The organism is Mycobacterium sp. D16R24, assembly GCF_002013385.1.
In the GTDB taxonomy this organism is placed as follows: domain Bacteria; phylum Actinomycetota; class Actinomycetes; order Mycobacteriales; family Mycobacteriaceae; genus Mycobacterium.
In genome coordinates this window covers 1-56,087 of sequence record NZ_MAEV01000023.1, presented here as the reverse complement: position 1 = coordinate 56,087, position 56,087 = coordinate 1, and the positions used below count along the sequence as shown (strand labels likewise).

Here is a 56,087-nt window from a genome sequence, read left to right as displayed (position 1 = left end):
CTGGTGCTGGCGCTGCAGTGGGTGCGCGACAACGTAGCGGCCTTCGGCGGAGACCCAAACAGCGTCACGATCTTTGGAGAAAGTGCCGGGGCACATTGTGTCCAGATGCTGTTGACCGTTCCGGCGGCCGCCGGGCTGTTCCAGCGCGCGATCTGCCAGAGCACGCCCAGCGGAATGATCCACACCCGGGATGAGGCGGCGGCCACAGCGCGCCGGCTCGTCGAGTATCTCGGTGTCGACATCCGCAGCGCCGCCGGGGCGGTCGTCAATGCCAGGCCGCGTGATCTCGTGCGGGCGACACACCGGCTGCTCACCGCGAAAACCCGGGAGTCGACCTTCTCGCTGGGTGTGGGCCCCAGCATCGACGGTGAGGTCGTACCCGATGACCCGATCGCGATGATGGAATGTGGTGAGGCGCATCGGGTCCCACTCATCATCGGGTACAACGCGGAAGAGGCCCGGTTGTTCAACCGACTGTTGACCCGGGTGATGTCGTTGTCCCGGTTCGACGCACGTGCTGTGGCGGGAACTCTCGGTGCCCTCGGCCCCGAGGCTGCGAAGCGGGTGATCAGTTCCTACGAGGGCTATCCGTCCAAGGCTGCTTTGGTGCGTCTCTTGGGGGACGCGATGTTCGGCTCGGAGGCCTGGCGCGTGGCGCAGGCGCACAGCCATCACTCGTCGGTCTACTTCTACCGGTACGACTACGCGCCGCGCCCGTTGCGGCGTTTCGGGCCGGGGGCTGCCCACGCGACGGAACTGTTCGCGGTGTTCGGCCTCTTCAAGCGCTGGCCCGCGTTGGCCGGGAAAAGAGATATGCAGGACGCGTTGGCGCTCACCGAGGACATTCAGAGCCGTTGGCTCGCGTTCTCACGCACGGGCATCCCGGGCACCGAATGGCCGGTCTACAGGGAGCCGGAGCACGCCGTCATGGTGTTCGACCAGCATCGGCGTATCGACCTGGACCCGCATCGTGTGCAGCGGGAGTTGTGGCGCGATCTCAGCCGCGCAGCCTGAGCGGTCCTCGCGGGAACTTGCCGGGAGACTGCTGCTTTGACGGTCAATGCCGCTGCTCAGGATGAATTCGACCGCCAGCTCGCCCATCTGACTGAACGTGGATACCCAGTCGACGACTGCGCCCCGGAGCTTCGTACTCGGGTCGCTGATCTCCCGCCGTCCACCGTCGATCCCGCCGATCACATTCCGTTCATCTTCGTCGTCACCGGAACCAGCTACGAGCAGACGGCGCCGTTGATGAGCCTGAATGGGCGCAACGTTTTTCACGTCATGGATGACGGCGACGCCGAGGTGTACCAACCGATCGTGGACATCCCGGGTCGGGCCTACCTGCTCTCCGATATCGACACCGGGAGCGAGTTCTGCGATGTGACACCGGAGCGGGCACTGGAGACGATCACCGCGCGCACGCTCTCCGCTGACGATCGATGAGGGCATCATTCTGGTGATGATGCGGTCGGGCATGTTGCGCAAGAACAAGTGCTTCTCGCTGGCCGCCTCGCGGGGGAAAGGACAGCGGGTGCCCGCGATCTGGATATCCGATCGGCGCCCGAAACTCGGATGGTGCTGGGATCGCAATCCGCATACCTGGTTGGGCACCGCCTCATGCGGTGCGAGGGTTGCCCTTGGGTCGCTTCGTCGCGGTCACTGGATGTGATCAACGCGCACCTGTCACACTATAAGTAATGGTGGCGATGTCGGCACTGGTTTTCGGACTCAGCTGGTGGCTGGGTCTGTATCTGCTCGCGCGCAATCCCCGCAAGCCCGTCCTGGTCCTCGCCGCGATCGGACTGATCGGCTACTCCGTTGTCGTCGCACTCGACGCCATCCGGGTTACTCCGGGATCCGATGCCGAACTGCTGGGCCGCATCGAGGTTTTCACCGCAATCATCCCGAGCGTCGCCTGGCTGCTGGTGCTGCTTGAACTCACCAACACCGGGGATCGGTGGCGTGATCGCGCCGCGATGGCCATCCCCGGTGTCGTCCTGGCGGTCGTGCTGCTGGTGGGGGCGTCGCTGGCCGGAACCATCGCCGGTCCCGCCCAACTCGGGCACTGGATCATGTTCTGTGCCAATGGGACCGCCGCCATCGGTGCGGCGATCTTGTTGTTCCGCCGACGTGCCTCGATACCCGGTTCGGCGCGGGGCGTCGTCCTGGTCGCCACCATGTTCTTCACCCTCGGCGACGCGCAGCTGATCATCCCGCTCGGCATCCTGCCGAGCTGGCTGGCGTTGGCGTCGACAGGTTTCGATCTGGTATTGCTCGGTCTGGGTGTGGCGCTCTGGGACGCCTTCGACGAGGGGCAGGCCCTGCGCGGTGACATGCTGCGTTCGTTCGTCGCCTCCATTCTGGTCGGGGCATTGTTCGGCGCCCAGGCCATGATCGGCATCGCCGTCGTCGGTCAATCGGTCGCCCTGGTGGTCCTGTTGTTCACCAGCGTCGCCCTGGCCATCTGCATCCAGGTGCAATCGGGCCCCTTCGCCGACTTCCTTGACCGCCTGGCCTTCTCGCGCTCTCCCCAGCTGCGCCACGATCGTTCCGAGCTGCGTAACACCGAGGCCGCACTACCGCTGAAATCAGCATCGCCCATCGACGGCGTCGACGACGAAACGTTCACCCGCCTGACTCGCCGGGCTTTGAGCCATTATGGCGACCTGGCCAAACTCGTCGCCAGCCCGCTGACATCGCTGCCCGCCATCGATGAACGCCTCACCGATCGTGGCGCCTCCGATCAGCCTGTCGAGCGTGCCAACGAGCTCAGGGCGGTGCTTGCCGAATCCATCTCACGGCTCAAGCCGCGGGAGGACGGGGATTTCGGCACCACCGATCAATGGCGCTACTACAACGCGCTGTACTTCCCGTACGTCATGGGCGTGCGGGCGTACGCGCAGGGTGCGACCGCCGCAGGACTGGACCCGGTATCGCGTCAGGCGTGGCAGTGGCTGGTCACCGAGGTGCCGCAGCGTTCGTTGCACAACTGGCAGAACGCCGCGGCCAAACTCATCGCCGCGGATCTGCGCGCACGGACCGTCCCGGTGCCCAATGGTGTTCGCACCAACGGTTCATCACCAGTTTCGCGGTAGCCGTCCCCGTTCGCGCCGCCAGCCCGCGTGGCTGCCCGGATGCCATCTCCACGATGTCGGGATGAAGGGCCACACCAGTGGCACGGCGCGCAAAAGCGCGCGGTAGGCCGTCTCGTCCGCCAGGTTCCAGCGGATCCCAAAACGCTTGCGTACCTGGGGCGGCAAGCCGCCGTAGATGGTGAGTCTCAGCGGTGGCGCCAACGCCATGCGCATCGGTGCGGTGGGCAAGGCGAGTTTCGCGGCGGGCTTCAGATAGGGCGCCACCGGTAGGTACGGGGACTTGCTCATATCGGGGACGGCACGTCCCTCGATGACCTTCATCAGATAGTCGGCCGCAGGGTTGGGGGCGAGCACCTCGTCGCAGTATCGATCCCACTCCTGTTGGAACGCGTCTCTATTCGGTGGCAGTGGCTGCTCACTCATCGCGTACCGGCGATACCATTCGACACCCTCTTGGTAGAGCTGCTCACGTTCGGCGTCGGTGAGCCGGTAACGGGAGTACCTGTCGATGGTCTGTTCGACCATCACCTGAAACGTCGCATGGGCCCACCAGAAGGTCGTCGGGTTCAGCGCGTGATACCGGACGCCGTCGGGCTGGATGCCCTTGATGTCGCGGTGAAAGTCCCGCACCGTCATGCCGGTGCCGGCCGCGGGATCGTCGTACACGGTGCCAAGGATCGGGGGTAACGAGCGGAACACCCTGTCCACGGGGTCTGCGAAGAAGTTCGAGTGCTCGATCAGTGCGTAGCCGATGGCGGGATCCATCGTTTGCAGGAGCCCGGCGGTGCCGCCGGTGAGGGCGATGCGCATATCACCGGCCCAGCGCCATAACAATGAACGACTGCCCAGCTGAGCACCGGGTGCGATAGAGATGACATCCGCTGTTGTCATCCTCAGATGATGGCACAGCGCGCGACGAATTTGGCAGGAATTGGCAGTGCCGAATGTCGAGATGGCAGTGCATGAGCGGCAATGTGGGTCGTGCCAGCTTTCGCACAGAGCTTTCTCCCAAGGAGTCCCCAATGTCCATAGCTTCAGAGAACGCCTCGGTACTTCGCACACGCTTCGCCCAACCCGACTCGCTCCTGCGATTTGGAATCGGCCTCGACGGCATCGCCACCGGTGCGGTTGCCGTCGTCCTCCTGATCGCCGCGAAATGGCTGGTCGAGCCGCTCGGTCCCTCGCTGGGATTTCAGGTGGCGCATGCCGCCGCCCTCATCGGATACGGGGTGCTTGCGTTCGTCTTGAGCCGAGCCGACAGGTCCAAGCTCGGCACGATCGGCGTTGTCTACATCGCCGGCAACCTGTTGGCGACCGCGCTCTACGTGTTGGCGGGCGTCATGACATGGGTGCCGCTGACCACCGCAGGCGTGACTCTGTGCATCGTGTTCGGTATCTACACCGCCGTCATGGCGGACATCCAATTCCTCGGACTACGGCGCCTGCGCTCCGCGTAGCCGCCCACATGCTCACCCGATTCCGAGGTGAGCCGGTGCCGGGCCATCTATTGGGTGGCCCGGCACCAACATGTCTAGACCGGGGTCAGCGGCAAGCGCAGCGCGCCGGCTGCGGACTCCGGAACCGTCGGACGGTTGGGCTGCACCGGGAAGACGCGCTTGTAGGGCGAGCCCAGCGCCGGCCGCGGATCGAGCTCACCCTTGTTGGGCCAGAACGCCATTGCGCGTTCGGCTTGGGCGGTAATGGTGAATGACGGATTCACCCCCAGGTTGGCCGAGATCGCCGAACCATCGGAGACATACAGCCCGGGATATCCGTAGACCCGTTGGTACGGATCGATCACGCCGGTCTCGGGAGAATCACCGATGGGGCAGCCGCCGATGAAATGCGCCGTCAGCGGGATGTTCATCGAATCCAGGTGGGTGCTGCCCGCGTATCCGTCGACCTTCTCGGCCATTCGGCGCGCGACATCGTGCGCGACCGGGATCCAATCCGGATTCGGTTCTCCCGAGCCCTGTTTGGTGGTCATCTTCTTGCCGAACAGCCCGCGCTTGAGATAGGTGGTCAGCGAGTTGTCTAACGACTGCATCACCAGCACGATGATGGAGTGCTGCGCGGCGCGGTAGGGGAACATTGATCGGAACACCATGGCAGGGTGCCGCACGTTGGCCAGCCAGGTGCGCGCGAAACGCCACGGGCCGCCGTCAACCATGTTGGTGCCCAACATGCTGAGGAACGTCGAGCCTTCCCCATATCGGACCACCTCGACATGGGTGTTGGGTTCAGGGTGGATCGACGAGGTAATGGCGACGCCTTGCGAGAAGTCATCGCGGGTGGGGGAATAGACGATGGGCACGGATTCGGAGTTGGTGCGTGTCTGTTCGCCCAGACGATCCGACAGGTTGGGCAGCGACCCTGAATCCTTGAATTTGTGCAGCAGCCGCTGGGTTCCCAGCGATGCCGCCGAGAACACCACATGCTGTGCGGTGAACGTGCGCTTCTTCTTGCGTACCAGCCGCCCGGTCTGTTTGGTGCTGACCGCATAGCCGTCACGATCCTGCAGGGGCCGCACGTCGAGCACCTCGGTCAGCGGATGTATTTCTGCGCCAGCGTGTTCCGCGAGATACAGGTAGTTGGTCTCGGTGGTGTTCTTGGCGTTGTGCTTGCAGCCGGTCATACAGGCCGCACAGCCGATGCACCCGGCGCGTTCGGGGCCGGCGCCGCCGAAGTACGGATCCGGCACGGTCTTGCCGGGCTCGTCGCCGAAGAAGACGCCCACATTGGTGGGGTGGTAGGTGTCCTCGACGCCCAGGTCCTTGGCCACGGCCAGCAGCACCTCGTCGGGAGGGGTCGTGTGCGGAGTCTGCGCGACTCCGAGCATTCGGCTGGCCTGGTCGTAATAGGGCGCCAGTTCGGACTTCCAGTCGGTGATATGCGCCCATTGCTTATCGGTGTAGAACTGCTCCAGCGGCTCATACAGGGTGTTGCCGTAAATCAGCGATCCACCGCCCACACCCACCGCGCTGGCGATGAAGGTCTTGCCCAACACGGTAAGTCGCTGCGGTCCGAAGCACCCGAGCGCGGGTGCCCACATCGCCTTGCGAACGTGCCAGTTGTTAGGGGGAAAATCCTCGCGTTTCCAGCGTTTCCCCATATCTAGTATGCCGACTCGGTAGCCCTTTTCGGTGAGGCGGAGGGCCGCAACGCTCCCACCGAAACCGGACCCGATGACGACTACGTCGTAGTCATAGTCCATGGCGGTCAACCTACTGGTTGGTCGTGAGCTGTGGGGTGAAATCAGCCTTGCGCTTGGGCTAACGCGGCGCGCATCTTCTCGTGTAGCAGATTGATGGCCTGCAGCGGACGGATCATGACCTTGAACTCCACGATCTTGCCGGCATCGTCGCAGGTGATGATGTCGACTCCGTTGATGTACTTGCCGTCCACGGTCGCCTCGAACTCGAGTACCGCGGTGTTCCCGTCCAGGACTTCCTTGGTGTAGTGGAAGTTGTTGTCCGGTCCGGCAAGCGTGGCGAAGGCGGCCAACAAGTACATGGCGGTGATCTGCTTGCCCTGCTGCGGGGTGAACACCACGGGGGAGTAGAAGGCCGCATCCTCTGCCAGCAGGTCGTTGAGCGCTTCCGGGTTGGCGCCGGAAATGATGCCGTGCCAGGTTTCAACCACGTTGTTGATCATGCGCCGAATATACCATTCGGTCTACTTCGCGCAAGACGACCTATAGCTTGCGCAGGCGCAGCCGGTTGATCGAGTGGTCGGCATCTTTGCGTAGCACCAGCGTCGCGCGTGGCCGGGTCGGCAGGATGTTCTCCAGCAGGTTCGGCAGGTTGATCGAATGCCAAATCTCCTGTGCGGCAAGGGTTGCTTGCTTATCGGACAGCTTGGCGTAGTGATGGAAATGTGAGGAAGGATTTGCGAATGACGTGGAGCGCATCGCGAGGAATCGGGAGATGTACCACTGTTCGATGTCTTCGATGCGCGCGTCCACATAAATCGAGAAATCGAACAGGTCCGAGACCATCAGCGTCGGGCCGGTTTGCAGTACGTTCAGGCCTTCAAGAATCAGGATATCGGGTTGCTGCACAACGTGTTTCTCGTTCTTGATGATGTCGTACAGCAAGTGCGAGTACACCGGGGCGGTGACCTCATGCGCCCCCGATTTGACCTCGGTAACGAATCGCAGGAGTCCGCGCCTGTTGTAACTCTCAGGAAAGCCCTTGCGGTGCATGATGTTCCGTCGAGACAGCTCGGCATTGGAGTAGAGAAATCCGTCGGTGGTCACCAGGTCCACCCGGGGATGGTGGTCCCAGCGCGCGAGCAGTGCCTGCAGTACGCGGGCCGTTGTCGACTTGCCGACCGCGACGCTGCCCGCCACTCCAATGACGAAGGGGACGAGACGGTCCGGGTGTTGATCCCCGAGGAAGGTGGCGGTGGCGGCGAACAAGCGCTGCCGGGCGGCCACCTGGAGATGGATGAGACGAGCGAGCGGCAGGTAGACCTCGGCGACCTCGGTCAGGTCGATCTGTTCGCCCAGACCGCGCAGGCCGATGAGCTCTTCCTCGGTGAGGACCAGCGGCGTGGATTTACGCAGCGCGCGCCACTGTTTCCGGTCGAACTCCACATAGGGGCTCGGCTCGCTCAGCCGCGGCATCGATGCGCCGCTCGCAAGAAGGAAGAGTGCGTGGATGGGCCGCTTGCGCGAAGACCAACACTCATAGTGGCAAGTCTTGCAGGAACCCTTCGTGAACGCGGCACTAGGGTTGTGTGACATGGGCGATAACGGCGCATCGAAGAATGGTGTCGTAACCGAATACCTGCTGCTCGGGCTGCGATTTGACCGCATCGAAAGTGGCTACGTCGACTCGTTCACGGGCGACCCGGCGCTGCGGCAGCGTGTCGAGAATGAGCCCACTCCCAATCCGGCCGACCTCGCACGGCAGGCGAGTGCGCTGCGCGGAGAGCTGGCCGCCAGCGACCTGGACGGGGTGCGTAAGGCGTTCATCGACACCCACCTGAAGGCACTGGCCTGCGCCGGGCGCAAGTTCGCGGGCGAGGACATCGGATTTGTCGACGAAGTGCATGACTACTTCGATGTGCGCATCGCGAAGGGCGACGAGGAGCGCTATGAGCAAGCGCATGAGGCCCTCGATTCTGTTCTGCCGGAGGGCGGTTCGCTGCTGGAACGGAAAACCGCCTATGACCGGTCTCAGGAGATCGACCCGAACCGCCTGCAGGAATGTGTGGACGCTTTCTCCAGTGCACTGCGTGACCGGGTGCGTGCGGAGTTTCCGCTGCCCGACACCGAGACGGTGACCTACGAGGTCGTCAGCGACAAACCCTGGTCGGGGTTCAACTACTACGAGGGCAACTACCGCTCGACGGTCGCCGTCAATTCCGATCTCAAGCAGTATCTGAACAACGTGCCGGCTCTGATCGCCCACGAGTCCTACCCCGGGCACCACACCGAGCACTGCCGCAAGGAAGCCGGCCTGGTGCACCTGGGAGACCAGCAGGAACAAACCATCTTCCTGGTCAACACGCCGCAGTGCCTGATGGCCGAGGGGCTCGCCGATCTCGCTCTCTACGCGGCCGTTGGTGAGGACTGGGGGCTGTGGGCCCAAGAGATCTACGCCGACCTCGGGCTGCGCTTCGACGGCGAACAAGCCCAGGCCATGGGGCAGGCACGGGCCGGGCTGATCAACGTGCGCCAAGACGCGGCGCTGATGCTGCATGACGAGCACCGTGACGTCGAAGACGTGATCGCATTCCTGAAACGCTGGCTGCTGGTCCCCGATGAGCGTGCCCGGCACATGCTCAAATTCCTGTCCTCGCCGCTGTGGCGGGCATACATCTCCACCTACGTCGAGGGCTATCAACTGTTGAAGGGGTGGCTGGATCGTCGTCCGCCGGAACAGTCCCTCACGACCCGCTTCGGGCGGCTGCTGGACGAGCCCCTGGTGGCGTCCACCTTGGTATAGGCGCCTACTAGGCTGAGGGCCATGACGACTTCAGCTTCCAGCGACATTGCGCAGGGCGCGCAGTACGCCGAGACCGCCAGCGCCGCGTACCGTTCGGCCCTGGAGGTCATCGAGACCATCGAACCGCGGATCGCGGACGCGACCCGCAAAGAGCTTGCCGACCAACGCGATTCGCTCAAGCTGATCGCCAGCGAGAACTACGCCTCGCCTGCCGTGTTGCTCACCATGGGCACCTGGCTCTCCGACAAGTACGCCGAGGGCACCATCGGCCATCGCTTCTACGCCGGTTGCCAGAACATCGACACCGTCGAGGCGCTGGCCGCCGAGCATGCCCGCGAGCTGTTCGGTGCGCCCTACGCGTACGCCCAGCCGCACTCCGGAATCGACGCCAATCTCGTTGCCTACTGGGCAATCCTGGCCACTCGGGTGGAGGCGCCGGCGCTCGCAGAGAAGGGTGTGCGCAACGTCAACGACCTGTCCGAGACTGATTGGGAGGAGCTGCGCCATCAGTACGGCAACCAGCGTCTGATGGGTATGTCACTGGACACCGGCGGCCACCTCACCCACGGCTTCCGCCCGAACATCTCGGGCAAGATGTTCCATCAGCGCAGCTACGGCACCGACCCGGAAACCGGGTTGCTGGACTATGACGCGCTGGCCGCGGCCGCACGCGAGTTCAAGCCGCTGGTGCTGGTGGGTGGCTACTCCGCGTACCCGCGCCGGGTGAACTTCGCCAAGATGCGTGAGATCGCCGACGAGGTGGGTGCCACCCTGTTCGTGGATATGGCGCATTTCGCCGGCTTGGTCGCCGGAAAGGTGTTCACCGGCGACGAGGACCCGGTGCCGCACGCCCACATCACCACGACCACCACCCATAAGTCACTGCGCGGCCCGCGTGGCGGCCTGGTGCTGGCCACCGCCGAGTACTCCGATGCCGTCGACAAGGGCTGCCCCATGGTGCTGGGCGGACCGCTGTCGCACGTGATGGCCGCCAAGGCTGTCGCTCTGGCCGAGGCGCGCCAGCCCTCGTTCCAGGCGTACGCGCAGCGCGTCGCCGATAACGCCAAGTCGCTCGCCGAGGGCTTCCTCAAGCGCGGCGCGCGCCTGGTCACCGGCGGCACCGACAACCACCTGGTGCTGCTCGACGTGCAGTCCTTCGGGCTCACCGGGCGCCAGGCCGAGTCGGCCCTGCTCGACGCGGGCGTCGTCACCAACCGCAACGCCATCCCGGCCGACCCCAACGGCGCCTGGTACACCAGCGGCATCCGGTTCGGCACCCCGGCACTCACCAGCCGCGGATTTGACGGTGACGAGTTCGACAAGGTGGCCGAGCTCGTCGTCGACGTGCTGTCCAACACCGAGGCCGACGGCACCTCGAAGGCCAAGTACACGCTTGCCGACGGTGTCGCGGACCGCGTGAGGGCCGCTTCGGCCGAATTGCTGGCGGCCAACCCCCTGTATCCGGGCCTCACGCTCTAGGGTCTTTAGTCATCACAACTAGTCCCCCGCAAGCGGGAGGTATCCCCAGCAAAAGCCCCCGGTACGCTGGTGTTTCGGGGGCTTTTGCGTCTGCCCGTTAAGGGTCGCGTGGCGATTTCACATTTCCTACGCGTCCGGTTACTGTTACCGCATGGCACAGAAACCTGTACCCAATGCGTTGACTCTTGAGCTGACGGACGTCGTCGCCGAGAACATCGATCGCCATCGCGACACGGCGGAGCTTTGGTACTCCCATGAGCACGTCCCCTATGACGAGGGTGAGAACTTCGCCTTCCTGGGTGGACGCGACTGGGAACCCTCTGACGTCAAGCTGCCCAAGGCTGTCGTCGACGCCATCCAGATCCTGCTGATCACCAAGGACAACCTGGCGGGTTATCACCGCGAGATGGTCGAGCATTTCTCGCTGGAGATCATCCCGTGGGCGGATTTCATCGGTCGCTGGACCGCCGAGGAGAACCTGCACGCCATCACGCTGCGCGAATACCTCGTGGTGACCCGTAATGCCGATCCCAGCGGCGATGAGGACACCCGGCTGGCTCACGTCATGAAGGGCTACCGGGCCGACTCGTACAGCCAGATCGAGACGCTGGTGTTCAACGCGTTCTTCGAGCAGATGCACGCGGTGTTCGTACAGAACCTCGCCGCGCTGACCGACGATGACGTGCTCAAGGGCCTGCTCGCGAACATCGAGAAGGACGAGCGTCGTCACGAGCAGATTTACAGCAACATTGTGCTCGAATGCCTGCGTCTGCACCCCGAGGACACCATCGCGGCCATCAAGGCCCGCGCCGCGGAACTGCAGGTCATCGGCGCCGACATCGACGGTTACGAGGACAAGGTCGCCTCCGTGGCTGAGGCCGGAATTATCGACGAGGTCACCGTGCAGGACGTGGTTCGCGAACTCACCGACAAGTGGGGCGTGACCGAGCGGCTCTAAAGCTTCGCCGAGTGTCGCCCTCTGCGGGGGCACTTGTGTACTCGTGTGACGAGCCGACACTCGCGCGAAATGCGCGTTAACCCGGTGTTAGTCAACACGCTCGATTCGGTGCGCGGCATCTGCCCGTAGGTGCGAGTAGCGTCAAAAGCGATGGCTAGCGACATGCTTTGCTATCCGGGAGGTACTGATCGTGGCGAAAACGACAGGACCGGCCCCGGTCCTGATGTGGACGGTCTCATGAGGCGTCCACACACGGTACCGACCGCGTCCACGACAGATCGCGTGTGGTGCCGCACGGATGTCAGGAGCGCTCGGTGACTGCTTCAATGAACCCTGGGACAATCCGTACCTATGTGCTCGACACCTCGGTGTTGTTGTCTGACCCTTGGGCCACAAACCGATTCGCCGAACATGAGGTAGTGATCCCGCTGGTGGTGATCAGTGAGCTGGAAGGCAAACGTCACCATCACGAGCTGGGTTGGTTCGCCCGTACCGCGTTGCGGATGCTCGACGATCTGAGGCTGGAGTATGGCCGTCTCGATCAGTCGATTCCTGTTGGGACACAAGGTGGTTCGCTTCATGTCGAGCTGAATCACACCGATCCCTCGGTGCTGCCTGTGGGCTTCCGCACCGACTCCAACGACTCTCGGATTCTGGCGTGCGCACTCAACCTCGCCGCCGAGGGCAAGCTGGTTACGTTGGTGAGCAAGGACATTCCGCTGCGTGTCAAGGCCGGTGCGGTGGGCTTGGCTGCCGACGAGTACCGGGCTCAGGACGTGGTGAACTCGGGCTGGACGGGCATGACCGAGCTGGACACCGCTCCTGACGTCATCGACTCGCTCTTCGAGGCCGGTGAGGTCGATCTGGAGGCGGCGCGAGATCTACCGTGCCACACTGGAATCCGGCTACTCGGCGGCACCTCGAGCGCACTTGGCCGAGTCAACGCGGAGAAGCGGGTGCAGCTCGTGCGCGGTGATCGTGAAGTCTTCGGACTGCGCGGGCGCTCCGCGGAACAGCGTGTGGCACTGGACATCCTGCTCGACGAGTCGGTGGGCATCGTCTCTCTCGGCGGCAAGGCGGGTACCGGTAAGTCGGCCCTGGCGCTGTGCGCCGGACTCGAAGCGGTGCTCGAGCGGCGTAGCCACCGCAAGGTTGTGGTGTTCCGTCCGCTGTACGCAGTCGGCGGTCAGGAGCTGGGCTATCTGCCGGGCAGCGAGAGCGAGAAGATGGGCCCGTGGGCGCAGGCCGTCTTCGACACCCTCGAAGGACTGGCGTCACCGGCGGTCATCGAAGAGGTGCTCTCGCGCGGCATGCTCGAGGTGCTCCCACTCACGCATATCCGTGGACGGTCCCTACATGACTCCTTTGTGATTGTCGACGAGGCGCAATCCCTGGAGCGCAACGTGCTCCTGACGGTGCTGTCGCGGCTGGGCAGCGGCTCGCGAGTGGTGCTCACTCACGACGTCGCGCAGCGTGACAACCTGCGTGTCGGTCGTCACGACGGTGTGGCCGCGGTGATCGAGAAGCTCAAGGGCCATCCGCTGTTCGCGCACGTCACGCTGGTGCGTAGTGAGCGTTCACCCATCGCCGCGCTGGTCACAGAGATGCTGGAGGAGTTCGGGCCCGGGCTCTCCTCTTGAACTGACGGTTACGCTGTGGGGCGTGCTATCCAAGCGTGATGTCTTTCGGTGGACGATGGTCGCGGCCGCTGTGGGAAGTTTGATCGCGGCCGCGATCGTCGTCACCGATAAGCAGCGCGCCCTGGACGAGCCGGTGGACTGTCAACGCGAGAAGTGCGTGGCGCTGACATTTGATGACGGGCCGAGCCCATTCACCGACCGGCTGCTGGAGATCCTGCGAGCCAATGGCGCGCACTCGACCTTCTTTGAAATCGGCAACAAGGTCCAGCGCGATCCTGCGGGCGCCAAGCGGGTCGTGGACGCCGGCATGGAGCTGGGCAGCCATACCTGGGAACACCCCAACATGACGACGATCCCGCTGGAGGCAATCGCGGGCCAGCTGAGTAAGGCCAGCGACGCCATCGAAGCGGCCACGGGTCAGCGCCCCAAGCTGTTCCGCACCGCGGGTGGCCTGATCAACGATCAGGTTCTGGCCGAAGCCAAGAAACAGGGCCTGGCCGATATCAACTGGGATGTCATCCCGTTCGACTGGGCCAACGACTCGAACACCGATGCCAGCCGGGCCATCCTGATGTCACAGATCAAGCCGGGGTCCGTGGTGCTTTTCCACGACACGTATTCGAGCACAGTGGATCTCGTCGAGCAGTTCCTCCCGGTGCTCAGGGCCAACGGCTACCACGCGGTGACCGTCACGAAGTTACTTGGCCCGCGCGAGCCCGGCAGCAGTTACGGAAGCCGGGACAACGGTCCACCTGTGAACCTCCTGAAAGACATTCCGGCATCGGAGATTCCGCCGCTGCCGAACACGCCGTCCCCGCTGCCCGCGACAAATATCCCCATCACGGACCTGCCCAACCAGGGTGCGGGTGGGCCGGCCGTCGGGCAATAGGGGTGCGTCTCGTCGCTTTGGCGTTGATCACGGCACTGCTTGTCGGACCCGCCAGCGTCGTGCTTCCCACACCGCAGCGCTACTCGGCGACGATCAGCCGAGACGAACGTGGTGTCCCACATGTCAGCGCCGATGATTGGGGCTCACTGGGTTACGGCACCGGGTACGCATTCGGTGAGGATCGTGCCTGCACCCTGATCGACCAGATTGTGAAGATGCGCGGTGAGCGCAGTAAGTGGCTCGGGCCGGGCGCCAACAATCGGAACGTCGATATGGACTTCGGCTACCGCCACCTGAAACTGTGGGAGAACGCCCCCCAGCGCTGGGCCAACCAGCCGGCCAGGGTGCGCGAACTGGTCGACGGTTACGTCGCGGGGTTCAACGAGTCATTGTCGGTCAACGGCGTGAACGGTGGCTGGTGCGATGGCGCCGGGTGGGTAGGGCCTATCACCGCGCAGGACTTGTACGCGCATTTCTCCGATGTCGTGATGACGGTGTCCAGCATCTCCATGATCACCGAAATCGGCCGGGCACAACCGCCTTCAGGTGCGTCGGCGCCCCGCCCGGGCACATTGCCCGCTCCGCCGCGGATGGGTAGCAATGGATGGGCCCTGGGCTCGGAACGTTCCAGCACCGGCGGCGGGCTGTTGTTGGCCAACCCGCACTACCCATGGACGGGCGAGAACCGTCTCTGGGAGGCGCACCAGAGCATCCCCGGACAGCTCAACGTCTACGGTGTCGGATTGTCCGGAATGCCTTTGGTGCAACTCGGATTCACCGATGCGGTGGCCTGGACGGCCACCGTGGCAGCCGGGCGCCGCTTCGCGCTGTACCGCTACGACCTGGATCCGTCGGACCCCACCGCCTACTACGTCGACGGCCGGCGCCAGGTGATGACGCCCGACCCCATCACCATTGACGTGGCCGGCGAGCACGGCATCTCGTCGATGAGCCGCACCCTCTACTCCACCAACCACGGGCCGGTGGCCGACGTGGATACCGTGGGCTGGACCCGGGCGCAGGCCATCGCGGTAGCCGATGCCAACGCCGATACCAACACCATGCTGTCGCAATACCTGGGCATGGCCACCGCAGGTTCTATGGATGAGTTCCAGGATGTGTTCCGGGCTCATCGCGGTGTGCCATGGATGAATACCGTCTCGACGAGCGCTGACGGGCGCGCCTGGATCGTCGATAGCTCAGCGACACCCAACTTGTCCAAGGAAGCCCTTGCCGCGTGGGCGATCGACCGCGAAAAGCCGGGGCTGATCAGGGACGCGTATCGCTCCGCGGGCCTGGTGGTGCTCGATGGATCCCGGTCGCTCTTCGACTGGGCCAACGATGAGAATGCCGCCGCACCCGGGCTCATCGGATACGACCACATGCCGCAGCTGGAGCGGCGCGACTACGTCTTCAACGCCAATGACAGCATGTGGCTTGCTCACCCGGATCAGCTGCTTACCGGCTATCAGCCCCAGCAGGGCGGCGAGGGGTGGATGCTGTCACCCCGGACCAAGACCAACGCGCGGCTGCTCGCGGGCAACAGTGGCAAGTGGTCGGTGGACGACGTGAGCGCCGCGTTGTTTAGCGATCGCGCGATCCTTGCCGATCAACTGCGCGTACCGCTGGTGCGGGCGTGCACGGCGACCACGGTGGTCGATGGCGTCGACCTGGGGCCCGCCTGTTCCGCGCTGGCAGGCTGGGACGGCACGTTCACCAAGACCGCGCGCGGTGCCGTCGTGTTCCGCGAATGGCTCTCCCGGTTTACCCCGGAAGAGCGCAAAGACCGTGGCAGGTTGTTCTCGGACGGGTTTGATCCGGCCAAGCCCGTTGATTCGCCCTCGATTCCGGTGGCCGATGTGACGCCCTGGCTCACGGAATTGGCTGCTGCCGTGCGCCTTCTGCAGCGTGCGGGTATCCCGGTCGACGCGCCATTGGGCAATGTGCAACGCGAAGCGCACACCGGACACCTATTGCCGATCGGTGGTGGAACGGATATTGAGGGCGCCGCCAATATCGTGGATTGCTGTTCCTGGGGTACCAGCTCCGAGCCGCAACCCAACCCCGGGGATCGGCTGGAACCGGGTACGGAGTTGCGTGCCATCCCGAGTCCCTCGGGAGTGTTCAACGGCTATCCCATCCAGGAGGGGGACAGCTTCGTCATGGCATTGCAGTACGGCCCCGATGGGCCGGACGCGAAAGGCCTTCTGGTCTACGGAAACCCGGACGATTCGAAGAACCCTGCGTACTACGCAGGAGCCCAGGCCTTTAGCGCCGAGCAGCTGCGACCGTTGGCCTTCACCGCCGGTGATGTCGCCAGGGAGGCGGTGTCCACGGTGACCATATCGCGGCCACGCTAGGCCATTTCGGAGTCGGATTCCTCGGAGGCCGCGAACCATAGGGCCAGCGCCAACAGTGCTGCCGTCGCCAACAGGCCGACACCTTCGAGCAGCCCCAAGGTCTGGCCCTGGTGATGGTTGGTGTCCACCAGGTGGCTCACGGTGTGCAGTACCCAGTGCCCGGTGGCGATGGCCAGCACCGGTACTCGCCACGATGACCACTTCACCGCGGCCAGCAGCGCCAGCCCCACCGGGATCGCGAACGAGCCAAAGTCGAACAGGTAGTGATCGTTTCGCACACCGAACGCGCCGAGTGTGTCGAAGAACGACTGCGGAGCCACGATCGCCCACGCCCCCGTCACCGCCTGGTAGATACCGGCGATGACGAGGGTCAGTCGGACGAACCGGGCCTTAATTAATCTTTCACCTTCGCCATGGCGAGCACGTCCAGGCGCTTGTCCAGCTCTTCGATGCTCAGCTTGTCGCCGATGAGGCCGCGGTCGATGACGGTTTGGCGAATCGTCTTGCGCTGCTTGAGTGCTTCCTTGGCCACGGCCGCCGCCTCCTCGTAGCCGATGGCAGAGTTCAGCGGGGTGACGATCGACGGAGAGGATTCCGCCAGCGTCCGCAGGTGGTCCTCGTTGGCGATCAGGCCGTCCACGCACTTGTCGACGAAGAGGCGAGACACGTTGGCCAGCAGCGTGAATGACTCCAGCAGGTTGCGGGCCATGACCGGGATATACACGTTGAGCTCGAAGGCGCCGGACAGTCCGCCCACGGTGATGGCGGCGTCGTTACCGATCACCTGTGCGGCCACCTGGGTGACCGCCTCGGGCAGCACCGGGTTCACCTTGCCGGGCATGATCGAGCTGCCGGGCTGCAGATCGGGGAGCTGGAGCTCGCCCAGACCGGTCAGCGGGCCCGAACCCATCCAGCGAATGTCGTTGGCGATCTTGGTCAGCGAGGCTGCGATGGTCTTCAGTGCGCCGGAAGCCTCGACCAGCCCGTCGCGCGCGGCCTGCGCCTCGAACGAGTCCGTGGCCGTCTTCAGTTCCGAGAGGCCCGTCGACTTCTTCAGTACCTCAACAACTTTCGAACCGAAGCCGTCGGGGGCGTTCAGGCCCGTGCCGACGGCGGTGCCACCGATGGGCAGCTCGCCCAGGCGGGGCAGGGTGGCCTTGACCCGCTCGATGCCGGCCTCGATCTGGCGGGCGTAACCACCGAACTCCTGGCCGAGAGTCACCGGCACCGCATCCATCAGGTGCGTGCGGCCGGACTTCACCACGGTCTTCCACGCCTTGGCCTTGGTGGCCAGCGCCTGCTGCAGGTACTCCAGCGCCGGAATCAGGTCGCGCGCAGCGGCTTCGGTCGCGGCCAGGTGAGTGGCCGTCGGGAAGGTGTCGTTGGAGGACTGTGACATGTTCACGTCGTCATTGGGGTGAACAGTGGTGCCACCTATTGCGGCGATCGAGGCGATCACCTCGTTGGCGTTCATGTTCGAGCTGGTGCCTGAACCGGTCTGGAACACGTCGATGGGGAACTGGTCGTCATGCTTGCCGTCGGCGATTTCCTGTGCCGCGGCGATGATGGCGTCGGCCTTCTCCGGCGCGAGCAGGCCCAGGTCCTTGTTGACCTGGGCGCAGGCGCCCTTCAGTAGGCCGAGCGCACGGATCTGTGTGCGCTCCAGGCCACGCCCCGAGATGGGGAAGTTTTCGACGGCGCGCTGTGTCTGCGCGCGCCACAGTGCTTCCACGGGCACGCGAACCTCGCCCATGGTGTCGTGCTCGATGCGGTACTGCTGCCCTGGCTGGTCAGTCATGAAATTCCTTCTCGTCGATGAGGGAGTGATCAGGGGAGGGGATGGGTGGCGTCGTCGTCGCCGGTGAAGTCGACCGCGGAGTATTCGCGGAGCTTGGTAAGGCGGTGGTACGCCTCGATCATCCGGACGGTGCCGGACTTGGAGCGCATCACGATGGACTGTGTGGTGCAGCCGCCGCCGAAGTATCGGACACCCTGCAGCAGGTCGCCGTCGGTGACGCCGGTCGCGCAGAAGAAGACGTTCTCGCCGGATACCAGGTCTTCGGTGGTGAGGATCTGGTCCAGGTCGTAGCCGGCGTCGATGGCCTTCTGGCGTTCCTCGTCATCGCGCGGCGCGAGCTTGCCGTGGATGGCGCCGCCCATGCAGCGCATGGCGGCAGCGGCGATGATGCCCTCGGGGGTGCCGCCGATACCGAGCAGCATGTCGGTGCCCGAGTTGGGCCGGGCCGTCGAGATGGCGCCGGCCACGTCGCCGTCGGAAATGAGGCGGATGCGGGCGCCGGTATCACGCACGTCCTGGATGAGCTCGCCGTGGCGGGGCCGGTCCAAGATGCAGACGGTGATATCGGACACCGAACAGTTGCGCACCTTCGCGACGCGCTTGATGTTCTCCGAGACCGGTGCGGTGATGTCGATGACATCGGCGGCGTCGGGGCCGACGGCGATCTTCTCCATGTAGAAGACGGCCGACGGGTCGAACATGGTGCCACGCTCGGAGACCGCGAGCACGGAGATTGCGTTCGGCATGCCCTTGCTCATCAGGGTGGTGCCGTCCACCGGATCCACGGCGAAATCGCAGTCGGGGCCGTCGCCGTTGCCGACGTCCTCGCCGTTATAGAGCATGGGAGCGTTGTCCTTCTCGCCCTCGCCGATGACGACCACACCGCGCATGGAAACGGAGTTGACCAACTCACGCATGGCGTCGACGGCGGCGCCGTCGCCCTTTTCCTTCTCGCCGCGGCCTACCCATCGACCCGCGGCCATGGCACCCGCCTCGGTAACTCTGACCAGCTCTAATGCCAGGTTGCGGTCCGGGGCTTCTCTGCGCGACGGGCTCATGGGTTGCATTGTTTCATGGCGCGATGAGCCGCTTGCGCGAAGAGCATCAAGCGGCGCCTGCAAGGATGGGGGCGTGGGAGGTGCACCAGATCCGGACCAGGATTCCGGACCCGACGATCGCATCGCTGTGCCCGCACCCCGGCCGGCCAAGCCGCGGCTATTCCAAGATGGCCGCGACATGTTCTGGTCGATGGCTCCGCTGGTGGTCGCGTGCATCGTGCTGGCCGGCTTGTTGGGAATGTGCTCCTTCACTCCCAACGGCCCGACAGCCGGCGACCCGCCCTCCTATGACGCGCACGCCGCGCTGCAGGCCGACGCCCGGCAGTTCTCGTTCCCGGTCCGGGAGCCGTCGCTGCCCGAGGGCTGGCGGGCGAATTCCGGGGGGCGAGACAGTGTCGAGGGAATTCCGCTGACCCGGGTGGGATACCTGAGCCCATCAGGTGCCTACATGGCGGTGGTGCAAAGCGGCGCCCCCGAGGAGAAGCTCGTCCCCAAGCTGAACAGTGCACTCGCGCCACGCGGACCCGAGGATGTAGCCGGTGTGCGTTGGATCGCGTACGAGGGCGGCGAAGGTACCGAGCCGCTGTGGGTTACCCGGCTGGACAACACGGTGACCGTCGCCGTCACCGGGGCCGGTAACACCGAGGCCTTCCAGACCGTCGCCCGCGCGGTTCAGACGGCCAAGCCGCTGCCGCGCTGAGGCTCGGTCGTGGTCGAGGTCTCGTCGTCGGCAAGGACGAAGTAGTTCTCCTCCTCTTGAACGAAGTGCAGTCGCAGCAGCGCATATAACCCGTAGAGGCATGTCAAGAGGTCGTTGACTTGATCTGCCCGGATAGCACCGGCGGCCTGCGCGAGGGCAACGTGCGTACCCACGCGATCAGCCAGTCGCTGGATCTCTGCGTGGGCTCGGCTCATGGTGGCTGTGGCCTCACTGTTGCCCAGCGGACGCGCCAGCGCGGGATACAGCTCGACCTCTTCGGCGTGCTCATGGGGGAGGATCCGATCGGACAACAGCCTGTGCACAGCGGTGAGCGAGGACAGCGTGGTCTCATCCGCGCCGCTGGTGAGTTTGTCGGCGACATCCCGCAGCAGGCCGAGGGCGTCGCGTAATTGGTCGTGCTCGATGGAAAAACGGTGCAACATCGCCTCGGTCGCGGCGGGCAGACTGACGGTGACGGCTGGGTCTGCCCGTAGGGCCCGCAGTGCATTGACGATTACTGCGACATCGATACCTTCTTGGAGCAGTGCTCCCGCCGCTGGAGGCAACCAACCGAGAGCAGCAATCGTCATCGCAAGAAGTGAGAGGCTCATTCCGGCAACAGCGCTCTGCACCGCGATGTGTCGTGACCACCGTGCAATATCCATCGCGTCAGCTAGTCGATCGACACGGTCGGTGGTGAGGACGACATCTGCGGCCTCGGACGAGGCTGTGCTACCTCGAGCCCCCATGGCGACGCCTACCGTCGCTGCGGCCAGAGCTGGCGCGTCGTTGATTCCATCCCCCACCATCACGGTGACCGCGCGCCGTCGTTCGGTGCGCACCGCCGCGACCTTGTCGGCCGGGGTCTGCTGGGCGTACACATCGTCGAGTCCCAACGCAGCTGCAACCTCACGCGCGGGTTCGGAACGATCGCCGGTCAGCATTACCAAGCGCTGGATGCCTGCGGTGCGTAGTCGCCGCATTGTCCGAGAGGCATGACGGCGCAACGGGTCTCGCAGTAGCACGGCGCCAATGGGTTGTCCTTCTACACTTACCCACGCGATGGCCGCACCATCCAGGCTGGCTTTGTTGACCACTTCGCTTGTCCAGGTGCCTGATTCGGCGCTGGGATATAGTTTTCCGACGGCTACCCGTTGGGTGCCGATGGTTGCGATGACTCCGACACCCGGCTCCTCGAGTACATCCTTCGGCAGCGACAATCGCAGGCGTCGCCTGGTCGCCTCGGTCACGATCGCAACCGCCAGCACGTGCGACGACAACTGATCCACCGAAGCGGCGAGTACGAGTATCTCGGCCACATCTCGGCCCGGAGCCGTGAACACGTCTGTTACCACCGGGCGGCCCATTGTCACTGTGCCGGTTTTGTCCATGAGCAAAGTGGTTGCCTGCCCGAGGTTTTCCAAGGCGGCGCCACTGCGGATAATCACTCCTCTTCGTGAGGCTCGCGACATGCCGGAAACAATCGCGACTGGTGCTGCTAACAGCAGTGGGCACGGCGTCGCCACCACCAACACCGCGACGGCGCGTACGGCAGATCCGCTGGCGAGCCAGGCTCCTCCCGCGAGTAGGAGCGCAAGGGGGAGGAACCAGGCGGCGTAGCGGTCGGCCATTCGCACAACCGGGGCGCTCTCGGCATCTGCCTGACGCGCCAAGCGCACGATGTCGGCGTAGGTGCTGTCTTCGGCGGTTGCGGTAGCGCGCAACTCAAAGGCGCTCCCAGCATTGACCACGCCGCTGCGTACCGGTTCCCCGACCTTCCGCTCAATCTGCAGCGACTCACCCGTAAGGGCTGATTCATCAAGCATCGCAACGACATCAATAATTCTGCCGTCGACGGGTACCACCTCGCCAGGACCTACGACTATCAGGTCGTCCACGACGACTTCGTCCAGCGGAATTGTGCTGACGTGAGTACCGATTCGACGTCGCGCGAAGCGGGGTGCCCGCTCCAGCAGCACACGTAGATCATGGGTGGCACGCCGAGATGCCGCCGCCTCCAGCGCACGTCCACCGGCGAGCATCACGGCGATAAGGGCGCCTGCTAGATATTCGTGCACCCAGAGGGTGCCCGCCAGCGAGAGCACCGCGATCAGATCAATACCTGTTCGCCCGCGTCGTAGCGCTGTCACCATCCATGCGACAGCGGGCACGATGGCCAGCGATGTGCTCGCGATCCAGCACCGGTCGGCGATTTCGTGCCATCCGGCAAGCCACGCGATACCGCCGACCGTCAAAGTACCGAGGGTGAGTGCCACCAACATCGGCTCGACCAGCAGACGCCGGCGTGACTGCCCAGCGGTACCCGGATCATGGGTGATGGACGCCCGCTCGACATCATTCGAGATCATCTGCGTGCGACCGTGATCGCGACCATTGCAAGCTCCCAAGCACATCTCGCGCCTCGGGCCACGCGTTGGATGCACCTGATGCCCGTCGGCGTCGGTTACGACAATGGAAAGTCTCGTCCGGAGTTGCGTTCAGGCTAAGGGGACAAAGTCCTCGATGCAGTGGCGCAACTTGTCATCCGATGGGGACGTCAATGAGGACCTTTGGCTATCGAATCCACAGGACTACAAGAAGATTCTTGAGTGAGGCATCCCGCCTGGTGGCACCTCAAGAAAGGCGATAGGAACATGGGTGAACAAGACGAATCTGGGGTGGTACCCGGACATACTTCCACGCTCTCAGCGAGTAGTGGGCCATCGGGCGGTGTTCTTCAGATCGCAGCCTGGGCAGGAATTGTGACCTGCGCCGTGTTTGTCGCTGCGGTGCTCTTCTTTTCAGGGTTCTTCATGGGTGGGTATTACTCGGGGCATGGGAACTGGCGTGGGTGTCAACACTCCGGAACCGGCCAGATGATGGGGCCGAACGGCCATGGTGGGCCGTCGATGGCACCGGCTGTTCCTGGCCCACGCCCGTAAACGCACGAGGGTCAAATCGGCCTTCTGCTGCCGCTTTAGGCGTTAGCGCCCCGCGCCGCCACCGCCCAGTGCCGCGGGCCGTCCGCCGCATCAATGACCAGCGAGTCGACCAGATTTACGGCGTTGCACAAATGATTCGGCGCGATCCGCAGGCGGGTGCCGGGAGATGGTGCGGCGCCGGGGAACTCGATGGTCGCGTGGTGCTCGGACAGTGCCACGATGCGGGCATCAGGATCGTCGATCAGGCGTCCGAAACCAGTGGCCCAACCCGGCCGGTCGCCGCCCAGGATCTTGCTGCCCGCATCCACGATCGCGGTCCTGCCCCGGGTGTGCACCACGGTGGTGACGGCACTGAGCGCGATGTCGCCGAGCGTGCAGACGTCCAACTCGAACTGCTGTGCGTCGTTGAACGGGTAGACGCCGGGCCTCACCTCGGTCAGCACGGTGTTGTCGGTGGAGTCGACGGTGGGGGTGGAGCCGCCGCTGCGCACGGAAGGTTCGATCCCCTCTGCGCGCAGGCTGTCGGCGGCCGCGTCCAGTGCCTGTGATTCCTGCGCGGCGACCTCCGCACGTTGTCCCGGGGTGTAGCCGTGTCCCGGGAATGTGAAGACACCCACAACGTTCAGCCCGGCCGAGCGCGCCGCTGCCGCCACCGCACCGGCTTCGGCCGGGGCCACCCCGGTGCGGTGATGCCCGGAATCGATCTCCACGACAACGGTGATGGGCAGGTCGCCAAGGTGCGCAGCCAACTGCCGGGCACCCTCAACGGAATCCGCCGCCACCCGGAGCTGCGCGCGGGTGGCGACCTGGCGCAGCCGATGTGCCTTCTGCGGGGTGAGCCACAGCGGGTAGGCGATGAACAGGTCGGTGAATCCCGCCTCGGCGAAGACCTCGGCCTCGCCGATTGTGGCGACGGTCAGGCCAATCGCTCCACTGTCGATCTGGCGCTGCGCGATTTCCAAGCATTTGTGGCTTTTGGCATGTGGCCGCAGCCGGACCCCGGTGCCGCGGAGGCGTCCGGCGAGCCGTTCGATGTTGCGGTCCATCACTGCCAAATCGACAGCCAGGAAAGGAGTGTCGAGACTGTCCAGTCCGTCGTGTGCCGTCGTGTCAGACATGCTGTGACACTAACGGAGGCCGGTGCAGGTCAGGAATCCAACGCGTCTTCGATGCGCTTACGGGCGCCTGCCAGATGCTCCTCGCAGCGTTTGGCCAGTGCCTCGCCGCGCTCCCAGAGGGCTAGCGACGTGTCCAGATCCAGCCCGCCCTGTTCGAGCTGCTGCACGACGTCGATCAGCTCAGCGCGCGCCTGCTCGTAGCCGAGCTCGGCGGGGTTGGTCATGACGATTCTCCTGTCACGGTCGCGGTCACGGCACCATCGGAAACGCGCACACGCAGCGATGCCCCGGCGGGCGCGTCGGCCACCGTGCGCAGAACCTCCACGGTGCCATCGTCGCGTACGCGTTGCACGACCGAATACCCGCGGGCCAGAGTGGCGGCCGGTCCGAGCGTGGCCAGCTGCGCCGACAGGTGGCCCACCCGTTGGGTTTCGGATTCCACCAGCCGCTTCATATCGCGGCGCAATGCTGTTCGGGCAATGCTGATTTCGTCGTGGCGCACCGCCACCATGCGGAGCGGGTCGGCCAGCACCGGCCGGCTGCGCACTTGGTCCAATCCGCGCTGCTCGCGCTGCACCCAGTTGCGCAACGCCTGAGCCGAACGTCGCCGTAAGTCCAGGATCAGCGCCTGCTCGGCGGCCGCATCAGGCACCAGCTTTTTGGCCGCATCGGTGGGTGTTGCCGCGCGCAGGTCTGCCACCAGATCGGACAACGGGTTGTCCGGCTCATGCCCCACGGCGCTCACCACCGGGGTGCGGCAGGCCGAAATCGCGCGGCACAGCGTCTCATCGGAGAACGGCAGCAGATCCTCCACGCTGCCACCGCCGCGGGCCAGCACGATCACATCCACCGAGGGGTCGGCGTCCAGAGCTTGCAGCGCCGCCACGATTTCGGCCACCGCGTGGGGGCCCTGTACCGGGGTGTTGCGGACCGCGAATTGCACTGCGGGCCAACGTGCCAAGGCCACGGACGTCACATCATGCTCGGCGGCGCTCGCGCGGCCCGTGATCAGCCCGATGCGCGCAGGCAGAAACGGAACCGGGCGCTTCAGCCGGGCATCGAACAATCCCTCGGCGGCCAGCAGCTGGCGCAGCCGCTCGATTCGGGCCAGCAGCTCGCCGATGCCTACCGCACGAATCTCGCTGAGCCGCAACGAGAATGATCCACGAACCGTATAGAAAGTGGGCTTACCGCACACCACCACCTGGGTGCCTTCGGTCAGCTTGACCGGCGCGTTGCGCACCATGTCGGGCGGGCATGTCACGGTCAGCGACATGTCGGCGGCCGGGTCGCGCAGCACCATGAACACGGTCTTGCTGCCGGGCCGGACGTCGATCTGTGTCAGCTGGCCTTCCACCCACACCTGACCCAGGCGGTCGATCCACTTGGCTACCCGGGTGGCGACAGCCCGGACCGGCCAGGGGTTTTCGGGGCTGGTACCCGGATCAGCCACGGGCAGCGGCGCGGGTGATCCTGTTCGCGAGCAGGGTCTGATACGGCGCTCGTGCCTTGTGAGCGTCTTCGTAGGTCAGCAGCTCTTCGAGCTCACTCACCGACAGCGACTGCAACCGCGCCCGCAGCTGAGCCAGCGTCAGGTCGTGGTAGCCCAGCTCGACGACGACGTCGGGGGCGTTCGTATCCGCGGGTTCGGGGGACGCCGCCGGTGCCGCCTTTTTGGCGGCGGCCTTCTTCACCGGCGCCTTGCGCGGTGCGGCCTGAGCGACCTCCGGCTCGGCCTCGGCCGTCGGCGCCGCCGCGGGTTCGGGAGCCGACGGCTCCGTGGGCTCCGAGGAGTACAGCGCAAACCGTCCCTGTGTCATCCGCTCGGCAGCGTCCTCGTAGACGGCGTTGGCCTGCGTCTCGTCGGGTTCGGGTGCGTCCAGCTCGTCGAGGTCCTCGTCGAACGTTGCCCACTCCGGCTGCTCATCGGTGGGCGGGAAGATGTTTTCCCAGGTCTCGTCGCCCTTGATGGCCAATTCCGTGACTGTCTGCTGGAACCGCATGAAGTTCTGGACGGTCTGGCTGGCGGCCGTCATGGGATAGGTCAGTACCGCCTGCGGCAGCTTGCGGGTCTCTTCGAGAACGGTAGCGGCGACCCCAAGAAGCAACCGGACGCCAAACGGAGGACGAATCATGGGTCCAAGCTTGCCTTACATCGGTCGTGCAGCGAAAGGCTGGGCCGTAAGCTGGTGAGCATGGCTGCAGTCGATATGGGCACTCCGGGGATGGTGAGCGCCGTCGTCGGCCCGGCGACGAGCAAGCGAGTGCTGCTGGCTGAGCCGCGCGGCTACTGCGCGGGTGTCGATCGTGCGGTCGAGACCGTGGAGCGTGCGCTGGAGAAACACGGCGCCCCCGTCTACGTCCGTCACGAAATCGTGCACAACCGCTACGTGGTGGACACGCTGGCCAAGGCTGGGGCGATCTTCGTCGACGAGACCGACCAGGTCCCCGAGGGTGCGATCGTGGTGTTCTCCGCTCACGGCGTGGCTCCGACCGTCCACGTGGACGCCGCGGCGCGCAACTTGAAGACCATCGACGCCACCTGCCCGCTGGTCACCAAGGTGCACCAGGAAGCCAAGCGTTTCGCGCGCGACGACTACGACATCCTGCTCATCGGTCACGAGGGGCATGAGGAGGTCGTCGGCACCGCCGGTGAGGCTCCCGATCACGTGCAGTTGGTGGACGGTCCCGGTTCGGTGGACAAGGTCACCGTGCGCGACGAGAACAAGGTCATCTGGCTGTCCCAGACGACGCTGAGCGTGGACGAGACCATGGAGACGGTCCAGCGCCTGCGCGAGCGATTCCCGACGCTGCAGGACCCGCCGAGCGACGACATCTGCTACGCCACCCAGAACCGTCAGGTCGCGGTGAAGGCGATGGCTCCCGAATGTGAACTCGTAATCGTTGTCGGTTCGCGCAACTCGTCGAACTCGGTGCGTCTGGTCGAGGTTGCCCTTGGCGCGGGTTCGCACGCCTCGTACCTGGTTGATTACGCCGAAGACATCGACCCGGCCTGGCTTCAGGATGTGACGACGGTCGGGGTCACCTCGGGTGCTTCGGTACCGGAAGTACTGGTGCGCGGTGTCCTGGATCGGCTCGCGGAGTACGGCTACGGCGAGGTGCAGCCGGTCACCACGGCCAACGAAACGCTGGTGTTCTCGCTGCCGCGTGAGCTGCGGGCGGCACGTCGCTAGCTAGCTGTGCTATTCCATGACATTGGTTACACGGACTGACTCACGCGAAAAGCGTTAAGTCGCACTGTTCTTCACTTGCCGACGTCGGTTCCGGCTCTGTCTCGCGGCGATTCCGGCGTGCTCGTTGCCGGCAGGTAGCCGAGCATGTGTGCCGTGGCCTGAGGCAGGTCTCGCCCCGTCAGCGCGGCGACTGACGGGTGTCGAACTTGGTGACGATCCACCGGTCCTGGTCCTTCTGGTATTCGAGGGTGGCGTCCTGGGTCACGGGCTGATTCTGCGGTGCAGGTGAAGCAGGCGATGACGATTCCACCGTGAACCGTGATTCGACATGGGCGGTGGTGCCGGAACACTCGATCAGCTTGCTGGTCAGGCCACTGAGGTGCGTGGTGACCTGATCCTTGCCGGAAATTGAGCTGAAGGCTTCGAATCGAGGTTCAAACTCTCTGTACTGCTCGGGCGACAGGCGTTCTTTGAGTGCTGGCAGCGCCTGATCGATGCGCCCGGTGAACTCGAATTCGAAGCGCGCCACGTCCTCGACGACGGCGACCGCTTTGTCGCAATGATCCGATGCATTCGAGTTGCGTTGCGTCACGACGTAGGTGACGGTGCCGGCCACAGCGACGACCAGTACCGCGGCACCGGCGATGATCGCCCACCGCGTTCGACGATTTCCCGGTGCGGAGGCGATCGCGGTCGGCGGGTTAGGCGGCACCGCCGCGCCGTGGATTACCCACCACGTGGTGGACGGCAGCAGCGCCAACACCAACGTCGCGACCGGCATGATCAGGCTCGCCAGGTAATGGATGGGTGACGTGCTGATTCCCGTGGCGGATGTGTCATGGGCCGCGGTGAGTGTCGCGGCTAGGTCGCCGAAGAACACGGCGATACCCAACACGCAGGCTGTCGCCACGATGCGCGGTCCGAACCGCTGGCGTTTGAAGGTCATCACACCGCCCGCGAGCAGCGCCCCGGCCGCGACGAACCCGCACGCGGCAATCGCGTACGTTGTGGCGTGGTACCAGCCGGGCATCGTGTCCTGGTCGGACAGATAGCTACCAGCGGCGACCAGCAATACAGCAGAGGCGAGATTGACGATACCGCCGAGCAACGCAAGCACCGCCATGGTTTTCGCAGTGGCGCCCGACGGTGACGACGGCTGGGAAGATGGGTCCAGTCGCGGTATTTCGGCCTGCGCCGGCGAGTAAGACACCGCAGGTTGCGCGATTCCGAAGGTATCGTTCCCAGGTCCTGTGGGCTGCTCCGGCTGCGGGTCGGGCACTGGCGGTCCACTGACAGTCGCAGGCGACGCCAGTCCTGCGACCAGTGCGCGCAGCTGCCCGTCGTCATCGAGATCTACCTGATGCTCGAAAGCACGACTGACCACCGACATCGCCTGCGCGCGAGTGAGAGTTAGCCCGGTCAGCGTGGTGATCCGTTGCGAGAGATCGGCGAGTCGATCGGGCACACTCATACCGGTCACCCTAGCTGTGATGTTCCACCACGTTGGTTACGCGGTGAGGTCATCGAACGACAGGTGCAACGGCCGCCCCGGGATGCCCGGAACCAGGATCGATCTTGCGCCGAGCCGTGTAACCAACGTGGTGGAACACCACAGCTAGCGGTCGTAGTCCCAGGCGTCGTCGTATCGGTCCTGACGACGCCGTGGCGCTGGCGGGCGTTCGTCTCTGTACCTGACAGCCGGGCGGTGCGGTTCGCGCGTGGGTTCCGCCAGAGGCTCCCGGTAGCGGGGCCGCGGTTCGTATCCGTACTCGTCATATTCGTCGCGGGCCCGACGCGCGGGACGGCGTTCGGTCCGCATCGGGCGCTCGTCCTCCCACGGTGTGCCCACCGCCGAGGTCCGCCCTGAGACAGGCTCGGAATCGAGTGGAGGACGGCGACGGACTCCGGATTCATGCCGTCCGTGGCGTGTGCGTGCGGCGGCCTCATCAGCGCGGGGGCGGCGGGTCCGCGTGGTACTTCCCGCAGCCCTACCGGTTGCATCGGCGTCGGCATCCACCAGCGCCTGCACCCGGGTGCGCGCGGAAGACCTCGGCTTGGTCGCCTTGGTGGTCTTCGTCCTGGCGGGCTTGACCGCCTTTTCCTTGGTGGGCCTGCCGGTGAAAATCCCCCAGTACCAGCGCACCACCCCGATGATCAGCACGCCCAGCGCCGTACTGATCATCAGCGGAAAACGTTCGATCAGCGGGTACCCGATGGTGATCGCCGTCGACTTTCCGCCGGACAGCGGTGCCTGCGACATGACCATGTAGGCCAGGGGGATGCTCGCGAACAGGATGAGCGGCGGCTGTACGACGGCGGTGAAAATCGATGAATACCGCACCGCGAAGACCGCCACGACACATCCCGCCGCATAGCATCCGGCAAACGCGCCGGTCAGCTTCTCGCCATTGGTCATCGCGTCAATCGCAAAACCAAGAGCGGTACCAGCGACCGCAATCAGGATGGCGCCCCACCATGGCACACCCGGAATATCGGGGTGCGCCGACCGGTGATCGGCTTCCACCGATGAGCGGGCGCGTTGACCTGTCACATGTTGAAAGGTACCGGTGCCGAGCCGGAAGTTCGGTAACGGTGCCCGTCAGCGCGCTTGTGTCAGCAGCATCGCGCAGAGGGATTCGCGTCGGCGTCGGCGTACCGCGCGCGCCAAAACTCGGCTTCGGTGGGCACCGCATGGCCTGGGTGGCGGCGCCGCAGGTGCTCGACGTACCGCTGGTAGTCGTGGTCGCCCATGAGGGAGGTGAACCACCACACCAGCCCGTTGATCACCTTCATGTTCTGGCCTCGGCGAGTTCACGCGCTGCCCATTGTTTTTCGACTTCCTTTTCCACATCGGTGGGCAGGAAGCCGCTGGGTGCGAAGAGTCTGGAAGGCGCTGCCGGATCTTCCGTTACGGGCAGACCTCCGGACCGGACCGCGCGCAGACATGTCCAGGCGCCGGCCGCGACGACGACCAGCACCAACGACGCGAAGACAACCGACAGCGTCCCCTGAACCAACGTGTTGCGAATCACGGCGTCGATGGCTTCGGGTGTCTTGGCGGTCTTGAACGTCGTCAAACCCGCGTCGCGGGCCGCCGCGTAGAGCCGGTGCTGTGTGAAGTAGCCCACCGCCGGGTCTGGGGAGAAGATCTTCTGCCAGGACGCGGTCATGGTGACGGTCAGGTCCCAGGCCAGCGGGATGCCCGGAATCCACGCCCATGTGTAGAGCCGCTGTTTGACGGTGACCGTGAGCACCACCGTCAGCGCGATCGCGGCCAGCAGCTGGTTGGCGATGCCGAACAGTGGGAACAGGGTGTTGATACCGCCCAGGGGATCGGTGACACCCATCAGCAGGATCGAACCCCAGCCACCGACGACGATTGCCGAGCAGATCCACGCCCCGGCGCGCCAGGAGGCGTCCTTGAAGCGGCGTAGCGGCCCACCCAGGTTCCCCAGGGAGTCCGACAACATGAACCGGGCGACCCGGGTACCGGCGTCGACGGTGGTGAGGATGAACAGCGCCTCGAACATGATCGCGAAGTGGTACCAGAAGGCCTTGAAACCGCTGCCGCCGAATACATCCGACATGACGTGCGAGATTCCGATGGCCAGGGTGGGGGCACCGCCCGTGCGCGAGACGATCGATGTCTCGCCGATGTCCTTGGCGGTTTGGGTCAGCTGAGCGCCGGTGATGTCCGGCCCGCCGATCGGCAGCGCGTTGACGTAGGCGGCCGCGGTCTCCGCGGTACCGCCGGTTACCGCGGTGGGGGCGTTGATCGCAAAGTACAAGTGCTGGTTGAGGATCGCCGCGGTGACCAATGCCATGACGGCGACGAAGGATTCCGTGAGCATGCCGCCGTATCCGATGAAGCGGGCCTGGCTCTCCTTCTGCAGCAGCTTGGGAGTGGTGCCGGAGGCGATCAGTGAGTGAAAGCCCGACAGCGCCCCGCAAGCGATGGTGATGAACAGGAAGGGGAACAGCGATCCGGCGAAGGCTGGCCCCGAGCTGTTGAAGGCGAACTCGCTGACCGCCGGCAGTTGCGCCACCGGTCGGGCGATCAGGATGCCGACAGCCAGCATCGCGATGGTCCCGACCTTCATGAAGGTCGACAGGTAGTCGCGGGGAGCAAGGAGCAGCCACACCGGCAGCACCGATGCGGCGAATCCGTAGAACATCATCAGCCAGGCGATGGTGGTCTTGTCGAGGCTGAACAGTGTTTCGCCCCAGCCCGATTCGGCGACCCAGCGGCCGGAGATGATGGCGGCGAGCAGGAGCGCCACGCCGATGACGGTGACCTCGGTGACCTTCCCGGGTCGCAGATAGCGCAGGTACACACCCATGAACAGCGCGATGGGGATGGTCATCGCGATCGAGAACACGCCCCAGGGGCTTTCCCCGAGGGCGTTGACCACCACCAGGCCCAGCACCGCGATCAGGATGATCATGATGACGAAAATCGCCACCATCGCCGCGACTCCGCCGACGGTTCCCATCTCGTCGCGCGCCATCTGGCCCAGACTGCGACCGCCGCGCCGGGTCGAGATCACCAGCACCAGGTAGTCCTGAACGGCCCCGGCAAGAACGACGCCGACGACGATCCAGATGATTCCGGGCAGATACCCCATCTGGGCGGCCAGCACCGGACCCACCAGGGGGCCGGCTCCGGCGATGGCGGCGAAATGGTGACCGAACAGCACCCGCCGGTCGGTGGGGACGAAGTCCTTACCGTTATCGAGTGCCTCCGCGGGGGTGGCGCGGTCATCGCGTGGCCTGACGAGTTTGCGTTCAATCAGCTTGGCGTAGAACCGGTAGGCGATGAGGTAGGTGCAGATCGCGGCGACGACGAACCAGACGGCGTTGACGTGCTCCCCGCGCAGCAGCGCGATCATCGTCCAGGCGAAGGCTCCCAGCAGCGCCACCAACACCAGCACCACACGCGATGCGGATGAGGGCGCCCGGTTATCGACGACGCCGACGGGCGGGAGGTCGGGATCGGTGTGCAGCAGCTCGACGCCGGGCGGGGGAGTCAGGTCTTGCGCCGCATCTGAGGCCATGCGGGTTACCTTAGGTGCCCCGCCGCCGGGCCCCCTAGTACATCGACCGTCTGTTCAAGATCAGGGAAAGATCGGGGCCATCCCTGATGCGTCTCGTGATCTTGATTCATAGCGTCGAGGGGTGACCAAAACAGCGTGGTTTGCAACGGCTTTGGACGCCATGATGGTGGTTCTCCCGATTGCGGCGGTGGCGCTGGCGGCCGTTGCGCACGCGGGGCCGCAGGGCTACGGAGACGCCGAAACCGTGATCAGTTCCCTTGAGGAGCAAGGTAATTACGTCATCCTGAACCGAACGGGGAACCGGCCGCTCGAGGACTGCACGGTAGCCCGGGTGCGGCAGGGGCCGTCGGTGTACGTGTACGAGCGGGCTGTCGGAGCCGATTCCCAATCGGTTCCCACCAAGATCCTGGATCATGGAACCTATTACGTGGACCTGGCATGCTGAGCCGCGAAGACCGGGAAAAGATCAGGGACTTCCCTGATGCGCCACGGTGTTTCGGTGGCCTACGGTGATGACATGACTACTGCACTGCGACGTCCCCAGACCGGGAAGATGATCGGCGGGGTGTGCGCGGCAATCGCCCAGCGCTTTGGATGGGACGTGACCATCGTCCGGGTGCTCACGGTCGCGTCTATCCTGCTTCCAGGACCGCAGGTGCTGGCCTACCTGGTGTTGTGGGCCCTCATTCCGCGGGAGCAGTGAGCCCGGCGACGGGCGTTAAGTTAATTTTTCGTAACCACCGGGTGTATAGGTATCGGCATGGGGGCAAATCGTGAGCTAGTGTGCGCTCATGAGGCCATACGATTACCCCCTAAGGGTTACCGTGCTGGTCCTCGTGGCGGCGGTGCTGTGCTTCGTCGGGGTGAACCCGGGAAGTGTCATGGCCGAGGCCGGATCAGTGTCGACGGTGCACGCTGTCGATGAAGATGGGGCGAATGCCTCGCCGGCGCACGAGCCCCAGGTAGATGCCTTCGCGCAGGTCGTGCAGATTGCCAAGATGTGCCGGGGTATCCCCGCGGGGGCCATGCTGCTGGTGTTGGCGTTCGTGGTGGTTTTCTTGCTGTTCACGGCGACACGTGGATCGCCTGTGTCGCAACGAATTATCGCTCGAGGCGGCCGGGTGCTGCTGCTCAAAGGCTGTGTGAATCGGTGCTGACGGGGTCGGCTAACCCGACCTCATATCAGTCATGCCGCGATATCGCGGTTCTACACAGGAGCATCCATGATTTCTCGTTTCGCGGTATCCACGCTGGCGGTAGCAGCGGCACTTCTCACCGCGCCGACGGCGCAGGCCGGTCCCGATGGGGAGAGCGCCGCCGACGTGATCGCCGATTTGGAGGCACGCGGCAACATCGTCGTTGTCAACCGCGTCGGTAGCGGGCCGATGAGCGATTGCACGGCAACTGCCGTTCGCCCCGGCCGATTCCTCAATCCGGGGACGGTAGTCAATACCCCTGGCGTCGCCTGGGGTGGCATTCTGCTACAACACCGCGTGGTGAACGTCGACATCAAGTGCTGAGGAAATCCCGCAGCACGATCGCGTGATTGTGCTCCGGGTCCTTGGCGGCGTAGAGCAGCGTGACCGTGCCGTATTCGCGTTCAAGCTCGTGGGCGGTGTCCACCGCCGGGTTGGTGTCCAGCTCGGCGCGGTACTCGTCGGCGTAGGTGCCCCACTCCTCAGCAAGGGCGTGGTGCCAGCGGACCCGCAGGTCGGGGCCCGGTGCGATGTCCTTGAACCAGAGGTCGACCTGCGCGGCAGCCTTGCTCACGCCGCGCGGCCACAGCCGGTCGACCAGCACGCGATAACCGTCCGACGGGTCGGGCGTCTCATAGATCCGCTTGGTGGAAAAGGTCACCTGAGCATTCTTATCTGCCGGGGTCCGTAGACTCACCATCTCGTGAGCCTGAACTTGGGAATCGTTGGTCTGCCGAACGTCGGAAAGTCGACGCTGTTCAACGCGCTAACGCGCAATAACGTGCTGGCGGCCAACTACCCGTTTGCGACGATCGAACCGAACGAGGGTGTGGTGCCGCTGCCGGACCCGCGCCTGGACAAGCTGGCGGAGGTGTTCGGCTCGGTCCGGACGCTGCCTGCGACCGTCACGTTCGTGGACATCGCCGGAATCGTCAAGGGTGCCTCGCAAGGGGCAGGGCTGGGGAACAAGTTCCTGGCCAACATCCGCGAATGCGACGCCATCTGTCAGGTGGTACGGGTGTTCGCCGATGACGATGTCGTCCACGTCGATGGCCGGGTCGATCCGGCCGCCGATATCGAGGTGATCGAGACCGAGCTGATTCTCGCCGACATGCAGACGCTGGAGAAGGCGGTGCCGCGGCTGGAGAAGGAAGCTAAGACCAAGAAGGAACGTCAGCCGCTTGCCGATGCCGCCAAGGCCGCGCAGGAGGTGCTCGACAGTGGCAAGACGCTGTTCTCCACCGGGCAGGACTGGTCGGTGGTGCGCGAGCTGAACCTGATGACCACCAAGCCATTCCTCTACGTGTTCAACGCCGACGAGTCGGTGCTTGGCGATGAGGCCCGTGTTGCCCAGCTGAGGCAGCTGGTGGCCCCGGCCGATGCGGTGTTCCTGGATGCGAAGATCGAGTCCGAGCTCCAGGAACTGGACGAGGAGTCCGCCGCTGAGCTCTTGGAGTCGATCGGGCAGACCGAACGGGGCCTGGATGCATTGGCGCATGCGGGTTTCCACACGCTGAAGCTGCAGACCTACCTGACCGCCGGGCCAAAAGAGGCGCGGGCGTGGACGATTCACCAGGGCGACACCGCGCCGAAGGCTGCCGGCGTCATCCACACCGACTTCGAGAAGGGCTTCATCAAGGCCGAGGTGGTGTCCTACGAGGATCTCGTCGAGGCCGGTTCGATGGCCGCGGCGAAGGCCGCCGGGAAGGTCCGGATGGAAGGCAAGGAGTACGTCATGGTCGATGGCGACGTGGTGGAGTTCCGTTTCAATGTGTGATCTGCAGCCGAAGAATTAGCGCTATGCCCCTCCCCGAATCCACCCGCTCAGTAGTTGTGAACTATGCACTCGCCGACTTGCCGGGCGACCTTGCCTGGCACGTCAGCTACTTCGATTTTATTGGCGATTCCGATCTCCGTGGTCGACTCGGACAAGAGTTCTACGCTGCGAGATGCCTATACAAGCTCTGGGAAGGGCTGAGGATTGACGAGCAGTGGGCGAGACAGGCGCAGGTGCAGTTGCAGGTTCAGCAGTATGCCTCGATCTACGAGGCATCCGTCCATCACCTTCTGTTTGTTGAAGCAGCCGACGAACCAATAGTTCAGCGCCTCAATGAGTACCGTGCGCTGGTCGAACGTCTGTTACCGGGCCACATTATGGACCGCATTCGTCGCCTCGATGCTGAGGACGCCAACGACATAGTCGGGGCAGTACTGGCGACGCGCCGCGCGCAAGAGTCAAAAATTCGGTTCGATAGCAAGGTTGCGGCGGCTGTGGAACTTGGAATTCTCGACGAGTCCCTCGGGCGAGAGGTCAAAGGCTTTTACACCGCCCGGAACTACATTCACATCCACGCAGAGATCCAACAGACCGATTTTGATTGGCAGGTCTCGTTCGCGCGCAACGCCTATCAGCGCTTGGAGCCATTCAAGTCGCAGGTCTCGTCTTGGCTTGCGAAGCGGGCATGACCAAAGTCAGCCCGCTGGGTTCGGGTGAGATCGCAACGTGGTGGAGTTCCGTTTCAACGTGTGACCAGCAAGGGGTAGGCGTCGTCGCATGCAAATGCGTTATCGCTCTACTCTGCCTCAAAGCTGGGGGTGACGTCCTGCTGAGTCGGTAGCGGTGGCAGCTGGTCCACGTACCGCAGGATCATCTTCCGCGTCAGCTGCACGTACTCAAGCCTCTTTGCAATCTCCGTGGCATCGCCACCCCCATGTCTGCGGGCCTGCGCCGCTACTGCGATTTCGCCAACCTGCTCCTTGGTGACGCCCAGTGCAGAACGAAGCCGATCCCATGACTTCGCCTTGTCCGTCTTCTCTGAATCTTTTGGCAGAACGAATGTCTGACGCAGGCTTTCTATCGCGCGATAGCAGTGGAAGGCGGCATCATCGTCCAGGCGTTGCGCCTGCCTCACGTCTGCCAGTGCATGGCGGAAGGGGGGGTTGCGAAGTGCCTCTGTGAAGAACGGAGTCGTGACTTCGGACTCAACACGCAGACCGTCTCCGACTACGAAGCGTGGCTGTGAGGGCTGGAAGAAGATCGCCCCTTTGTCGTCCAAAGAGGCGGTCAGCCGCTCGATCTCAAGCGAGGCCCCCCGATGGAAACCCAGAGTGTCGAGGCTTGCTCGGAGGACGACAAGGCATCGAAGCCACGTCCGCTCGATCCATTCATTGTCGACGTACTCCGGACCCTCGGTGTCTATGCGAACTTGGAATACGGACTCCTGGACAACGACTTGGATCGTTTCGTCGTCCACCTTCGACCACATTGGCGCATCGAAGAACCAGCCCCCCGACTGCGGCAGTACTTGGCCGACGAAGGTCACTCGGTGCTGCATTCGTGCAAGTTTCCCAGGTGAACGGAAGCAGCGGTAAGCAGGACGCGTACGCGCGCCAAGAAGTAATCCGCACCGCTCTGGCCGAGGCTGAGCGCGAGTATCAGAACACCCGGACCTACGACTACATCGCTCTGGTGATTCGTGACGGTCTGATCGTCAACGCGATACGTGCCGGTCTGTCCCAGAAAGAGATCGGCGGTCTGGTCAGCGATATGAACCAACCGCACGTGGCCAGGGTGAAGCGGCGGGCGGTCGCCCGCCGGGACGTGGTGCCGGGCGGCATGGTCGCCGCCGACGACGCCCAGGAACAGTCAGGTCTTGGCCCAGCGGCGTTCATGGACGCTGTGCGGGAAGGCCGCATCGAAGCGAAGCCAACCGGCACGTCCGGTGTGTGGGCGTTCCTGCCGGAAGACATCAGGGCGCTCGCCACTCAGTGAGTTGACACGATGGGCCTCCGGTGTCAGCGGCAGAATCATGACGGGGGCGGCGTCTGCTGGCCTGCCGTGTCATGACCTCTCCGCAGGGTCGGGGGTTAAGTTGCGTTTATGCCTGGACGGACGAATGACTTCCAAGAGCTGATCACGTTGCTAGTCCAGATCCTCGGCGAGGATCGCGCGGCTCCTTCGGCAATGGTGCGCAGCACCGTGCCGGGTGTTGGCAAGCGAGAGATCGATATTCGCGTGGAGGCGGAAGTTGACGGTGTTCCGCTCTACATAGGAATTGAGGCCAGCGCCTCAAAGTCTCGCCGCAAGTCTGTCGAGTGGGTCGAGCGTATGCGAGGGAAACACGAGCACCTGTCCACCTCCAAGCTGGTGCTGGTTTCGTCCAGTGGCTTCACCAAAGGTGCGTTGGCTCTGGCGCGCTACCACGGAATCGAGGCGATCACGCCCGGTGGTGTCACAGATGGCCTTGTCGGGGATGTCATCTCTAAGCTCTCGAGCCTCCGAACGGGGGTGCTCGCCGTCACCGCCGAGACGATCACTCTCCACATCGACCCGCCCATCGGCAAGGTCGCCACTATGACGATTCCGGTCGACGCTGCCGCAAAATTCACGGTCCACGGAGCCGACTCGGCGCAATTATGTGGCCTCGACGCGCTCGTTGAGCACTGGGTGCGTGAAAAAATCGACCCTGGCGGGGTGAACATGCGAGATCTCGAGAACGCGAATAGCGATGTCTTCAGCCTCACTCAACCTGGACCGATCGTAATAAACGGAGGGCCGATCTACGTTATAGGGGACGAGACCGATACCTCGACACCAACGAGCGAGGCGTCCTTGCCGACAACACTCCGCAAAATCACCCAGTTCAAGATCACAGGGAGGTTCGAGTTGTCGTGGATTGAGATGGAGCTTGAGCACGGCCAGCTCGTCGGCACGAACTTCTCACACGGCATTGCGGAGCTTGGCGCGGACAAGTTTCATTGGGCGATCACCGAGGGTGGTAAGCGGATCGGGGCCCGCGTCGCTCCGGTAGATAGTCCATTGGACGCCACGACCTATCGCAGCGTCGGGGGGAAACGTATGTCCAGAGTCGCCGAAGGCGCCGCCCAGAGTTAAGTGGCGCCGCACTGCCCTTAGTTTCTGTCAGTCGTGGCCTTGGGCTACCCGCCGATGCGGCGCGACCGTGGGCTGTGCACGCTGCCGATCGACACGGCCGGCGCTAGGCCTCGGCTAACGTCTGACCTGAGTGTTAACGTGTGTGCCGTGGTGGCAACGCCTGTCACATTCGCGCTTCCAGGTGAACGATCACCTGAATCATTGCGGAGAGGCCTGACTGATCAGGACATGTCCGAATGGGGTGCTGCGCCTTCTGGCGCGCCAATTCCATTGAGCCGGTGTACCGATATAGGCTGACGAAAGGACATCACAGTGGCTACGAAGGACGACAAGAACCTCCAGCAGGTCCTCGACAAGATCGCGGGGATGAATGAGTCTGCGCGCAGCGTCATGCGGCGCATGCACGACGTGATTGTTGCTGCCGCACCCGAACTCAAGCCGCGTATTTGGTACGGCATGCCGGGCTATGCCAAGTCCGCGAGCAGTCCTGTCCTCGTTTTCTTCCGCAACGATGACCTGATGAGCCTTGGGGTGACCGAAAAGGCCACGCTCAGGCCCGCCGGGGGCGAGGACGGACTATTGATTCCTGCGGCCTGGTACTTCGAGGGACTGGACGACGTCACCGAGCGGCGTGTCGCCGAGATCGTCCGCGCCGCGATCGCCTAGCCGATCGCGATCGAATTCACCCGATGGGTTCGACCCACTGAGCGCGGGATGGTCCGGCTTCGAAGGGCTCGCCGAAGTACTGCGTTTCGCGGACCACCTCGCCGTCGTCGAACTCCATGGTGCTCACCACATGAAAAGGTTTCGCGTCGTATGTCGTGACGAGCTCGCTGACCCATAGATCGCCACCACCGGTGATTCGTCGCACGGTAAACCGTTTCTTGTCCGGTTGCGCTTCGCGCGAGGCTTGAATGTTGGCGCGGCCCCGGATTTGCTCACCGGACTGCGGGTACTCGAGAACCGCATCGCGTCGGTAAAGACGATGTTCTGTATCGATGTCGTTCACGTCGGAGGCGGCCCAGTGTGCTTCGAGCGCGCCTCGCAGATCCATGTCACTCATGGCGGTCTTTCTCTCGATCAGATGCTTCCAGTCTCCCGGGCTTGTCGGGGCGCGCACCTAACATCTGGCTCACCGCGCAATCCGCCGATCATCGGCGGCATCTTCAGGAGGTCTACCCATGAGATTCGTTTCGACGCGAATCATCACCGCCGACGTCGATCGGTTGGTCACGTTCTACGAGACGGTTACCGAGGCAGTGGCCGTCTGGGGGAACGAACTCTTCGCGGAGATTCCGACTCCGGTCGGCACGCTGGCGATCGGCAGCGAGAAAACCGTTCCGCTGTTCGGGCAAGGATCTGCTGAGCCGGCGGCCAATCGCACAGCCATTCTCGAGTTCATCGTGGATGACGTGGACGCCGAATACGCCCGGCTTCGCGAGCAGCTCGCCGAGGTGGTCACCGAGCCGACAACCATGCCGTGGGGGAATCGCGCCTTGCTGTTCCGGGACCCCGACGGGAATCTCGTCAATCTGTTCACTCCGATCACGGCCGAGGCGCGCGCCAAGTTCGGGGTATGACCTGCCGTCGACGTTGGTACTGATGCAACGTCTATAAGTTGCGGCATAACATCGCTTGGTGAGTTCTGTTGTCTCTTTGACCTTTACCATCGACGCGTGGGCCGCCCGTGGATCGGTGTGAAGCTTTCCGATGGCACTGATTTCGGCTGCGATATGCCCACACCCGATGATGTTGATACCCGACATAGCCGGCGAGGCTGATGGAGGGTGGCGGCCGTTGCGTGACGCCTGCCTGGAATCGGTTCGCCGACTGAACATTCCGATCGCCGGTTGGGGGAATGTCATTGCGGAGAATGCACCCCACTTGGTTGTGATCGTCGGCGGTGACGACACGACCAGGAGTTTCGATCCGGCCTGCGCATACGGAAGCCTCTGGTCGAGCGGCATCCGCTGGCACTACGGGTGGGGTATCGACAGCGAGGACCCTCAGCCCTTACCGCTATCCCTGACTCTTGGGTACTGGCTCATGATTCAATCCAGGATCGGTGGTGAGGGGATGATCGTGGCCGATGTCGCCTTCCAAGCGATCGATTTCGATGCGTCGTCGGCGGCGTGCGCCGAACTGGGGCGGGATTGGCCGGGCGTGCTGAGCGTGTCGCGATGATTGTGATGGGTGAAGGATCAACATGCATGACTGCAGCTGATTGGGCGCGGGATGCCCAACGCGGAAAGCTGAGCGACGGCCAGATACTTCAGGCTCTTAGTGAAGCCGATGCGGGTGCCCTGGGCAGCATCGAGTTTCAAGGGACCGCAACCGGGCGGGCGGCATGGCAGGTGTTGGCAGGTGCGGCTGGCGATCAACGGTTCCACGGTCACCTTCACGCGAACGAATCACGCGGAGAAAGGCGATACTTCGCAGCTAGCTGGACGTCTCGGTCGTAGGACTGGACGAGGCAGAACTCATTTCCTTCGGGATCAAGCATGACGAGCACCACGCCCTCGTCGTAGTCATGGCGCTCGCCTGACCAAGTTCCGCCGAGGTGTTCGACTTGAGCATGTGCAACTTCGATGTCATCGACTTCAACATCGAGATGAAGCCGCACCTTCGAGGTCTTCGCCTCCGGCACGCGCTGAAAGGTAAGCCGTGGTTGATGGCCGGCGCGTGCCTAGCGTCGCCCACCCAGGATCGTCACCGTGCTCGGCGGAGGGTGCGAGGTCGAGCAGCGTGCCCCAGAACGACGAGAGCCGTGCCGGGTCCGCGCAGTCGATGGTGAGCCCCAGCCAGCGATTCGTCACCCCGTCATTGTTGACTGATCAACCGGAGTTGTCGCATATAGCCGGGCAATTCCCTTATGTGTCGAGGAATCTTCTGCGCACGCTAGTCCTGCACGTAGGACACGACCGCCATCATTCCGGCTTCGCCGTGATAGATGTTGTGGCAGTGGGTAAGCCACTGCCCGGGATTGTCGGCGTCGAAGTCCACCTCGACGGTCTTCATAGGGGCCACGAGAACCGTGTCCTTGCGGGCGCGGAAGGACCCCTTCGCGTCTCGGACCGAGAATGTGTGTCCGTGTAGATGCATGGGGTGGAACATCATCGAGTCGTTGATGAAACGCAGACGTACGCGTTGCCCCTCACGCACCGGCAGTCCATCGCGCGGGTCATAGGTCTTGCCATTGATGGTCCACGTGTACTTACCGACCGGCCCGGCCAAGCGCACGTCATGGGTGACATCTGGGTCACGGCGCTCGAGCTGGATCTCGGGGATAGCGCTGAGCGTCGCGGTATCCAGCGGCACCTGGGACTTCATCAGCGTTGCAGCGTCGTCGGCGCGGCCGCGCACCGGAGTATCGCCCGAACGCAGAATCAATTGTGCGAAACCATTTTTCCCCTCGGGCACGGCCACCAGCGGCACCGACGAACCCGGGATGGTGACGATGGCGTCGACCCGCTCGCCCATGGTGACCAGGATAGTGTCGGCCTGGTAGGGCTGCACCGGGAAGCCGTCGGTGTGCGTGACCGTCATCGGCACGCCGGGAATGCTGACCCGGAATGCCGTATCGCCGCCGGCGTTGACGATGCGCAGCCGCACGCGTTGGCCGGCGCGATAGGTAGCGGCGAACGGATCTGCGGCCACTCGTCCATTGATCAAATAGTGGGGGTACTTCACATCGCCGGCGTCCATACCCAGCGGCGCGGTCGGGTCCATCCCCATGCCTCCCATGGAGTGATCCATGGGAGGCATGCCCTTCGCGCGTAGCCCTTCGAGCACCCGGTCGGGATCGTTGCCGGTGCCGTCGATCCAGTCATCGAGGACGACGACCAGTTCATCGTCGTAGTCGGCACGCTCATCGGGATCTTCGATGATCAGCGGCGCGTAGAGCCCGCGATCGATTTGCGTTCCGACGTGAGGGTGGAACCAATAGGTCCCCGCGTGCGGCACCGCGAACTCGTAGTCGAACACCCCCGTCGGCGGGATCTCCGGCTGGGTGAGGCCGGGTACGCCGTCCATGTCATTGCGGAGCGCCAGGCCATGCCAATGGACGGTGGTGGGCGCGGGGAGGTTGTTGACTGTTTGCACGCGGAGGATTTCGCCCTTGCGAACGCGGATCTCCTGACCGGGTACCCGTCCTCCGTATGCCCATGTTGATACTCGGGTTCCGGCAAGGTCAATCTGGGCGGGTCCGGCATTCAGGGCGAACTGTCTGACCGGAGCCCCCTGGCTCCGCCGGGCGGCTTCCACTGCGCCGACCCGGGCCGAATCAGGGTTAATACGTTGCGTTATGGCGGTCGCGGGCGAGTTCTTGGTGCAGGACGCGAGAAATCCTGCCGCGGCAACTGTCATACCCAGACGGAGGAGTCCGCGGCGGTCAAGCAGTGGTGAATTGCTCGTTGTCATTGTCTATTTATACCCCTCGGGGGTATAAATAGACAATCGAATGCTGCTGTCACGACGTGTTGTCATCCGATGGCGAACTGCAACCGGTGCGGCGAAGCCCCATCGTGTCGGCTGTTCTTGCGTGGGCACTGACGTGCTGAGATTTGGCCGCCGGTCGCGACGGCAATGGATTGCACGCCTCGGGTCATGCAGGTCAACGTGGACTGCTGAGCACAGGTAGGTAGCGATCAGGTCACATACCCCGTGAGGGTATGTAAAATCGTGCTAGCCTCGCTACATGCTGACCGGAGCGCGCCGCACCCGTGGCCGTGGGCGGCTGTGGCTGGTTGCGGTCCTGGTTGCCATGGTCGCGAGCCTGCCGATCGTGCATTGCGCCTCCGCCGGTCACGGTGGCGCCGAGGCGCCACATCATCAGGCAACGCACGCTGCACTCAGCGGGCACGGTCCGGCAGCTACACATGCGCACCTCGATAACGCGGTGCATCAGATGGCATGCCAGACCGTGGACGGGCTGGTTGCTCTGACTCGCGGTCACAACCCTTTGCGGGTTCTCTTCGTGCTGGCGGCGTTGGTCCTCACCACTCTGGTGTTCCAGCCCATAGCCGCCCACCTCGCACGCGGTCCACCGCTGACCGCCGGCTATCGCGGGGCTCGAACGGGCCGCGACATTCTCATCAATCTCTGCGTCATTCGTCGCTGATCGGCGCCTCGGGCAAAGCGGAGTTTCGCCATGCCCACACGCCGTCATCAGCTTCCCGGCCGCGCCGTGCGGCCCCCACGCAGGGATTCTCAATGAACAACAGCATTGCTCTGTCATCTCGTCGTAGCTGCACTCACTTGGGGCCCAAGTTCCACGACCCCAACACGCTGGTGGGCAACACCCCGGTGCTGTGGGTATCGGAGCCGTTCGCGACGCCGGGCACCGGCTTCTGGGCCAAGCTCGAAGGACATAACCCCAACGGCATGAAGGACCGGCCCGCGCTGCACATGATCGAACAGGCCAGGGCGCGCGGGGATCTCAAGCCCGGCGCCATGATCGTCGAATCGACCAGCGGAACACTGGGCCTGGGACTGGCCCTGGCCGGAATCATTTATCGGCACCCGGTCACCCTCGTCACCGATCCCGGCTTGGAGCCCATTGTGAGCAGCATGCTGACGGCCTACGGTGCGCGGGTGGTCACCGTGACCGAGCCGCATCCGATCGGGGGCTGGCAGCAGGCACGCAAGGATCGCGTCGCCGAGATACTTGCCGCCGAATTGGATTCTTGGTGCCCCGACCAGTATCAGAACCCCGACAATGTTCACGCCTACCGCGGGCTCGCGGAGGAACTGATCGACCAGCTGGGAACCGTCGACACCCTGGTCTGCTCGGTGGGAACCGGCGGGCACTCCTCAGGTGTGGGGCGTGTTCTGCGGGAACACAATCCGAACCTGCGATTAGTGGGTGTCGATACCATTGGCTCCACGATCTTCGGGCAGCCGGCCAGCTCGCGGCTGATGCGCGGCCTCGGATCGAGCATCTACCCAGGCAATGTCGATTACCCCGCATTCGACGAAGCCCATTGGGTCGCACCGAATGAGGCCGTCTGGGCGGCCCGCACCCTGGCCTCCACCTACCATGCCAGCGGTGGATGGAGTGTCGGGGCGGTGGCGTTGGTCGCGGGGTGGGTAGCGCGGACATCGGCGCCCGAATCGCGCGTCGCCGCTATCTTCCCCGACGGCCCGATGCGCTACCACGGCACGATTTACGATGACGATTACTGCCGCGACCACGATCTATTGGATCGCCCACCGGCGCAGGATCCCGATGTGATCGACGATCCGTCGGATCGGGTGGTAGACCGCTGGACCAGGCTGACCCATGTGATCGACCCGATAGGACGCCCCGCGTGATGGAGACCTTCCGGCAGTTCCGGTCTTTCGATCGCCCCAGCCAGATCCTGATGGTGAACCAATTCACCATCAACGTGGGCTTCTACATGCTGATGCCGTACCTCGCCGGATACCTTGCCGGGCCATTGGGTTTGGCGGCGTGGATGGTGGGTCTGGTGCTGGGCGTCCGGAACTTCTCCCAACAAGGCATGTTTCTGGTCGGTGGCACCCTGGCCGACAGATTCGGATACAAGCCACTGATTGTGGCCGGATGTCTGCTGCGCACTGCCGGATTTCTGATGCTGGCCTTCGTCGGCTCGCTGCCGGCGATATTGATCGCCTCGGCGGCAACGGGTTTCGCAGGTGCCCTCTTCAATCCCGCGGTGCGTGCCTACCTGGCGGCGGATTCGGGGGAGCGTCGGGTGGAGGCGTTCGCGGTCTTCAACGTCTTCTACCAGGCGGGAATCCTCTTTGGGCCGATCGTCGGTCTGGCATTGACGGCGTGGGATTTCAGGATCACCTGTGCCGTTGCCGCAGCGGTTTTCGCGGCCCTGACGGTGATCCAATTGATGGCTCTGCCGCCGAACCGCCTCAAGCAGGATGTGGATCGGCAGCCCGTGCTCGCCGACTGGCGCTCGGTGGTGTCCAACAAGGCCTTCCTGTTGTTCTCCGGCGCCATGATCGGCTCGTACGTGCTGACGTTCCAGGTGTACCTGGCGTTGCCGTTTCAGGCGGCACTGCTGACCAGCGACAAGAAATCCGAAACGGTTTTAGTGACAAGCATCTTCGTGGTGTCCGGGCTGGTGGCCATCGCCGGGCAGGTGCGGCTCACCGGCTGGTTGTCCGCTCGATTCGGCCCCAGCCGCAGCCTGGTGCTCGGGATGCTGGTCATCGCGGCGGCCTTTGTGCCGCTGATGCTGCTACCCACAGCGGCGTCGGCAGGGCAACTCGCTGCGATCACTGCCGTGCTGTTGACGGCGGCTCTGCTGGCCGTGGGCACCATCGCGACCTTCCCCTTCGAGATGGACACCGTGGTCAGGTTGGCGGGTAACCGGCTGGTTGCCACTCACTACGGGCTGTACAACACGATCGTCGGTGTCGGCATTCTGGCGGGGAATCTCCTGACCGGTTCGATATTCGGCTATACCCAGCAGCACGGTAAGCCCGCCCTGTTGTGGGTATCGCTCACCGGCATTGGACTGGTGTGTGCGGCGGCATTGTTCGCGTTGCGACGGGCGGGGCTCCTCGACCGGGGTAGCGAAGTGGCGCAGGCTGCCCGTGCCTGAGTAGTTTGTGGAGGCCATGACCTCCCCTGCGAAAGCCATCAACCTCGTCAATCTCGAGAACGTCTCGAAGTCCTACGGCGTCAAGCCGTTGCTCTCGAACGTGAGTCTCGGGGTGCAAGCCGGAGACCGCATCGGAGTGGTGGGCCTCAACGGCGGAGGCAAGACCACGCTGCTGGAGGTACTCGCAGGTGTCGAGCCAGCGGATCAGGGCAGAGTGAGTCGCACCGGAGACCTGCGCCAAGCCGTCGTCACCCAGCGTGAGGACCTTGTCGGCGACACTGTGTTCGATGTCGTGATCGCGCCGCTTGGCGTCGACGAGCACGAATGGGCCGGGGATGCACGGATCCGTTCGATTCTCGACGGGCTTGGAGTGGCGGCCCTCGGCCTCGACAGACGGGTGGACCAGCTCTCCGGCGGCCAGCGGCGCCGGGTCGGGCTCGCTGCCGCACTCGTTCGCGATCTTGATCTGTTGATTCTTGACGAGCCGACGAACCACCTGGACGTCGAAGGCGTGCAGTGGCTGGCCGAGCACCTCCTCGCGCGGCGCACCGCGCTGGTGGTCGTGACGCACGATCGGTGGTTCCTGGACACCGTCGCCACCCGCACCTGGGAGGTCGTCGACGGCAGTGTCGAATCGTACGAAGGCGGATACGCGGACTGGACGTTCGCGCGTGCCGAACGGGGGCGGCAGGCCGACGCCGCGGAGGCACGTCGCCGCAATCTCGCACGCAAGGAGCTGGCCTGGTTGCGGCGCGGCCCACCCGCGCGCACCTCCAAACCCCGGTATCGGATCGAGGCGGCCGAAGCCTTGATTGCGGATGTGCCGCCGCCGCGAGACTCGGTGGCGCTCAGCGCATTTGCGCGTCGCCGTCTGGGGCGAATTGTCATCGAGCTTGAGGATGCGACGGTGACCACACCCACCGGTGAGGAGCTGGTGCGTGATCTGACCTGGCGCCTGGCCCCTGGCGAGCGCATCGGCCTGGTCGGGGTCAACGGATCCGGGAAGACAACCCTATTGCGCGTGCTCGCGGGCGCGGTGCCCCTGGCGGCGGGGCATCGCAAGGAAGGTAAGACGGTCAGCATCGGCTGGCTGCGCCAGGAACTCGACGACCTGCCAGGGGACATTCGGGTGCTCGATGCGATCGAGCAGGTAGCTCTCCGGATTGTGCTGGGCGACAAGGAAATGTCGGCCTCGCAGGTCGCCGAGATGCTCGGGTTCAGTCCGGCGCGGCAACGCACACCGGTCGCCGACCTCTCCGGTGGTGAGCGTCGGCGGCTGCAGCTGACTCGTGTGCTGATGGCCGAGCCGAATGTGCTTCTTCTCGACGAGCCCACCAACGACCTGGACATCGAAACCCTGCAGCAGGTGGAGGATCTGCTGGACGGCTGGGCGGGCACCCTGGTTGTGGTCAGCCACGATCGGTACCTCATCGAGCGGGTCTGCGATTCGACGTGGGCACTATTCGGTGATGGCAAGCTGACCAACCTGCCCGGAGGCATCGAGGAGTACCTGCGCCGGCATACCCAACCGGCTGCCGCTCCTGTGAAAGCCATATCGGATCGCGGCCGGGATGGCGCGGCACTGCGGAACGCACAGAAGGAGCTCGGCCGGCTCGAACGAGCTGTTGTGAAGTTAGACGAACGCGAGGCCGTGCTGCACGAGAAGCTCGCCGAACATGCCACCGATCCGGACCGGGTAGTCACCCTGACCGCCGAGCTCAATGCCGTCGTCGCCGAGAAGGACGCGGCCGAGGTGCAGTGGATGGAGCTCGCCGCGGAGCTCGAGTAGCTCCCGGTTCGGTCTTAACAACTTGTTCATGAAAAAGGCGAGGGCAGTCATGTGACTGCCCTCGCCTACAACTGGATGGATGGGTGAGAATCATCCGGGACTGGGCCCGGCATGCGATGCGCTACGCGCCTCGCCGATGCGTCCCCCTCTGGGGTTCGCCTACCTGCCGTTATACGGCTAGCGGGAACCACTCATCGGTCTGCTCCGAGTTGTCGCCCTCGACCAGCATCTCGCCGCTGTAGATGGCTTCGAAGTCGATCTCGATGACCGTGGCACCGAATTCCTCGTTCGTCATGTACTGAACAGTAGGGGTCACTATTAAGAAATCATTGAGTCACGAATCGGAAAAGTCTGGCAATTTTCGCTACACGCATCGGCCCAGGTCATAGACCATGAGCGGCCTTGCTGAACTCTTAAGAAAAAGGATTCGTGCCCTTGACGAGCACCCAGGCCGCGATCGCGCCCCCGAATCCCGCTATGACCAGCACCGATGAGACGGCTGCGGGCCACTCGTCGCGGCCAAATCGTCCGTCCACAGAAATGCGTCCCGGGCCAAGCAGCAGAACCGCCAGGGCGGCCGCGCCGAGAATAAGGGGGAACTGCAGCGCGGGGCCGGATGGGAAGAGGTCGTTTCTCTCTGAATAGGTCTGGACCGCGGCGTAGAGCATCGAACCCAGTACCGCACAGGCGCCGAAGGGAGTGAGCAGTCCGGCGACCAGCATGGCGCCACCGATGCTGTAGGTACCCGCAAGCACGCGTGTCGGGAGATCGGGATGCACGTCGATCGGTAACGAGCCGAGTTGCACGAACTGGCCGGAGGCGAACACGATGTTCAGCCCGTTCCAGCACAGCGTCACTCCCACCGCGACACGCAGGACCAAGAGTCCAATATCGTTGCGGGTCAATGGATCGCTGTACTTGCTGGTGCTCGGCACCGCGGAAGTCTATGGCATGGGGGCTATGGTGAATCCGCTATGGCGGCGGTCACTTCCCGGTACGACGACGGCAACGACATTCCCGGCATACCGTCCGTGCGGGTCGCGCGCGCCGACCTGACAGCGATTTCCGCGCTGACGGCCCTCGTGTTCGGCTGGGCCAGCAGGGGATACGGGTACTTCTTTGACGAGGCCTACTTCGTTGTCGCTGGGCGCGACCACCTGTCCTGGGGATACTTCGACCAGCCTCCGCTGTTGCCGTTCATCGCGGGCATGGCCGACAACGTCGCGCCCGGGTCGTTGTGGGTGCTGCGCCTCGCGGCGACCGCGGCGGTGGCGATCGGGACGTTGATGTGCGGGCTGATCGCCGCGGAGCTCGGCGGGGGCCGCCTGACGCAATCTCTGTCGGCGATCGCCTACGCCACCGCGATGTTCCAGATCCTGGCCCATTGGTTGCAGACGCCGGCCATCGATCCGGCGCTCTGGTCGGTGGTGTGCTGGCTGTTGGTGCGCTGGACCCGCAGCTTGCGGGAACGGCTGCCCGACGATCGGCTGCTGCTGTGGGCGGGAATCGTCACCGCGATCAGCGTGCAGACCAAGTTCCTCGTTCCGGCGCTCTGGCTTGCGGTGCTGTTGTGCGCGGCGGTCCTCGGTCCGCGCACGCTGCTGCGCCGTCGGCAATTGTGGACCGGGGCGGCTGTTGCCGTCGTGGCCACCGTCCCGACCCTCATCTGGCAGGCCACCCACGGGTGGCCGTACCTGCGGATGGCCGGGATCGTGGCGGCGGAGTCCGAACGTGGAGCGGCGCTGTTGGGGGGCATGCTCGTCGGTTCCGCGTTCCTCGGACTGGTGCTGCTGCTGGCGGGGATTGTGGCGCTGCTGGCGGCGTCGTTGCTGCGGCCCTATCGGTACCTGGGTGCGGCTGCGGTGTTGGTGGGGGCATTGATGTTCGCGACCCATGGACGTGCGTACTACGTCATGGGGTTGTACGCCTTGCTGATTGCCGCGGGCGCGGTGGGGCTTTCCCGCTGGCGTCCTTCTCGGCCCGCGATGCGGGGCGTGGTCTACACACTCGTCGGTTTGGTGACGGCCGCATCGGTGATCATGGCGATCGTCAGGCTGCCCATCGTGTCCGAATCGGCTGCCGTGCGCTGGTTTTCCTGGGCCGGTGCCATGGGGCCAACGATGCTCGCCGGAGGTGATCACTCGACGGAGGGCCTGCGCCAGGTGGCCAGGGATACCTACGATTCGATGCCGCCGGATGTGCGGGACCGCACGGCCCTGGTGCTGCAGATCTACCCCATGGCCGCCGCCTATGACGTCGAGGCGGGACGTGAGGGGCACTCCCGTGCCTACAGTTTCCACCGTGGGTACTACTACTTCGGGGCACCGCCGGAATCCATGACGGACATGTTGTACATCGGCGTCGACGATCCGGATCCCAAACTTGCTCAAGGCTTCCTGGGGGTGCAGCGGATCGAACTGTTGCACGCACCCGACGAGGACGAGGCACACGTCTACCGCTACTACGGCAGAATTGCGCCGTGGCAACAGCTATGGGACCAGTGGCGCACCTACAAGTAGGCGACTCGTTCGTCGAACAGATGGCGCCCCGCGACGCCCAGATGTACTGGATGTCGACCAGAATCCCGAACGATCAGTTCCTGCTGTTCTGCTTCGATTCGCCGACGCAGGATGTCGCCGCCCTGCGAGAGACGCTCGCCGAGCGCGCAGGGCGTATAGCGGATCTGCGGGTGCGAGCGGTCGACGTCGCCGGACACCTCGACTACCCGTACTGGGCGCCGCGTGACGAATCCGAGGTGCCCCTGACGGTGCACACGCTGCCAGATTCCAGCTGGACGCAGTGCCGATCCGCGATCGCCGCACTGCTCACGAGCACCGTCGATACCCGCGAAAGCCCTTGGCATCTGCATCTTTTCCCGGGTGTATACGGCGCGCCGCGGGCATCGGGTCCGGCCCTTGTCGCGGTACTGCAGGTATCGCACGCATTGGCTGATGGTCAGCGGGCCACTGCGGCCGCACGGGCATTGTTCGGCGATGAGGCGGGGGAGGTCGGGCCGCTGCCGGAAGTACCCGGGTATGCCGCACTGCGCGGGCTGGCAGGCTTTCCGGTGAAGCTGGGTCGGCTGCTGAGCGCAAGTCGCGATGGTTATCTGGCCTACCGTCAGCAGCAGGAGCTTGTCGCGGCGGGTGAGCTGGAGCCGGAACCGCAGGGATTCCCTCTGATCTCGCTGAATACACGGCCCGATGAGCATCGAGAGATCCGGATGATCGTGCGGCCACGCGATGAGCTTCGCGCCGACAACGTGAGCGTGACCGTCGCGGTCCTCACCGCGATCGGCATCGCGTTGCCGCAGTATCTGCGTGATCACGGACAGTGGGTTCCAGAGCGGCTGGGCGCGGAGGTAACCGTCGCAGCTGCTGGTGAATCATTGGCGCGCAATAACTTCCGAAATGTTGGCGTGGACCTGTGCTGGGGCGAAACGGATCTACGCGCTCGGGCCCGGAAGATCACGGACGGTATCGACAGCAGGCGCCGTCGCGCCGTGCACCCGGTGCTGGTTGCGCAACGTGCCGGAGGCGCGGCATTGCCCGCGCCGATGATGTGGGCGGGTGTCAACGCCTTCAACACCGACCTGATGCCGCCCACCGTCGCGGGTAACACGGTGGTGTCGAGCGTCGTCCGTGGCGCGGCCGATCTGACCGTTGCCGGTGGGCGGGTGGTGTTTACCGCCGGATTCCCGGCGCTCTCGCCGGTGATGGGCCTGACCCATGGGGTGCACGGGATCGGCGACACCGTGACGGTGAGCGTGCACACCAGTGCGGCGGTGATGCCCGATGCCGATCACTATGAACGCCTGCTGGCCGATGCGCTCACCGAGGTATCTCGCCAGTTGCGATGAGTTTTCTCAGCGCCGCGGGTCGATACCGATATGCCGACGATTACTCCATGCCTCTGGTTCGACACCCGCGCCGAAGAGGCCGCCAACTTCTACGTGTCCGTGTTTCCGAACTCCCGAATCCTCGAGGTCACGCACTACGGGCCGAACACTCCCATGCCGGAGGGCACGGTGCTTACCGTCGAATTCGAGCTCGACGGGCAGCGGTACACCGCGCTTAACGGTGGACCCCAGTTCACGTTCGACGAGGCGATCTCGTTTCAGATCGATTGTGGGTCTCAGGAGGAGGTCGACCGCTACTGGGAGGCGCTCACGGCTGACGGGGGAGAAGAGTCCCAATGCGGTTGGCTCAAGGACGATTTCGGGGTCTCCTGGCAGGTGGTCTCGCGTGAGCTGATCGACCTGATTTTCCACTCCGATCCCGTGACCGGTAACGCGGCGATGCAGGCCATGATGACCATGCGCAAGCTCGATGTGGCCGTCGCCAAGGAGGCGGTGGCCGCAGCGCAGTCCGGGTCTTAGTCGTCGTCGCCGAAGTCGACGTTCCAGCCCATGGACTTGTAGCGGCGTTTCTCCGACTCGCGGCGTTGCTTCTCGGCGCGTTCGTGCTCGGACCAGTCGCCGATGACGCCGGGGGATGCCTTGGGTAGATCGCCGAACAGCTCGTTGCCGTTGTCCCAGTTGATGAGGAACTCCGGGGTCTGGTGTTCGTCGTCGTCTTCGCCCTTGCCGCCGCGGCCGTGGGCGCCGCCCATCGGGGCCATGCCCATGCCACCCATACCCATTGCGCCACCACGGACTCCGGCACCGCCGATGCCGGCGGCGTTGGTTCCGGCGCTGCCCGGTCCGGGTACACCCGCGCCACCGCGCAATGCTCCTGGGCCGTTGAGGGTTCCAGTGCCTGAGCCTGACCCTGAGGGCGAGCTGAAGCCGGCCGAGGTGGTGGTGCCGGGTGCCAGTCCGGAGCCTGATCGGTCGGAGCCGGCGCCCAGACCGCTGAGTGCATTGCCGAGGCCGCTGCCCGAACCGCCGGAGCCGCTTTGGGGGCTGCCGCCGCCCGAGCCTCCGCCGCTGCCTGCACCCGCGCCTTGGCCTTGTCCGCTCTGGTTACCCGAGCCGTCGCTGTAGGCGGGCTTGGTGTTCTTATCGGCGAGGCCGTTGGCCAGGTTATTTGAGGAGCTGGGGCTTTGGCCGCCACCACCGCCGTTTTGGCCTCCGCCACCGCCACCGTTGTCGCCGGATTCGGTTCCGTTGCTGGGCTGCTGAAGCGTGATGTTGCCGGGGTTGTTGCCCTTCGGTGGCTGGACATCGGTGACATTGTCGCCCTCGCGAACCACGGGCTCGCTGAACAAGCCAACCATCTGTAGGCGCGCGAAGAACTGTTCCTGGTTCTTCAGCTGTTGTATGTCGGCATCCGACGATCCAGACTTCTTCTTCTGTGCGACCTCGGCATCGGACATCGGCGGCTCGATACTCGACTTGGCGGCACTCATCGCTTCGCCCAGCGGTGGCATCCTGTCCGCCACATGCCGGATACTGAGGATGCCTGTCTCTGAGGCGCGAAAGTATTCGGACATGTTGGTCTGCAAGGATTTTGCCGCCTGGCCGCGCCAATCCTCGACCAGCATGCCCTGCACCTTGCCGCCGAGAGTGTGCATGATGTCGCCGAGCTGCTCGGCGATGCTGTTAATCGATTCCTTGGCGGCCTGCGGGCTACCAGTCTGGAAAGCCTGGGCGGCGTTGTAGATGGACTGGTGGTCGTGGCCTTCCCAGTGTTCCTTCTGGATCTGCTTCTTCCCCATGTCTTCTCCTCCTGAAAACTATTGGCTCTAAGGTATTTTTGGCTCGATCTGCTTCATGATCTGCAGGGCCAATGGGCATTGGTCGTATCGTTGCTCGGTCAAGTCGAGATTGAGATCAACCTGGACAGCGGCGATGGCTTGTTGAGATGGAATGGCCACCGTGCAACTCGCGCCGTTGACATTGTGTACGAGCCATCCAGATCGCGTACCAACGGTGATCGGCTCGTGACGGTCCCACTTGTCATTGGGCTGCGCTAGTTGAGACAACGGTGTGTCTACCGCGTACACCTTGATGCCCCATTTCGGTCCGTCCCAGATGCAGCCTCGAACGTTCTGGCCGAACGCGGTGGTGTGTGCGTCACGTTTGTCGGGTTTTACTTCCCACGTCGCAACATCTGCGTCGGTAATCGCGGTGCACGCGTCGAACGTTGTTCCTGCTACCGGGTTGCGATCGGTACTTGTTGTTGAGGGCGACGCGCTGGCAGACGATGAAGGTGAGGTCAACGAGGTTGAGGCGGAACCGGTAGGAGGCGTGCCTTGGATTCCGTCGTGTGTGCACCCCGCAACTAGCGCAGTCGACGTGGCGACGACAGCGACCCATTTCTTCTTCATTGGTTGAGTCTTCCTGACCCGTCAGCTGGTGGTGGGCGGCGGGTAGACGCCCAGGCCATTGCTATCGATCGTGTCGCCTCTAAGCTGCTCGAACGACTCCGCGTTGCGGTGCTCGGTGTTGTCGTACTCGTTCTGCGCGACCTTGGCCCACTCGGCCCACGTCTTCACCGTCTTGATATGTGCATCAATGACTGAGGCGACTGAGTCTGACGCGCCGGTGACCAAGTCGTTCAATGCGCTGTTCCAAGACGTGCCTTCCGCGCATGCACCCATGCCGAGTTCAACTTCGAACGCTAATGCGTCTCGGCGGAGCGCCTCCAGCTTGTCGACGGCTCCGCTGAACTCCTGTGACACCTTCGTCGCGGCTCCGGGTGCTAGATGCAGCTCGTTCATATCGAGCCCTGATTCTCCGGGCATGGACGCTCCCCTCGCTGGTCAAGCAGACATGTTTGTCCTACATATAGCTCTGACGTTAGAACACCGCGTTTGGTTCCATGCTTTTTCGGATGAGGAGGAACTTGGGTCGTCAGGTTCCTCTCGTAGGCCAGCCTGGATCGGCGGGCAGAGTCGGGAAGTCGCTGCGCGGGTGTTCGCCACTGACGTAGAAGAGCCGCTTGTCATAGGGGTCGGGAGCTTTGGCAGTGCAAGTTCGTTGGTCGCGCTCGAACACCTCTTTTGGCCATGGATTCGCGGGTTCTGCAGGGGTGCTGTAGCCATTCGTACGAAACGCAGTAGCGATTTTCCAGCCCCCGAACACGTCAGTGCTAGGGCTGGGTGCGGCCCCAATCTGCGGTGCGTTGGTGGGCCCGGGGTTTGCGCTGGCCGGTGGGGTGAAGGTGATCCGGTAAACGAAGCTGCCAATATCATCGCTTGCGAGTTGTTCGGGGAGAAGCCGTCGCTGGCGGTAGTAGCTGTAGTGCCCGTTTTCTTGCAGTGTGCCGACGCCGTAGTCCCAGGAACACACCAGAGCGATGTAGGCGCCGAGGTCGTCTCGGGTGAGGGACAGAATGTGTTGACGCCAGGTTCCCGCAATGGGAGTGGTGACTTCGAAGCCGTCGGTGGTGAGATTGTGGTCGCCCCGGACCAGTGGTCGCACCGAATGCGTCCACCTGCTGTAATTCCTCTGAGGTACGGCATTCTCGAACCCGGGGTAATAGAAGGCAGGATCGGCCATCAGGCCGCCGAGTATGAAGGATTCGCGGTAGGCGCGCACTATGACGGCCGGGCCAGTGGCCAAATCGATGCCGGGTTCGGCGCTCCAGCGCATCCGCAAGTCTTGGGTCAGGCCCGTGAACGGTACCGGTGTTGGTTTTGCTGTGCTGGTGGGCGGTGTGCTCGTCGGTGTGGCGGTAGGGCCGATGCTGCTTGGGGTTGTGCATCCACTGACGACGAGCACCAAGGTGAGAACCCATATCGGTAATTTGTGCATCGGGGCTCGGGTCATTTGGTGGCCTTAACTGCGTTGTTGTAGGTGCGTTCCAAATATCCTGCGTTGTTTTCTTGTCCCGGCACTATGCGGATGACCCTGGTCATATCCGTCTGGTAATCGGCGATCGAGTACGCGTTGCCTTTGATTGCGACCATCTCTTCGTATGTCCTCAAGCGCGGGTGGGTGGGGCCGGCGCTTTGGTCGTTGGCAAGAATATCCGGGATGGTGATCTGGTTGGGCTGAAGGACGCCGTTCGCGAGCAATGAGTTGGCGAGGAGTTGCTGGCTTTGGGCGATGGACATATTCGGTGCCGTGGTGTCGAACGTTTGACCCGCTGTGGGCGCTGGGCCAATGATGCCGGACTTCAGGGCCTCGGCGGTGATGTCGACACCTGCGCCGAGTGCCGGCCCACCGGCGGCACCGGCTCCGAAGGCCAGCACCTTTTGCGCTTCGCCATAGGCCAATTGCTTTAGTTCGTAAAGGTTTTGGGCTCTGTCGAAATCGGATTTACTGGCCGCATTCTGCTGGGCGTCGTTGGCTGCAATGAGCCCGGCATCGGCCAGTCCGCGGAACCGGCCCGCATCTGTGAGATCGCCGGTGGAGTCCGCATTGTTGTGTTGAACTTGCTCGGCGTAGTGATCCATGGACTGGATCGAATTGGCATACAGCGCGCCGTCCAATGTTTTGGCG

The 56,087-nt window shown here is 64.1% G+C and carries 56 protein-coding genes and 3 pseudogenes (1 of these 59 running past the window's edge); 30 read left to right on the top strand and 29 right to left on the bottom strand.

All coding sequences use genetic code 11. The features are described 5' to 3' along the window. From B4383_RS19780 to B4383_RS19770, 3 genes and pseudogenes are all read left to right on the top strand, one after another. Window positions 1-1,014, top strand: partial view of a carboxylesterase/lipase family protein gene (locus B4383_RS19780; protein WP_078292967.1) — the 3' portion only. It extends 483 nt beyond the left edge of the window; 1,014 of the gene's 1,497 nt are visible here — the last part of the coding sequence; its start codon lies off the left edge, out of view; it ends in the stop codon at window positions 1,012-1,014. Window positions 1,015-1,050: 36 nt separating this feature from the next. Then, window positions 1,051-1,672 (top strand): annotated as a pseudogene (locus B4383_RS19775) (DUF5701 family protein). 28 nt (window positions 1,673-1,700) lie between these two features. Continuing rightward, window positions 1,701-3,098 (top strand): hypothetical protein, encoded by a 1,398-nt coding sequence (locus B4383_RS19770; protein WP_078292895.1) that lies wholly within the window; start codon window positions 1,701-1,703, stop codon window positions 3,096-3,098. Here B4383_RS19770 and B4383_RS19765 read toward each other — a convergent pair. After that, entirely contained in the window at window positions 3,081-3,989 is a 909-nt protein-coding gene (locus B4383_RS19765; protein ID WP_078292894.1) for an oxygenase MpaB family protein, read from the bottom strand. The two genes, B4383_RS19770 and B4383_RS19765, sit on opposite strands and share 18 nt — an antisense overlap. Before the next feature lie 131 nt (window positions 3,990-4,120). Between B4383_RS19765 and B4383_RS19760 the strand changes: the two genes are divergently transcribed. Then, the gene (locus tag B4383_RS19760; protein ID WP_078292966.1) at window positions 4,121-4,555 is read left to right on the top strand and encodes a hypothetical protein; all 435 of its coding nucleotides are present in this window, start codon (window positions 4,121-4,123) and stop codon (window positions 4,553-4,555) included. A 74-nt stretch (window positions 4,556-4,629) separates the two neighbouring features. Here the strand turns inward: B4383_RS19760 and B4383_RS19755 are convergent, their stop codons facing one another. The 3 genes from B4383_RS19755 to coaA are packed head-to-tail and all read right to left on the bottom strand — an operon-like array spanning window position 4,630 to window position 7,725. After that, complete coding sequence (locus B4383_RS19755) at window positions 4,630-6,312, bottom strand: GMC family oxidoreductase (protein WP_078292893.1); 1,683 nt, start codon at window positions 6,310-6,312, stop codon at window positions 4,630-4,632. A gap of 41 nt (window positions 6,313-6,353) precedes the next feature. Next, entirely contained in the window at window positions 6,354-6,752 is a 399-nt protein-coding gene (locus tag B4383_RS19750; RefSeq protein ID WP_078292892.1) for a nuclear transport factor 2 family protein, read from the bottom strand. A 40-nt stretch (window positions 6,753-6,792) separates the two neighbouring features. Further along, window positions 6,793-7,725 (bottom strand): type I pantothenate kinase, encoded by a 933-nt coding sequence (gene coaA / locus B4383_RS19745; protein ID WP_078292891.1) that lies wholly within the window; start codon window positions 7,723-7,725, stop codon window positions 6,793-6,795. Between the two features lie 118 nt (window positions 7,726-7,843). Here coaA and B4383_RS19740 point away from each other — a divergent pair, with 118 nt between their 5' ends. From B4383_RS19740 to B4383_RS19715, 6 genes are all read left to right on the top strand, one after another. Continuing rightward, on the top strand, window positions 7,844-9,052 hold the full coding sequence (locus B4383_RS19740) for a DUF885 domain-containing protein (RefSeq protein ID WP_078292890.1): 1,209 nt from the start codon (window positions 7,844-7,846) through the stop codon (window positions 9,050-9,052). A 21-nt stretch (window positions 9,053-9,073) separates the two neighbouring features. Beyond that, complete coding sequence (locus tag B4383_RS19735) at window positions 9,074-10,531, top strand: glycine hydroxymethyltransferase (protein ID WP_078292889.1); 1,458 nt, start codon at window positions 9,074-9,076, stop codon at window positions 10,529-10,531. A gap of 151 nt (window positions 10,532-10,682) precedes the next feature. Continuing rightward, complete coding sequence (locus tag B4383_RS19730) at window positions 10,683-11,489, top strand: acyl-ACP desaturase (RefSeq protein ID WP_078292888.1); 807 nt, start codon at window positions 10,683-10,685, stop codon at window positions 11,487-11,489. A 326-nt stretch (window positions 11,490-11,815) separates the two neighbouring features. Beyond that, window positions 11,816-13,129: a PhoH family protein gene (locus B4383_RS19725; RefSeq protein ID WP_078292887.1), complete on the top strand. Its 1,314-nt coding sequence runs from the start codon at window positions 11,816-11,818 to the stop codon at window positions 13,127-13,129. A gap of 22 nt (window positions 13,130-13,151) precedes the next feature. After that, entirely contained in the window at window positions 13,152-14,018 is an 867-nt protein-coding gene (locus B4383_RS19720; protein ID WP_139360907.1) for a polysaccharide deacetylase family protein, read from the top strand. A gap of 2 nt (window positions 14,019-14,020) precedes the next feature. Further along, complete coding sequence (locus B4383_RS19715) at window positions 14,021-16,378, top strand: penicillin acylase family protein (protein WP_078292886.1); 2,358 nt, start codon at window positions 14,021-14,023, stop codon at window positions 16,376-16,378. Here B4383_RS19715 and B4383_RS19710 read toward each other — a convergent pair. The 3 genes from B4383_RS19710 to glpX are packed head-to-tail and all read right to left on the bottom strand — an operon-like array spanning window position 16,375 to window position 19,234. Beyond that, window positions 16,375-16,719, bottom strand: a complete 345-nt coding sequence (locus B4383_RS19710; protein WP_286143740.1) for a hypothetical protein — start codon at window positions 16,717-16,719, stop codon at window positions 16,375-16,377. The two genes, B4383_RS19715 and B4383_RS19710, sit on opposite strands and share 4 nt — an antisense overlap. 53 nt (window positions 16,720-16,772) lie before the next feature. Further along, the gene (locus tag B4383_RS19705; protein WP_078292885.1) at window positions 16,773-18,176 is read right to left on the bottom strand and encodes a class II fumarate hydratase; all 1,404 of its coding nucleotides are present in this window, start codon (window positions 18,174-18,176) and stop codon (window positions 16,773-16,775) included. A 29-nt stretch (window positions 18,177-18,205) separates the two neighbouring features. Continuing rightward, window positions 18,206-19,234, bottom strand: coding sequence for a class II fructose-bisphosphatase (gene glpX, locus B4383_RS19700; protein WP_078292884.1), 1,029 nt, complete (start codon window positions 19,232-19,234; stop codon window positions 18,206-18,208). A gap of 127 nt (window positions 19,235-19,361) precedes the next feature. On the opposite strand from glpX, the gene B4383_RS19695 reads away from it, so the two are divergent. Continuing rightward, window positions 19,362-19,934 (top strand): DUF4245 domain-containing protein, encoded by a 573-nt coding sequence (locus B4383_RS19695; RefSeq protein ID WP_078292963.1) that lies wholly within the window; start codon window positions 19,362-19,364, stop codon window positions 19,932-19,934. Here the strand turns inward: B4383_RS19695 and B4383_RS19690 are convergent. The 5 genes from B4383_RS19690 to B4383_RS19670 form a co-directional block, all read right to left on the bottom strand. Further along, entirely contained in the window at window positions 19,907-22,303 is a 2,397-nt protein-coding gene (locus B4383_RS19690) for a heavy metal translocating P-type ATPase (protein ID WP_078292883.1), read from the bottom strand. The two genes, B4383_RS19695 and B4383_RS19690, sit on opposite strands and share 28 nt — an antisense overlap. Window positions 22,304-22,911: 608 nt before the next feature. Beyond that, a complete protein-coding gene (locus B4383_RS19685) occupies window positions 22,912-23,994 on the bottom strand; it encodes an alanine racemase (protein ID WP_078292882.1) in 1,083 nt (360 codons plus the stop codon). A gap of 29 nt (window positions 23,995-24,023) precedes the next feature. Further along, entirely contained in the window at window positions 24,024-24,218 is a 195-nt protein-coding gene (locus B4383_RS19680) for an exodeoxyribonuclease VII small subunit (RefSeq protein WP_078292881.1), read from the bottom strand. Beyond that, window positions 24,215-25,447, bottom strand: a complete 1,233-nt coding sequence (xseA, locus tag B4383_RS19675; RefSeq protein WP_078292880.1) for an exodeoxyribonuclease VII large subunit — start codon at window positions 25,445-25,447, stop codon at window positions 24,215-24,217. Before xseA ends, B4383_RS19680 begins: the two co-directional genes overlap by 4 nt. Next, entirely contained in the window at window positions 25,440-26,129 is a 690-nt protein-coding gene (locus B4383_RS19670) for a lipid droplet-associated protein (protein ID WP_078292879.1), read from the bottom strand. Before B4383_RS19670 ends, xseA begins: the two co-directional genes overlap by 8 nt. A 60-nt stretch (window positions 26,130-26,189) precedes the next feature. On the opposite strand from B4383_RS19670, the gene B4383_RS19665 reads away from it, so the two are divergent. Then, window positions 26,190-27,188, top strand: coding sequence for a 4-hydroxy-3-methylbut-2-enyl diphosphate reductase (locus B4383_RS19665; protein ID WP_078292878.1), 999 nt, complete (start codon window positions 26,190-26,192; stop codon window positions 27,186-27,188). Window positions 27,189-27,366: 178 nt separating this feature from the next. Here the strand turns inward: B4383_RS19665 and B4383_RS19660 are convergent, their stop codons facing one another. The 4 genes from B4383_RS19660 to B4383_RS19645 all read right to left on the bottom strand — a co-directional run bounded on the left by B4383_RS19660 (window position 27,367) and on the right by B4383_RS19645 (window position 32,242). Continuing rightward, window positions 27,367-28,659 (bottom strand): hypothetical protein, encoded by a 1,293-nt coding sequence (locus B4383_RS19660; RefSeq protein ID WP_078292877.1) that lies wholly within the window; start codon window positions 28,657-28,659, stop codon window positions 27,367-27,369. A gap of 144 nt (window positions 28,660-28,803) precedes the next feature. After that, on the bottom strand, window positions 28,804-29,739 hold the full coding sequence (locus B4383_RS19655) for a DUF6542 domain-containing protein (protein ID WP_217697279.1): 936 nt from the start codon (window positions 29,737-29,739) through the stop codon (window positions 28,804-28,806). Between the two features lie 62 nt (window positions 29,740-29,801). Continuing rightward, on the bottom strand, window positions 29,802-29,981 hold the full coding sequence (locus tag B4383_RS19650; protein WP_078292875.1) for a YbdD/YjiX family protein: 180 nt from the start codon (window positions 29,979-29,981) through the stop codon (window positions 29,802-29,804). Further along, window positions 29,978-32,242 (bottom strand): carbon starvation CstA family protein, encoded by a 2,265-nt coding sequence (locus tag B4383_RS19645; protein WP_078292874.1) that lies wholly within the window; start codon window positions 32,240-32,242, stop codon window positions 29,978-29,980. The genes B4383_RS19650 and B4383_RS19645 overlap by 4 nt, the downstream gene beginning before the upstream one ends. A gap of 121 nt (window positions 32,243-32,363) precedes the next feature. Here B4383_RS19645 and B4383_RS19640 point away from each other — a divergent pair, with 121 nt between their 5' ends. From B4383_RS19640 to B4383_RS19625, 4 genes are all read left to right on the top strand, one after another. After that, window positions 32,364-32,687, top strand: a complete 324-nt coding sequence (locus B4383_RS19640) for a hypothetical protein (protein ID WP_078292873.1) — start codon at window positions 32,364-32,366, stop codon at window positions 32,685-32,687. A 36-nt stretch (window positions 32,688-32,723) separates the two neighbouring features. Next, a complete protein-coding gene (locus B4383_RS19635) occupies window positions 32,724-32,945 on the top strand; it encodes a PspC domain-containing protein (protein ID WP_078292872.1) in 222 nt (73 codons plus the stop codon). 121 nt (window positions 32,946-33,066) lie between these two features. Further along, entirely contained in the window at window positions 33,067-33,399 is a 333-nt protein-coding gene (locus tag B4383_RS19630; RefSeq protein WP_078292871.1) for a hypothetical protein, read from the top strand. A gap of 66 nt (window positions 33,400-33,465) precedes the next feature. Continuing rightward, the gene (locus B4383_RS19625; protein WP_078292870.1) at window positions 33,466-33,762 is read left to right on the top strand and encodes a hypothetical protein; all 297 of its coding nucleotides are present in this window, start codon (window positions 33,466-33,468) and stop codon (window positions 33,760-33,762) included. Here the strand turns inward: B4383_RS19625 and B4383_RS19620 are convergent. Further along, window positions 33,752-34,138: a DUF488 family protein gene (locus B4383_RS19620; protein WP_078292869.1), complete on the bottom strand. Its 387-nt coding sequence runs from the start codon at window positions 34,136-34,138 to the stop codon at window positions 33,752-33,754. The genes B4383_RS19625 and B4383_RS19620 overlap by 11 nt on opposite strands. A 3-nt stretch (window positions 34,139-34,141) precedes the next feature. On the opposite strand from B4383_RS19620, the gene ychF reads away from it, so the two are divergent. Together ychF and B4383_RS19610 are read left to right on the top strand one after the other, a co-directional pair. After that, window positions 34,142-35,215, top strand: coding sequence for a redox-regulated ATPase YchF (gene ychF / locus B4383_RS19615; RefSeq protein ID WP_078292868.1), 1,074 nt, complete (start codon window positions 34,142-34,144; stop codon window positions 35,213-35,215). Between the two features lie 23 nt (window positions 35,216-35,238). Further along, window positions 35,239-35,904: a hypothetical protein gene (locus B4383_RS19610; RefSeq protein WP_078292867.1), complete on the top strand. Its 666-nt coding sequence runs from the start codon at window positions 35,239-35,241 to the stop codon at window positions 35,902-35,904. 107 nt (window positions 35,905-36,011) lie between these two features. Here the strand turns inward: B4383_RS19610 and B4383_RS19605 are convergent, their stop codons facing one another. Continuing rightward, window positions 36,012-36,773 carry a hypothetical protein gene (locus B4383_RS19605; RefSeq protein ID WP_078292866.1) on the bottom strand — a complete coding sequence of 254 codons (762 nt, stop codon included), beginning with the start codon at window positions 36,771-36,773 and terminating at the stop codon, window positions 36,012-36,014. 17 nt (window positions 36,774-36,790) lie between these two features. On the opposite strand from B4383_RS19605, the gene B4383_RS19600 reads away from it, so the two are divergent. The 3 genes from B4383_RS19600 to B4383_RS19590 all read left to right on the top strand — a co-directional run bounded on the left by B4383_RS19600 (window position 36,791) and on the right by B4383_RS19590 (window position 38,998). Further along, on the top strand, window positions 36,791-37,210 hold the full coding sequence (locus B4383_RS19600) for a hypothetical protein (protein ID WP_139360902.1): 420 nt from the start codon (window positions 36,791-36,793) through the stop codon (window positions 37,208-37,210). A gap of 192 nt (window positions 37,211-37,402) precedes the next feature. Further along, window positions 37,403-38,332, top strand: a complete 930-nt coding sequence (locus B4383_RS19595; protein ID WP_139360901.1) for a hypothetical protein — start codon at window positions 37,403-37,405, stop codon at window positions 38,330-38,332. A gap of 312 nt (window positions 38,333-38,644) precedes the next feature. After that, window positions 38,645-38,998, top strand: coding sequence for a DUF1801 domain-containing protein (locus tag B4383_RS19590; RefSeq protein ID WP_286150683.1), 354 nt, complete (start codon window positions 38,645-38,647; stop codon window positions 38,996-38,998). A gap of 16 nt (window positions 38,999-39,014) precedes the next feature. On the opposite strand, the gene B4383_RS19585 is transcribed toward B4383_RS19590, so the two are convergent. Continuing rightward, window positions 39,015-39,395 (bottom strand): nuclear transport factor 2 family protein, encoded by a 381-nt coding sequence (locus B4383_RS19585; protein ID WP_078292862.1) that lies wholly within the window; start codon window positions 39,393-39,395, stop codon window positions 39,015-39,017. A 118-nt stretch (window positions 39,396-39,513) separates the two neighbouring features. On the opposite strand from B4383_RS19585, the gene B4383_RS19580 reads away from it, so the two are divergent. Together B4383_RS19580 and B4383_RS27465 are read left to right on the top strand one after the other, a co-directional pair. Then, on the top strand, window positions 39,514-39,912 hold the full coding sequence (locus B4383_RS19580) for a VOC family protein (RefSeq protein WP_078292861.1): 399 nt from the start codon (window positions 39,514-39,516) through the stop codon (window positions 39,910-39,912). 166 nt (window positions 39,913-40,078) lie between these two features. After that, a pseudogene (locus B4383_RS27465) lies at window positions 40,079-40,794 on the top strand (hypothetical protein). Here B4383_RS27465 and B4383_RS27220 read toward each other — a convergent pair. The 3 genes from B4383_RS27220 to B4383_RS19565 all read right to left on the bottom strand — a co-directional run bounded on the left by B4383_RS27220 (window position 40,731) and on the right by B4383_RS19565 (window position 42,751). Further along, on the bottom strand, window positions 40,731-40,979 hold the full coding sequence (locus tag B4383_RS27220) for a VOC family protein (protein WP_286150681.1): 249 nt from the start codon (window positions 40,977-40,979) through the stop codon (window positions 40,731-40,733). The pseudogene B4383_RS27465 and the gene B4383_RS27220 sit on opposite strands and share 64 nt — an antisense overlap. Next, complete coding sequence (locus B4383_RS27460) at window positions 40,933-41,148, bottom strand: VOC family protein (protein ID WP_353615631.1); 216 nt, start codon at window positions 41,146-41,148, stop codon at window positions 40,933-40,935. The genes B4383_RS27220 and B4383_RS27460 overlap by 47 nt, the downstream gene beginning before the upstream one ends. An 82-nt stretch (window positions 41,149-41,230) precedes the next feature. Beyond that, complete coding sequence (locus B4383_RS19565) at window positions 41,231-42,751, bottom strand: multicopper oxidase family protein (protein ID WP_078292860.1); 1,521 nt, start codon at window positions 42,749-42,751, stop codon at window positions 41,231-41,233. 343 nt (window positions 42,752-43,094) lie between these two features. Here B4383_RS19565 and B4383_RS19560 point away from each other — a divergent pair, with 343 nt between their 5' ends. From B4383_RS19560 to B4383_RS19545, 4 genes are all read left to right on the top strand, one after another. Beyond that, window positions 43,095-43,451, top strand: a complete 357-nt coding sequence (locus tag B4383_RS19560; RefSeq protein ID WP_078292962.1) for a hypothetical protein — start codon at window positions 43,095-43,097, stop codon at window positions 43,449-43,451. A 167-nt stretch (window positions 43,452-43,618) separates the two neighbouring features. Beyond that, window positions 43,619-44,644: a PLP-dependent cysteine synthase family protein gene (locus tag B4383_RS19555; protein WP_078292961.1), complete on the top strand. Its 1,026-nt coding sequence runs from the start codon at window positions 43,619-43,621 to the stop codon at window positions 44,642-44,644. Next, window positions 44,644-45,909: an MFS transporter gene (locus B4383_RS19550; RefSeq protein WP_078292859.1), complete on the top strand. Its 1,266-nt coding sequence runs from the start codon at window positions 44,644-44,646 to the stop codon at window positions 45,907-45,909. The genes B4383_RS19555 and B4383_RS19550 overlap by 1 nt, the downstream gene beginning before the upstream one ends. A 7-nt stretch (window positions 45,910-45,916) precedes the next feature. Further along, window positions 45,917-47,698, top strand: coding sequence for an ABC-F family ATP-binding cassette domain-containing protein (locus B4383_RS19545; protein WP_078292858.1), 1,782 nt, complete (start codon window positions 45,917-45,919; stop codon window positions 47,696-47,698). A gap of 169 nt (window positions 47,699-47,867) precedes the next feature. Here the strand turns inward: B4383_RS19545 and B4383_RS27215 are convergent, their stop codons facing one another. Next, the gene (locus tag B4383_RS27215) at window positions 47,868-47,993 is read right to left on the bottom strand and encodes a hypothetical protein (protein WP_044104255.1); all 126 of its coding nucleotides are present in this window, start codon (window positions 47,991-47,993) and stop codon (window positions 47,868-47,870) included. Window positions 47,994-48,111: 118 nt separating this feature from the next. Beyond that, a complete protein-coding gene (locus tag B4383_RS19540) occupies window positions 48,112-48,633 on the bottom strand; it encodes a DoxX family protein (RefSeq protein ID WP_078292857.1) in 522 nt (173 codons plus the stop codon). Between the two features lie 39 nt (window positions 48,634-48,672). Here B4383_RS19540 and B4383_RS19535 point away from each other — a divergent pair, with 39 nt between their 5' ends. From B4383_RS19535 to B4383_RS19525, 3 genes are read left to right on the top strand one after another with little or no spacing between them, the layout of a single operon-like run. Continuing rightward, entirely contained in the window at window positions 48,673-50,217 is a 1,545-nt protein-coding gene (locus tag B4383_RS19535) for a glycosyltransferase family 39 protein (protein WP_078292856.1), read from the top strand. Then, window positions 50,190-51,557 (top strand): WS/DGAT domain-containing protein, encoded by a 1,368-nt coding sequence (locus B4383_RS19530; RefSeq protein ID WP_078292855.1) that lies wholly within the window; start codon window positions 50,190-50,192, stop codon window positions 51,555-51,557. The genes B4383_RS19535 and B4383_RS19530 overlap by 28 nt, the downstream gene beginning before the upstream one ends. Before the next feature lie 30 nt (window positions 51,558-51,587). After that, window positions 51,588-52,076 (top strand): VOC family protein, encoded by a 489-nt coding sequence (locus B4383_RS19525; protein WP_078292854.1) that lies wholly within the window; start codon window positions 51,588-51,590, stop codon window positions 52,074-52,076. Here the strand turns inward: B4383_RS19525 and B4383_RS19520 are convergent. From B4383_RS19520 to B4383_RS26760, 5 genes and pseudogenes are all read right to left on the bottom strand, one after another. Further along, window positions 52,073-53,356: a hypothetical protein gene (locus tag B4383_RS19520; RefSeq protein ID WP_078292853.1), complete on the bottom strand. Its 1,284-nt coding sequence runs from the start codon at window positions 53,354-53,356 to the stop codon at window positions 52,073-52,075. The genes B4383_RS19525 and B4383_RS19520 overlap by 4 nt on opposite strands. 27 nt (window positions 53,357-53,383) lie before the next feature. Beyond that, a complete protein-coding gene (locus B4383_RS19515) occupies window positions 53,384-53,968 on the bottom strand; it encodes a DUF3558 family protein (RefSeq protein ID WP_078292852.1) in 585 nt (194 codons plus the stop codon). A 21-nt stretch (window positions 53,969-53,989) separates the two neighbouring features. Beyond that, window positions 53,990-54,385, bottom strand: coding sequence for a hypothetical protein (locus B4383_RS19510; protein WP_078292851.1), 396 nt, complete (start codon window positions 54,383-54,385; stop codon window positions 53,990-53,992). A gap of 109 nt (window positions 54,386-54,494) precedes the next feature. Beyond that, on the bottom strand, window positions 54,495-55,412 hold the full coding sequence (locus B4383_RS19505; RefSeq protein WP_286143735.1) for a hypothetical protein: 918 nt from the start codon (window positions 55,410-55,412) through the stop codon (window positions 54,495-54,497). Continuing rightward, a pseudogene (locus B4383_RS26760) lies at window positions 55,409-56,087 on the bottom strand (hypothetical protein); the annotation flags it as partial. The pseudogene B4383_RS26760 and the gene B4383_RS19505, both read right to left, overlap by 4 nt.

What these genes read in the sequence shown, in the direction of transcription:
- B4383_RS19770 (WP_078292895.1), top strand. Translation starts at nt 1,701, where the DNA reads ATGGTGGCGATGTCGGCACTGGTTTTCGGACTCAGCTGGTGGCTGGGT.
- B4383_RS19765 (WP_078292894.1), bottom strand. Translation starts at nt 3,989, where the DNA reads ATGACAACAGCGGATGTCATCTCTATCGCACCCGGTGCTCAGCTGGGC.
- B4383_RS19760 (WP_078292966.1), top strand. Translation starts at nt 4,121, where the DNA reads ATGTCCATAGCTTCAGAGAACGCCTCGGTACTTCGCACACGCTTCGCC.
- B4383_RS19755 (WP_078292893.1), bottom strand. Translation starts at nt 6,312, where the DNA reads ATGGACTATGACTACGACGTAGTCGTCATCGGGTCCGGTTTCGGTGGG.
- B4383_RS19750 (WP_078292892.1), bottom strand. Translation starts at nt 6,752, where the DNA reads ATGATCAACAACGTGGTTGAAACCTGGCACGGCATCATTTCCGGCGCC.
- coaA (WP_078292891.1), bottom strand. Translation starts at nt 7,725, where the DNA reads ATGCCGCGGCTGAGCGAGCCGAGCCCCTATGTGGAGTTCGACCGGAAA.
- B4383_RS19740 (WP_078292890.1), top strand. Translation starts at nt 7,844, where the DNA reads ATGGGCGATAACGGCGCATCGAAGAATGGTGTCGTAACCGAATACCTG.
- B4383_RS19735 (WP_078292889.1), top strand. Translation starts at nt 9,074, where the DNA reads ATGACGACTTCAGCTTCCAGCGACATTGCGCAGGGCGCGCAGTACGCC.
- B4383_RS19730 (WP_078292888.1), top strand. Translation starts at nt 10,683, where the DNA reads ATGGCACAGAAACCTGTACCCAATGCGTTGACTCTTGAGCTGACGGAC.
- B4383_RS19725 (WP_078292887.1), top strand. Translation starts at nt 11,816, where the DNA reads ATGAACCCTGGGACAATCCGTACCTATGTGCTCGACACCTCGGTGTTG.
- B4383_RS19705 (WP_078292885.1), bottom strand. Translation starts at nt 18,176, where the DNA reads ATGACTGACCAGCCAGGGCAGCAGTACCGCATCGAGCACGACACCATG.
- glpX (WP_078292884.1), bottom strand. Translation starts at nt 19,234, where the DNA reads ATGAGCCCGTCGCGCAGAGAAGCCCCGGACCGCAACCTGGCATTAGAG.
- B4383_RS19690 (WP_078292883.1), bottom strand. Translation starts at nt 22,303, where the DNA reads ATGATCTCGAATGATGTCGAGCGGGCGTCCATCACCCATGATCCGGGT.
- B4383_RS19685 (WP_078292882.1), bottom strand. Translation starts at nt 23,994, where the DNA reads ATGTCTGACACGACGGCACACGACGGACTGGACAGTCTCGACACTCCT.
- B4383_RS19680 (WP_078292881.1), bottom strand. Translation starts at nt 24,218, where the DNA reads ATGACCAACCCCGCCGAGCTCGGCTACGAGCAGGCGCGCGCTGAGCTG.
- B4383_RS19670 (WP_078292879.1), bottom strand. Translation starts at nt 26,129, where the DNA reads ATGATTCGTCCTCCGTTTGGCGTCCGGTTGCTTCTTGGGGTCGCCGCT.
- B4383_RS19665 (WP_078292878.1), top strand. Translation starts at nt 26,190, where the DNA reads ATGGCTGCAGTCGATATGGGCACTCCGGGGATGGTGAGCGCCGTCGTC.
- B4383_RS19660 (WP_078292877.1), bottom strand. Translation starts at nt 28,659, where the DNA reads ATGAGTGTGCCCGATCGACTCGCCGATCTCTCGCAACGGATCACCACG.
- B4383_RS19650 (WP_078292875.1), bottom strand. Translation starts at nt 29,981, where the DNA reads ATGAAGGTGATCAACGGGCTGGTGTGGTGGTTCACCTCCCTCATGGGC.
- B4383_RS19645 (WP_078292874.1), bottom strand. Translation starts at nt 32,242, where the DNA reads ATGGCCTCAGATGCGGCGCAAGACCTGACTCCCCCGCCCGGCGTCGAG.
- B4383_RS19635 (WP_078292872.1), top strand. Translation starts at nt 32,724, where the DNA reads ATGCGCCACGGTGTTTCGGTGGCCTACGGTGATGACATGACTACTGCA.
- B4383_RS19625 (WP_078292870.1), top strand. Translation starts at nt 33,466, where the DNA reads ATGATTTCTCGTTTCGCGGTATCCACGCTGGCGGTAGCAGCGGCACTT.
- B4383_RS19620 (WP_078292869.1), bottom strand. Translation starts at nt 34,138, where the DNA reads ATGGTGAGTCTACGGACCCCGGCAGATAAGAATGCTCAGGTGACCTTT.
- B4383_RS19610 (WP_078292867.1), top strand. Translation starts at nt 35,239, where the DNA reads ATGCCCCTCCCCGAATCCACCCGCTCAGTAGTTGTGAACTATGCACTC.
- B4383_RS19605 (WP_078292866.1), bottom strand. Translation starts at nt 36,773, where the DNA reads ATGCAGCACCGAGTGACCTTCGTCGGCCAAGTACTGCCGCAGTCGGGG.
- B4383_RS19595 (WP_139360901.1), top strand. Translation starts at nt 37,403, where the DNA reads ATGGTGCGCAGCACCGTGCCGGGTGTTGGCAAGCGAGAGATCGATATT.
- B4383_RS19585 (WP_078292862.1), bottom strand. Translation starts at nt 39,395, where the DNA reads ATGAGTGACATGGATCTGCGAGGCGCGCTCGAAGCACACTGGGCCGCC.
- B4383_RS19580 (WP_078292861.1), top strand. Translation starts at nt 39,514, where the DNA reads ATGAGATTCGTTTCGACGCGAATCATCACCGCCGACGTCGATCGGTTG.
- B4383_RS19565 (WP_078292860.1), bottom strand. Translation starts at nt 42,751, where the DNA reads ATGACAACGAGCAATTCACCACTGCTTGACCGCCGCGGACTCCTCCGT.
- B4383_RS19560 (WP_078292962.1), top strand. Translation starts at nt 43,095, where the DNA reads ATGGTCGCGAGCCTGCCGATCGTGCATTGCGCCTCCGCCGGTCACGGT.
- B4383_RS19550 (WP_078292859.1), top strand. Translation starts at nt 44,644, where the DNA reads ATGGAGACCTTCCGGCAGTTCCGGTCTTTCGATCGCCCCAGCCAGATC.
- B4383_RS27215 (WP_044104255.1), bottom strand. Translation starts at nt 47,993, where the DNA reads ATGACGAACGAGGAATTCGGTGCCACGGTCATCGAGATCGACTTCGAA.
- B4383_RS19535 (WP_078292856.1), top strand. Translation starts at nt 48,673, where the DNA reads ATGGCGGCGGTCACTTCCCGGTACGACGACGGCAACGACATTCCCGGC.
- B4383_RS19530 (WP_078292855.1), top strand. Translation starts at nt 50,190, where the DNA reads ATGGGACCAGTGGCGCACCTACAAGTAGGCGACTCGTTCGTCGAACAG.
- B4383_RS19525 (WP_078292854.1), top strand. Translation starts at nt 51,588, where the DNA reads ATGCCGACGATTACTCCATGCCTCTGGTTCGACACCCGCGCCGAAGAG.
- B4383_RS19520 (WP_078292853.1), bottom strand. Translation starts at nt 53,356, where the DNA reads ATGGGGAAGAAGCAGATCCAGAAGGAACACTGGGAAGGCCACGACCAC.
- B4383_RS19515 (WP_078292852.1), bottom strand. Translation starts at nt 53,968, where the DNA reads ATGAAGAAGAAATGGGTCGCTGTCGTCGCCACGTCGACTGCGCTAGTT.
- B4383_RS19510 (WP_078292851.1), bottom strand. Translation starts at nt 54,385, where the DNA reads ATGCCCGGAGAATCAGGGCTCGATATGAACGAGCTGCATCTAGCACCC.
- B4383_RS19505 (WP_286143735.1), bottom strand. Translation starts at nt 55,412, where the DNA reads ATGACCCGAGCCCCGATGCACAAATTACCGATATGGGTTCTCACCTTG.